Below are 57671 nucleotides of genomic sequence, written 5' to 3'. Positions count from 1 at the left end.
ATAATATCTACCAGTTGCCCGGTTGTCTCAATACTGCCTTTCATTCTATCTTCAACGATAAATTTAGCTATCCGTTTCGCCCATCGTTCTTCGCCATACTCAGTAATTATTTCAGCCAATTGTTGCTCTGTATAAGAATTTACGACATCATAGGCTGAAAAATTGGCATTGGGATTCATGCGCATATCAAGCGGCGCATCCTGCATATAGGAAAATCCCCGTTCGGCAACATCAAGCTGATGGGAAGAGACCCCTAAGTCAAACAATATGCCGTCAACTAAACCTGTATCTAATTCATCAAGAACCAAACCTAAATTTTGAAAATTATTCTGAACAATACTTATTTTGCATGCCGACTCTGCCAACCGCTGCTTACCGGTATTGACTGCTGCCGGATCTTGATCAATACCAATCAACCATCCTGTTGCTGCTAAGCGTGAGGCCAAACGCATTGAATGTCCAGCCCCCCCCAACGTACAATCCACATAGATACCCTGCGGGTCGGAAAAGATACCTGAAACGCTTTCCTCCAGCAACACACTGGTATGTTCAAAATTAAATTCTTGCACTTAGACCACTCGTTTCAATTATAATTAAATCCCTAAATCGGCAAGGTTCTCGGCTATTTCGGCCACTGTGGGACTAATTTGCTGGTTATACTTGTCCCAAGCACCTTTATCCCAAATTTCAATTCGGGTAGATACGCCAATAACCACAACATCTTTTTCCAGATTCGCATGTTCACGCAAATTAGTCGGCAATAACACCCTGCCTTGTTTATCACATTCCAATTCAGCTGCCCCCGAAAAGAAAAAGCGTACAAAAGCTCTTGCTTCTGGTTTGGCTAATGGTAGTTTTTTTAATTTTTCTTCTAGGATAGCCCACTCGCTTTGGGTATATACAAATAAACAGTTATCAAGTCCTTTGGTAGCAATAAATATTTCTCCCAGTTCTTCACGAAATTTAGCAGGGAGAATCAGCCGTCCTTTGTTGTCAACAGTATGTAAGTATTCACCCATAAACACGGCTGTCATCACCACCACAAAGATAACTCATCCACTTTTCACCACTATACACCACTTTTTAGTCTATTCTGGGCAAAAAAAAAAATTCCTGCCTAAAATTTGCAGGAATTTAAAAAAACAATAAATGGAGACTTAAGTCCTATAGCCAACTCATCAATTTCTTATCAAACCAAATCGTTCCAATACCGGCGCACCATTAAGTCTGATAAAAAAACTCCGAAAAGTCTGCTGACCTCTAAATATAGGAATACGCTCCAGTGCGTAAGGATTACTGTCAATACCAGCCTGCCCATACCTGATGGTAAATGCCGCCCTATAACCCGCCTGTTTTACCATTTCTTCCACTTGTTGATTATAGGCCCCAGTAGGATAAGCAAAGTATCTCACTTTAGTTCCCAATTGTCTTTCAATTTCTTTACGTGAGTTTACCAATTCGTCCATAGCCTGATTTCGGGGAAGATTAGTAAGCGCAATATGAGATACTGTATGCGACCCAAAGACAAAGCCATCCTGTTGCATCTGCCGTATTTGATCCCAAGTCATAAACCGCTCATCGTGCCCGACCAAATCAGTAACAATAAATATCGTTGCAGTAAAACCATACTTTTTCAAAATAGGATACGCATTAGTATAGTTATCAAGATATCCGTCATCAAACGTAATTAATATTGGCTTCTCCGGTAATTCTTTATCATGATTAAAATAGGCCATAAGGTCATCTGGCGTAATGGTAGTATAGCCGTTTAGTGACAAATACGCTATTTGCTCTTCAAATTCCTGAGGAGGTATAGATAGAGCATGATAAAATGTATCGATCTTATGATAATTCAAGATAGGAACATCAGCAAGAGCTGTACTTTCGAAACGATTAACATTGCGTCCAGCGACCACCGCAGTAGTGCTAACGGTAGACGATGCTAAAATTAATAAAAAAATTAGACCAAGAATAATAAGACATCCCTGGCGCCGGCTAAAGCGGGACACCACATCTCCTCCTAAAATCCCCGGCCATTATTCCGGGTTAATTTATTACGCCAAAACAAAAGGACTCCGCCCAAAACAATAGAAATTGCACTTATGATTTGCGCTAAACGCCACCCGTTTAGCATCTCGCTATCAAGCCGAAATTCCTCAGTAACCACACGACCTGCAGAATAAAAAATTATATATAATAAAAATAGACTGCCTGACGCTATTTTGTTCGGTTTTTTGGCCGCTATCCAACTCATCGCGAATAGTAAAATAAATATTAATAAATTCCAAAGGGACTCATATAAAAAAGTGGGATGAAAAAAATCGAACTGCTCATAGCCAATCGGTCGATAAACATAATCAATATAAATTCCCCAGACAACATCAGTAGGATACCCAAATGCATCCTGATTAATGAAATTTCCCCATTGTCCAATCGCATATCCTAAAATAAGACCAGGCACAACTAGGTCAGCCCAACGCCAAAAAGAAATTTTATTCACTTTGGAATATAGCAAAATAGTGAGCGTAACTCCAATTAAGGCACCGTGAATCGCTAACCCTCCATGCCAAATTTGGAAAATTTCATTCGGTGCATCTGCATACAATGGCCAATTTACCATTACATAATAAAGCCTGGCGGCAATTATTCCCATAGGTATGCAGTAAAGTGTCAACTCAAGCAATTTATCCGTATTTTCTTTATGCAAACGGATATGATACAAATTAATTAAATACGCAATTATTATGGCAACTGATAAAATCAAACCAAACCAACTAAAGTTAAGCATTCCAATCGAACAAGCAATTTTTCCCATGTACACTCCTAATGCCGTCAGATTTGCATATAAAGTACATAAAAACTAAAATGCAGGCGATAATAAAAGCATCGTACGACATTCCCTAAATTCATAATAAAGTCATGACAACCATTAGTCAAGTATGATATAATTAATTGTCTTACCAACAAATTCCATAACAATTCAAGGAGGCTAGAGAATGACTATTACTAAAGAAATGAGCATTGTCGAAGTTGTACAAAAATATCCTCAAACAGTTCAAGTATTTCGCAATTTTGGCATGGGCTGTCTGGGCTGCGCTGCTGCCCGTTTCGAAAACATCGAACAAGGTGCCGCTGCCCATGGTATTGATATAGCTGCTTTAGTTGCCGACTTAAACAAAGCAGTAAGTGAATAATTGTAAAAAACGGGCTAATGCCCGTTTTTTTTTTGTGCTACATACATTTTACCACAACAATTCCCGACGCCGCTTCATAATCGAGAGCCAATTGGGTATTCCCGATTTCCAGAACAAAAGCAGGAAATGTTTGTATCATCTCAAGTTCCATCCCTGGCAATAAGCCAAATACAGTAAGCTTTCTCAAACTTGCAGCATCGCGGGCAGCTATCCCCACAATTTTGCCTTTTTCACCAGCTTTAAGTGTAGTGACAGATTGTTCTATCATCTTATCCCCTCACCTTTAGAATGCAAATAAACTAAGTACTCTATGTACGAAAGCCGCCGAACCAAAAGCTATCAAAACAATCAATATTACCATAGTAACAGCAGTAACCATACCCCGTTCTTTAGCCATAACAGCAAACTGTGCAATACAAGGAACAAACAAGGTAATAGCAATTGCAGCAATTACTAATTGAGTATCGGTCAATTTTCCTGCAATCGTCAAGTCATACAATCCGGCCGCACCATAATCACGGCGGAAAAAACCTAGAAGAAATGTTTGAGCAGCTTCCGGCGGTAAACCAATAAATAACATCGCAGGCTCAAAACATTGGATTAATTCATTCAAAATACCGCTATAATCTCCTACCCACAGCACTACACTTGTGATAATAAATACAGGTAATATCTCCATAAAATACCAGGACATTCTGCTATAAGCTTTCTTCACGACATTAGATAATAACGGCAGCCTAAGTGGTGGTATTTCCATATAAAAAGCGCTTCGTTTACCTGGTACCAGCTTAGCACTGATCCAACCTATAGAAATAAAAACCACCAGCATATACATACTCCAAATGGCAACTGCGGCAGTATTATGCGATAACAGGGCAAGCACCACACCCAATTGCGCCGAACAGGGTATCGTTAACGATAGTAAAAAAGTGGCTAATAGCCGTTCACGCCTGCTTTCTAATGTACGCGTAACCATAACAGCCATTGTGCCGCAGCCTAGCCCTAACGTTAGCGGAATTATGGCTCGCCCATTAAGTCCAAAATAACGAAAGGCTGCATCAACGAGCATAGCCAGCCGAGGTAGATAGCCTGTATCTTCAAGTATCGCAAAGACAAGAAAAAAAGTTCCGACAATGGGTAGAATAATAGCTGTCGCGTAGCGAAATCCCATAGTAAAAATACCAAATTCCCCTACCAACAATGAGTTTACCCAGTCCCAAGGAATAAACGTTCGGGCTAGTCGTTCTACAAACGGATTAATTAAGGGTACAAATACGCTGTTATTTATATAATCTACGAGATAACCTGCACCAAATTTACCCACAAACTGATATAAGCCAAAATATAAAACAAAACATAGAATCGGAATTCCTGTCACCGGACGCCTGGTTACCTTACCAAGCCAACCTGCTAGAGTCCTGGCAGGCTGCCTCCTCAGTTTTGCATACTTCACAACTTTAAGTACTATTTCATCGGTAACAACCTGTAATTCCGCTGCAATCATAGCCTGAAGGCCAACCTTGTATTTTACTGATAATTCTTTAATTACAGCATCAATTTCTAGCCATTCCTCTTCCGTCTGCGCCATATCAAGTGTCATTTGGTCACCTTGCAGCAACAATAAAGCGCTGACTCGTTTACCCAATCCATAGTGACGTGTTAACCGTCGGCTAATCTTAACAACGGCTTGCTCAATTTCTTCCTGTAAAGTAAAAACTTTAGGAATAGCTCTCTTGTGGTTAGCAATTGCTTGTTTAAGATTATCGAGCCCTATCTTTTTAGCAGCACAAGTAGCGATAACTGGAATCCCCAGCACTTCTCCTAATAGTTTTATGTCAATTAACATCCCCCTATCTTGGGCTTCATCCATAATGTTTAGATCAAGTATAACAGGTAAGCCGGCAGCTATAAGCTGCAACGTCATAATAAGCATGCGTCGTATATTTTTAGCATCAATAACATGGACAACTACCTCTGGCACTTGGGTAGTTAATAACATCCTGGTTACTTTTTCTTCATCAGTTATCGGGATTAACGAATACATACCCGGTGTATCAATAACTTCAAAATGTTTTTTTCCACATTTTAAACGGCCTATAGAGATATCAACCGTAGTTCCCGGATAATTAGATACAGCTACATAGCTGCCTGTTAAATAGTTAAATATTGCACTTTTACCGACATTAGGCGAACCGACTAATACCACCTTTGCTGCTGTATCGTTCATTGCTGAAATCCCCCGCTTGTTTGAAGAAAATATTATTGATACTTCCTATGCTTAAGAATGCGGGTATATGCGTTTGTCAGGCAAAATAAAAATCCCGGTCATGTAGACCGGGATAAAGTTAAACTATCTTTTCTAGTTTAGCAGCAATATTGGCTTTGGGCATATAACCCATTATTTTTTCTACTTCGTCACCACTTTTGAAGACAATCATTGTTGGCAAACTCATGACACCATACCTTTGTACCAGTGACCGGCTTTCGTCCACATTGACTTTGGCAACCTTGATTCGGCTATCCATTTCTTGTGCCAGCTCATCCAGAACCGGTGCCAACCTAGTACAATAACCACACCACGGTGCCCAGAAGTCAACAATCACGGGAATAACCGAGTCTAAGACTTCCTCTTGAAAATTATTTTCGTTGGCATTGACTACAGTCGCCATCAGACAGTCCCCCTTTAACTAATTTCTTATATATCCTGTTTGTGGTTGCGAAGTTCAGCTAATACACAATTTTTATCAACCACATTAAGACCAAGTTCTTTAGCCAAGGCTACTACATTGGCAGCGTTGGAACCAGGCTGCAGCCAAACATTCTTAATTCCTAATTCCGCGCAATTATTTATTATCTGTTCACTAATCTTCGCCGGAACTACAATATTCACAACCTCAGGCGTAATCGGCAAATCACTAAGCGCCGGATAGCATCTATCACCAAGTATTTCGTTTATGCCCGGGTTTACTGGATACACATTGTAGCCTGCTGCCTTCAACACTTTATAAATCTTACAACCATATTTTTCTGTGTTATCAGTAGCTCCTACAACCGCCCAATGTTTCAGTTTCAGCATTGACTCAACATGACTCACAGAGCATCCTCCTTACCGTTATTTTACGGCATCAACCCTTAAATCATTCCTCAACGACTGTTACTTTATTCATTACATCGCCTTGATTGATTTGATCGACTACATCCATACCTTCAATAACTTTTCCGAATACAGTATGTACGCCATCCAGATGAGGTTGTGGTTCGTATACAATAAAGAACTGGCTACCACCGGTATTTGGACCGCGGTGTGCCATAGATAAGGATCCCCGTTCGTGTTTATTCGGATTACCTTTGGTCTCACAAGGAATGGTATACCCCGGGCCGCCGGTACCGTTACCCTGAGGGCAGCCACCTTGCGCAACAAACCCTTTAATTACGCGGTGAAACATTAATCCATCATAGAAGCCTTCTTTAATCAGCTTTTCAAAATTTGCTACTGTTTTAGGGGCATCATCCTCAAACAGCTCAATAACTACATTTCCTTTATCCATTTCGATAATCGCTTTTTTCAAATTGTATCCCTCTCTTAAATAGAATTATTTTATTATAACATAGTTAGTTATAACTTGGCAAAACTGGAAAATCACAAATAAAAATACTCCTTCTGCATAGAAAGAGTATTATAATTATTTATGTAACCCAAAATGTCGTCACTCAATATGTTCAAAACCTGCCCGCTAGCAGGTGGGCGCTTTGTAGTTATGGTTTTGCCTTCCACTCTCAGGAGGCCCGGCAGCTGCATAACATCAAACTCCCCATGTAAATGAGTCGGTTGAACATATAAAAGATTAACGAGCACTTCAGGCATTTTCCGTTCGACATATATATCTTATCATGACCTTCACACTAGCTCAAGAATGAAAACAACGCAAAAAGCTGAGTTTTTCGATTAATATACTAAGTTACTCTTAAAAATACCGTTATATCTTGATTATACGTAGGCGTAAGTTATTTGACTTTACGGATATTTTGCTATTAACTTTGCTATCCACTCAAATTTCTAATCATTATAACAATCCATGTTATCTTTATCACTTGCCTATACGTAATCTAATTACTTTTATTCGATAAAAAGTCTCAGATAATAACCTCGGCTTTGTCGTCCACACAAAGCCGGGGTTTATTACTTATCACAATAAATGTCTGATACAATTTAACAGGATGATTGTCGGTCTGTCGTCATGATATTCGACTATATTTACAGCAGTATTATCCTGTCTTATACTCCACACATGATTTAAATGAATATCAAGTATGGCACACATAATTGTACCAATAGTACCGCCATGCGCCACGATAACTACTGTTTGTTCCGGGTGATCTTTAACAATTTTTTTTATAGCAGCGTAAGCACGCTCTTTGAGTTGATAGAAGGTTTCGCCTCCGGGAATTTCTAGTTCATCCGGCGTTGTCCACAGCTTGCCTAACATTCCCGGCCATTTTTCCGAAATTTCTTCGTAAGTAAGCCCTTCCCATTCGCCAAACTTTATTTCTCTTAACGCAGGAACACTGGTTACCTGTAAATTATGTTTATCGGCAATGCATTCTGCTGTTTTAAAAGCCCGGGATAAATCACTGGCATAAACAGCGTCGATCTTCTCGGCTACTAACCTTTCAGCTACAGCTTGCGCCTGTTGGAGCCCTTTATCTGTCAAAGCAATATCACTATGGCCTTGATATTTTTTAGCTAAATTCCACAACGTTTGTCCATGCCGCACTATTATTAATCTAGTCATGAGTTTCTCCTTAACACTTGTTCCAAATGTCCGAGCAAAATTTCATTTTGCTCAGCTAGCTTTACAGCTACCCGCATGTAATAGGGAGACAAACCGGGATAGTTGCCACAATTACGGATTAAAACACCGTATACGGATAACGCCCGGCCTACTTCGGCAGCAGTATAGCCTGATTGACTTATATCCAACAATATATAGTTAACAGCAGGCATAAATGGCCTTACACCTGCTAAAGCCTTCAGTTTTGTGTATAAAGCATTTTTTTGGTATTCTATTACCTCACGGCTTTTGCTTTGATATATTTTATCCGCTAACGCAGCAACTCCGGCCGCTTGGGCTAAAGAATTAACGTTCCATGGATCTTTGGCCGCATGCAGTTTGGTGGTAAGTTTAGAATTAGACAGGCAAAAACCGAGTCTAAGACCAGGTATAGCATAAAACTTTGTTAGTGAATGCAGTATTACTAGGTTATCATAATGTGAAAGCAGCGGGCGGCCTGTATACACCTGATCATCAGAAATAAAATCCATAAATGATTCGTCAACCACTACCATTGTTCCGGCTTTTTTGGCCGCTGATAGCAACTTTTCAAGCCGGCCGACTTGCAAAAGCGTACCCGTAGGGTTATTGGGGTTACCAATAAAAACAATATCTATCCCATTTAACCGGCTGCATAGTAGATCCATATCAAGAACAAAATCATTTGCTGCGGATAAATACATATATTCAATAGCAGCCCCGGCAGCTCTCGCAGCACGCTCATACTCGCAAAACGCAGGGGCTGGAATAAGTACTCGCTTAGGACGCAGGGTATGAGCCAGAACATACAATAATTCGACTGCTCCATTACCTGCTGTAATATATGAAGTATCAACCTGATAATGGTTACTTATACATTCTTTTAGTGCAGACGCTTCAACGTCTGGGTAATGAATAACCTGTTCAATAGAATTAATTAATGCTTGCCGTACACGCTCAGACAATCCTAAGGGATTAATATTTGCACTGTAATCAAGTACACTTGCTATCTTTTCCCCACGTTCTCTTGCCCAAGCGTGTACATTACCCCCGTGAACAAAACTGACTGGTTTACCTTCAGCGTTCACTGCCATCATCTCCTGTTACAATAAGTCCGCCGCCTATCAGCCGGACAGTCCTCAAATAAGTAACTTCAGGACAAGCACGGGTTACTTCATCAATACAATTCTCATGCCCATCCATAGTTGTTGCACTGAACATAATTCCTATTACTGTGCCACTATGAGCCGCACAAACACCAACAGCACCAAAATCGCGGCTCATAGATATTACCTGCTCAATACAGGGTTTAAACAATATCGTCTGATTAACCAACGCGCTCAAGGTGGCACCTTGGCCAATAAGCCGGGCATCACCCGTTTCGAGACCCTTTGTCACCAATTCAACGGCGGCAGCAATCTGTTGTTCATTGGCTCGGTTTAAACTTGCTAAATCCTCACGATCATTAAAGGCCAGCGTATCCACTTCACCGCCAACATCAAAAACAGCAATATACATAGGTGGTGGATACCCTAGTTGCCGTCGAATTTTTCCCTGGACATGATCAAACATAACAATTCCCGGGTAGAAAATACCATCAGTAGGTTCAATTTGTAAGGCAATATCGGCAATTTCATCACAAGACAGTTTCTTGCCGGCAGCGGCTAACGCAGTAGCCTGACAAGCAGCACTGATATCAGCGCTGCTGGAAGCCATACCTTTTCCCACCGGCAAATCGGATGTTACTCGTAATCCGAAATTTCCTGAAGTCTTAAGATAATTAAGTGTTTTGACCATAGCCGCTGTTGTCTTAGGCTCAGCGCTTGCCCTCGAGCCGTCAGGAATAACTGATACTTCTGAATACCAATCCACCGGACAAGTAATCAAAAAGTTAACCCCATTTATTGTTCCCTGCACCAATTCGCCGCATGTGCCAGGTGCTTTAACTTTTATGATCATAGAAGCCAGCCTTTCAATGATTGAATCTTTTTAGGGCTAAATGACAAACACAAGTAATGTTATTAATTCAGTCAGTTCTGTAACCGCACCGTAGGTATCACCGGTAAGACCGCCTAGTACTTTGGCAAAATATCGAGCTGCTGCAAGTCCAAACATAATAGCGACCCCGGCGCTAATCATTGCCTGAAGACCAAGCGGGATAATGATTACCAAAGCTGTAATGGCCGCAACAAAGAGCGCATTGCGACCAGCATACTCGGCAAATGCTTTTCCCATACCATCAGGCCGGGCATAGGGAAATGAAGTTATACTTATAACCATTGTCAAACGTCCTACGATAGGCATGATAACAAGTGCAGTAGTAAGCATGGTCGGCGTCATATCAAAAATCACCGAGTATTTCAATAATAAAAGTAAGCCAAAAGCCACTACCCCATTGGCTCCCACCCGGCTGTCTTTCATGATTTCCAGCATTCGTTCCCGTGAACGTCCCGAAAATATGCCGTCGGCGGTATCCATAAAGCCGTCACAGTGTAAGCCGCCGGTAATTATAATTTCTGACATAACAATAACAGCAGCTAACACATGCTGGGGCAAAAATTGGCTTAGTATATAATTTAACCCAGCCAGAATAAGCCCGATAATAGCACCAATTAAAGTAAAATACTTTACACTGCTGCCAAATCGCTCAAGTGACCAGTCTGTTTGCTCAACAATGCGGATGCGGGTAAGAAACTGTAACCCGGTAAAAAAATCCTGCAAATATATCCCTCCTTGAATTGCGCCTTGGCTACGAAAGCAGCCATTTTAAAGCAAATGCCGCTGCAATAAACAAGGTGGTAACTACATACATAATTTGAATAGTTTTTTCGATATGTATGGGCCCAAGCTCTACTTTAGCCTCTCCCATGTGGGCGCGATGGGAGGCAATTCCGCCATAATAGTTTAATCCCCCCAGCCGGACTCCTAAAGCGCCGGCTACTCCGGCTTCAGAAAAGCCGCTATTAGGACTAGGATGCTTGGCAGCATCACGCTTGAGGGATTGCCACGCACCGGCCGCATCCAACCCAAGAATTTTAGCGGTAATAATAATCAGTAATCCGGTAATTCGTGCCGGAATATAGTTGAAAACGTCATCTATCCGGGCGGCAACCATACCAAAATCCCGGTATTTTTCATTTTTATAGCCAACCATAGAGTCCATAGTGTTTACTGCGCGGTACAAACAAGCCAAGGGTACACCACCGATTATAGCATAAAACAACGGTGATATAATACCGTCAACAATATTTTCGGCAACAGTTTCCACAGTCGCCCGGGTAACCTCAGGTATATCAAGCTCAGCTGTGTCCCGTCCTACTATCCAACCAACCTTAACCCTTGCTTGTTCCATATTTCCGTCACGAAGATATCCGGCTATTTCCCGCCCAGCTTCGGCCAAACTACTAGGAGATATAGTAAATGAGAGAAACATTACCCCTCCAATATAACCGGCCCAAGGGTGAACGGTAGTTAACGCTGCCAGGGTTAGCCATACTGCCGCATACACCGTAATCAATACAATAATCACTAATACTGCACCGGCAAACTTCTTCCGCCCGGCCGAGTTATTTGGGTTTAACAGCTGCCGTTCCAGCCAAGCAATAAAGTTACCAATAACGACTACGGGATGAAGTGATGTACGTGGATCACCAATTAGGCGATCAATAATAACCGCGCCTATTGCTAAGTAGTGTTCCATTTCTATCTACCATTGGACTCGTTCATAATACGATAAACTAAATCCATATCCATATTCTTCCGGACAACATCGGCCAGCCGATTATAAGCTGCATCTTTTAGCGCCTGTGTATCCCTGATAACCCCCAGCGGAGCCAGCCCTTTACGCACTCTCAGCGCATCAAGTACTGTCCGGCGATAGGAGTCATTATCAAAAATCCCATGCATATAAGTCCCCATAACCAGCCCATCTAAAGAGACAACACCATCAGACATAGTTACTTTCGCTCCCGAACGGGTATTAATGGTAAAAGCAACATCTACCGGGCTCAGAAATTGAGTACGACCCATATGAATTTCGTAGCCTTTCAAGTGAGTGCCACTATAATTAATTCCTAAAAAACTATGATTAATAGCAGTTGCTTCGACCTGATGGGTTACTTTCTCGGGCTCAAATATGGTAATGCTATCAATAAGCCCCAACCCCATAACCTTATCCAAGTCTGACTCGGTGTGTTCAGGATCTTGCACTTCTCGTCCAAGCATTTGGTAACCACCGCAGATACCAATTATCGGCGTACCATTTTTTACTAATTTGATAATTTCCCGCTCATAACCGTTATTGCGAAGGTACAGCAAATCTTCGGTAGTATTCTTGCTGCCAGGTATAATAATCAGGTCGGGTTTGCCCAACGCCTCGCCTTGCCTTACATAGCGGACCGTAACATCGCTCTCATTTGCTAAGGCATCAAAATCAGTAAAATTAGATATTTTAGGTAGACGCAGAACGGCAATATCCAGATCGCCGGTTTTAGCTGTTTGCTGCTTATCTTCCAACGATACCGAATCCTCGTCATCAATTCCAAGCCGATCAAGATGCGGAACAACCCCTACTACGGGCTTGCCTGTTTTAGTTTCAAGAAACTCCAGCGCCGGTTTTAATAAATTAATATCACCCCGGAATTTGTTTATGATTATGCCTTTGACCAGATCGCGCTCATCGGGGTCAAGCAATTCCAGCGTCCCCACTACCGACGCCAAGGCTCCACCTCTATCAATATCGGCGATTAGAAGTACAGGAGCGCCAGCAAGCTTGGCGATCCGCATATTAACAATATCATTAGCTTTAAGATTAACCTCAGCCGGACTACCGGCTCCCTCAATTACGATAGAATCAAAATCCTTATGTAATTTTTCAAGACATTCAGTAACTACGCCAAGGGCGGTAAGACTATAGCCGGAATGATATTCTTTAGCAGACATGTTTCCTACCGGCTTACCCATTACAATTACTTGCGAACAGGAATTTCCTGTAGGTTTCAATAATACGGGATTCATTTCAACAGCAGGATCCAGGCCGGCAGCCTCAGCCTGAGCCACTTGCGCCCGTCCCATTTCTCCGCCTGTTTTTGTAACATAGGAATTAAGAGCCATGTTTTGGGCTTTAAACGGCGTTACCTTTAGTCCATCCTGTTTAAAAATCCGGCATAACGCCGTTGTTAAGATGCTTTTGCCAACATGGGAGCTTGTTCCCTGCAGCATAATTGCTTTAGCCATTAAGCTCACCCTCCTCCAGACTAATGGCTATTTTTTTTAGTTCAACAGCCAAGCCGCTTACAACTAAATATACTTCGTCTGCACATTTTGCTATCTTTTGATTAACAAGGCCTGCCACATCGCGGTATTCCCTGGCCAGGGCATTATCAGGCACAATACCTGTGCCAACTTCATTACTTACGAAAACTACATCGGCGTCGCCTTGCTTAGCGCTGGTCAACAATTTATCAATTGCTGCCACGATGGTCTGGTAACGACCTTCCCGGTCAGTTGGGGCATCTTCAGCTAATAAAAGATTGCTGGTATATAGTGTCAAACAATCAAATAAAACCGCCTCAGCACTTTGCACTGCCTGCGCCATCGCCACGTCAGCATGGTATGGTGCTTCAAACGTAACCCAATTAGCCGGCCGGCGGCTTTTGTGAAGCTGTACCCGTTCTTTCATTTCTTCATCATAAACTTGGGCAGTTGCGATATAGGCAACTTTTCGCCCGCCTTGTGCGACATATCGTTCGGCAAACATACTTTTGCCACTGCGTGCCCCGCCGGTAACCAAAACAATCTTCCCTGACATCTATTTTACCTCCTGCTAGCCAAGCTCCTATACCGAGCACACCGCTCAACAAACCGCTTGGCGGCTTGCCGATTACCTGCAAAATGCATATGCAGGTAAGAAGCCAGAATCTCATCTGAAGCATAACCGCCCTGGTATTTAGCCCCTGTCCGCATTTTTTTAAATTCAAACGCCCAAGGAAACTTCTCAGGCTCTATATCCGGTGTCATCCGGGAAAAATGAAATTCGTGCCCGCGCAAAACATCACCATTGCTGCATAAGACGTTATCGGTCAAAGCTGTTGCTTCCACATAACCCACAGTTTCAAGTTTAGCTTCCATCTTGGATACTGCTGGAATTATACCGGCCATGTCATGCGCCTGCCCGTTAAAGTCTACTATCTGCCGCGTTAAATACATCAGACCGCCGCACTCAGCATAAATCGGTATACCCGCTTTAGCTGCACTGAGTATACTATTGCGCATAGAAACATTTCCTGATAATTCTTTGACAAACATCTCGGGAAAGCCACCACCCAAGATAATACCATCGATATCCGGTAACTGTTTATCGTTAAGCGGACTAAATGGTACAAACTCTGCACCAAACTCAGTCAACACCTCAAGACTTGAGGGATAATAAAAAGTAAACACGTCATCCTGGGCTACGCCAATGCGAATGGTTGCCGGATTGACCCTATCCTGAGCTGCCAAACTCCGGCCAGGCAACGAACCTGCTGTTTTAGCTAAATCCAGCAAATTATCCAAGGCTACCTGTTCAGCCATTTGGCGTCCCATTTCAATGACAGTATTTGCCGCATCGTGCTCGGTGACGGGCGTCAAACCTAAATGCCGTTCAGGCATCATAAGCCCGTTATTACGAAAAACTGCCCCAATAACCGGAATACCTACTTTTGCAAGAGCCTCACACACCATTAATTTATGACTTTCCGAGCCAAGCCGGTTAATAATGACGCCAGCTAGATTAACATCCGGATCGTACATTTTGAAGCCTAAAGCAATAGCCGCAGCACTTTCGCCCATAGATTTTGCGTCAATAATCAGCACAACCGGAGCTTTAAGCATCTTGGCCACTGCAGCCGTACTGCTGACGCCCGAACGCCCGCCATCATATAGGCCCATAACGCCTTCAATAATGGCGATATCATTCCCGGCCGCCGTACTGGTAAATATTTCGGTAATTGTTTCAGGCGGCACCAGCCAGGTATCAAGGTTATGAGCGTTTTTGCCACTGGCTAACCGGTGAAAGCCTGGGTCAATATAATCAGGACCAACTTTATAGGATTGAACATTTAAGCCACGTGCAGTTAATGCTGACAGTATACCTGTTACGATGGTTGTTTTGCCAACACCGCTATGTACCCCTGCAATGACAATCCGTGGAATATTCGACTGCCCCATAGCTATCCTCCTAGTATCGGTCTCGCGTTAGCCATAAAAGCCTGATAATTACTTGCGCGGCCGTGTTGTTAAATCAGTGAGTCCTGGTTAGCGGCCAAGCATATACATGACTGCATTAACTGAAGCTGCAGCAATTGGGCTGCCGCCCTTGTTCCCCAGTACGGTAATAAAAGGAACAGGCGAAGTAGTATTGAGCAGTTCTTTGGATTCTGCTGCGCCAACAAAGCCTACCGGTACACCAACTATAAGCGCGGGTTTGATACCGTCTTCTTTAATCATTTTTAGCACTTCAAATAAAGCGGTAGGAGCATTACCTATCGCTACAATGGAACCATTAAGTTTAGTGCCAAACTTGCGCATAGCTGCCATTGAGCGGGTTATTCCCGCCGCTTTAGCTTCTTTTGCCACCGTCTCATCTGCTACCAAACAATAAGCTTGACCGCCAAGTTCAGCCAAACGGCGTTTATTAATGCCGGTACGAACCATCTCGACATCACAAAAAATATTGCAACCAGCTTTAAGTGCGGCAAGGCCTGAGGCAATGGCATCAGGATGAATTCTAATAATATTGGCATAGTCCGGATCACCGGCAGCATGGATAATCCGCGAATAAACCTTGACGGCTTGTTCATCTAAATTAAAACCAGCCAAATACGGCGCAATAATCTCCATGCTGCGCGTCTCAATGGCCATGGGATCTTTTATGTACTCCATTGTATTGCCTCCCTGAAGTTCGCTTATCTTACGTCAAACACCTTACAAATTACCTCTTCGGGTGTCTTACACAAATTTTTATAATTCATAGCTGGTCTGCCAATTACAATAAGCGGCAGCCCTAATTCCATAGCCGCCGATATTTTAGTATCAGCTCCACCGACTGTGCCACTGTTTTTGGTTATAACAACCTGAGTACCGTATTCCTTAAATAACGCCACATTAAGTTCGTGGGAGAACGGTCCTTTAATGGCCACAATATCACCAGGATTAAAACCCAGACCGATACATTCTGTTATAACATCAGCCTGCGGCAATACGCGGGCAACTAACCGGCAATCGGCTAATTGTGGTTCATTTTTAAATATCTTAAGCGTGCGGCTTCCTGTTGTCAAAAAAACGACCTTCCCCATGCGGGCAGCAAGCCGGGCCGCTTCACTGGCGTCACTAACCATATATAACTGCTCATAATCAGGCAATCCCACTTCCGCCCGTTCATAGCGGATATACGGAATGCCACTATTCTCACAAGCTGCCATAGCATTCGCCGATACATTAACAGCATAAGGATGACTAGCATCTACCACAGTTTTAATCCCGTTTGCTGTTATTAGTTCCTTCATTCCCTCGGCTGCAAGCTGTCCGATGTGAACGCTAATACCTGGTACCTCAGCTAAACTTCTCCCGTACTCGCTAATTACTGATACCATAACCTGAAAACCGGTTTTAGCTAACCTCACAGCTAATTCCCGGCCATCGAGCGTCCCGGCCAGCACTAAAATCATAGCCTGTAGCCTCGCGGTGTTACCATTTTTCCGTCGGCAATATAGGTCTGACTGTTGCCGATAATAACTAGTGAGAACATATCAATATGTTCTTTAGTAAATCTATCCAAAGTTGATAAGGTCATATTTTCTTTACTCCGGGTAGCATGATGGACGATACCGACAGGAGTATCCGAACTGCGGTGTCTCAATGTAATTTCGCGTACCGTTTCAATCTGGCTCGTCCGCCTAGTGCTTTTAGGATTATAGATAGCTATAACAAAATCGCCCGCAGCAGCCATTTCAACTCTCTTTTCGATTACTTCCCAAGGGGTCAGTAAGTCGCTTAAACTAATAACGGCAAAATCATGCATCAGTGGAGCGCCTAAGATAGAAGCGGCCGCACCTACAGCGCTGATTCCTGGAATAACACAAACTTCAGGCTGAACAGCTGCCGGATACTTACCAACAAGTTCAAGCACTAAACCGGCCATGCCATATACACCAGGATCGCCGCTGGAAATAACAGCAACCTGTTTTCCAGTCATAGCCTGCTCTACGGCAGCTTGGCATCGATCAACTTCTTGCATCATGCCGGTCCCAATAGTGACTTTGCCTGCCAGTAAGTCTTGTATCAAATCCAAATAGGTATCATAGCCAACAATTATCTCGGCACTCTCAATTGCCTGCCGAGCCCGCGGCGTCATGTCATTTACACTTCCCGGTCCTATTCCCACCACCGATATTTTACCGGCGTGATAGCTACAGTCACCTTGGGATACTTGGTTTTGGGCAACATCAGTTGGCTGTTCTGCCCCGCTAAAATTGCTGCTGGTTCGCATACATTCCCCACTCCTATCTTTTCATTTACAAAATCCGATAATGATAATTTTTGCTGGTCGATACATTTTTTGAGCTGTTCATTACTAAAAAATTCAATAGGTACATCTAATTGCTGGGCCGCAGCTAGTAACCCTATTTCGTCTTCTTTTAGAACAGTACTACCGATTACGGCTACACTTTTAAAACTTCTTCCAATCTGTGAGCAGGCCTCACTAATTGCGGAAAGAATTTCCGCGCTGGTAGTACCACGGCGGCACCCTAGGCCAATAGCCAAACTTCCTGGCCGTAAATATAGATGCGGTTTGGAAATAGGAAGTTCCTTGTCAGAGATTACCACCGCAGCATCATACTTATCTGTATCAGTAAGTTTACAAGCATCAATTAATCTGATATTTTGTTTGGCTGCTAAATCGCTATAGTGTTCATGTTCAGCCAGTTCTGTATCGACAAAGAATAACACTCTATCGCCATTAACAATAGCTGAATTTACTGTTTTTAGTGAGCTAAATGGCTCTATGGCTAAGTTTAGCCGGACGGCCAAAACGTCCGCAGCAGGCAATTGAGCGACGTCGGTAGCTGTAGTAATAACAGGAACAGCACCAGCGGCCTTTCCTACAAGCTTGGTTAAATCATTGGCACCGCCAATATGACCGGCCAACAGACTAATGGCAAAATTACCACCATCATCCATAGCCACAACTGCCGGATCCAATCGCTTATCCCTGATATAGGGAGCAATAACCCTGACTACAATCCCCGTAGCCATAATAAAAATAAATCCATCATATTCCGGGAAAATTTTCTTTATTAAATCTCGCAAAGAGTCAAATACCTGATGAGAAGTAAAAGGGTTACGCTCAATTTTTGCATAAACATCTACATTTGGTCCCAATAGCGGCTTTATCTGTTCAGCCAGTTCGGCCCCTTTTCGAGTAACAGAAATAAGTGCTAAATTCACAACTTACTTATCCTCCTGAGCCTGTCTGAACATATGTCCAAATTCCGGAGCATATAAACGTGACAAAGCATAATCGGTATGTAAGACTTTACCTACAACGATCATAGCTGTCCGGTCAATATTGTTTTCCCTGGCAATTTTAGCAATTGTGGCCAAGGTAGCACGGAAGATTTTTTCATCAGGCCAGGATGCTTTTTGGACAATAGCAACAGGCGTATCATAGGAATATCCCCCATCCGCCAATTCTTTAACAACATTGTCAAGCATGTGAACGCTTAAGAAAATGCACATCGTTGCCTCATGGCTTGCTAACTTAACCAACTTTTCTTTTTCTGGGACGGGTGTGCGTCCTTCCAGACGAGTAATGATTACAGTTTGGGACACATCCGGCAAGGTGTACTCTTGCTTTAGAGCTGCAGCTGTAGCCAAGAAGGAGCTAACCCCAGGAATAACTTCAAAGTTAATCTCTTTTAGAGCCAGTGCATCCATTTGTTCTTGAATAGCGCCATAAATACTGGGATCGCCTGTGTGCAGCCTAACTACAAGCTTATTATCCTGAACTCCACTGACCATAACGCTAATAACTTCATCGAGCGTCATCGAGGCACTATTATAAATAGCAGCGCCATTTTTAGCCAGCGATAATAGTGCGGGATTTACCAAGGAACCAGCATAGATAATAATATCAGCCTGACCTAAAAGACGTTGGCCTTTCACGGTTATTAGTTCGGGATCGCCGGGGCCGGCTCCTACGAAGAATACATTCATTGTTATTTCTCCCTTCTTTTCGGTAGTACTTTAAAACCAATCTAACTTTTTTTTATCCCGTAACTAACCCGCTCTAAGGCTCCCGGCTTTTATAAGTGGGAGCTAAGAGCGACTACGTCCCTGGATAAGGGCGGCTAACCTTCAGATTGAGTTCCCCCACCTGAAGCTAAGTCTACTTTATTACACTCGATAATATAAATCGGATTTAGCGCCTTGAACATATTAGAGGAGCCTACCGGCTGAACCCGTGTAACCTGTACACAGCATGCATCAACACTATAGTCGGCTTTCCGACGCATAAGCGCAAGTGCAATTGATAGAGTCTCTACCGTAACAGCCGTTATAATAAGCCGACCACCTGGTTTAAGCAATTGATCTGCACTGGCAAGAATATCAGGTAGCCTGCCACCGCTTCCCCCAATCAAAACAACGTCGGCCGCTGGTAATCCAGTCATCATTTCCGGTGCAGGTCCCAGTATCGCCTCAACATTAGGAACGCTAAATTTAGCAGCATTTGCCTTGATTAACTCAACACCCTCAGGTTCACGCTCAATTGCAATTATTTTACCTTGCCGGGCTAATAACGCAGCCTCTATCGACAAGGAACCGGTTCCTGCCCCAATATCAATGACTGTATCGTGTGGAGTAATTCTAGCCTTTGCCAAAGTTAGTATCCTAATCTCCTGTTTGGTCATAGGTATGTCGCCTCTGATAAACTCACTGTCCGGAATACCTAATCCATAACTCATACCTTCACCACCATTACGCAATGCTCAAAACCAGGAGTTTCAGTCGCTTCAACTAAGGTCATTTCAGCAACAAGCTCATTATCATAGGATAAGTTTGTGCACAACCAGACAATAGCATTTTCAGGCCAACTATGCGTTAGTAAAATACGAGCAATAGTTGCCGGATTATGCTGTGTATCGGTTAAGATTCCCAACTTATGATGGGGTGGCTGGAAGTTAAGCATCTTATCATCCGCTTTCCTTCCATGCATGCTAATTAGATTCGCATCTTGCCAAACATCAGCTAACCGGGCAAACGCCAGCTGCGCCGAACTAATACCCGGAATAACACTAATTTGTTTAGCTGCAAATTTATTTCTGATTGCCGCCAACATACTGTAAAATCCAGGATCTCCCGACACCATAACTACAACATCCTGGCTAATAAGCTGTCCTTCAACAAAATCTAGTACGCCCATAATATCTTTGTCAATGACTTTCGTAACCTGGCCTGGGTTAGAAAAAGTATCGAGCGCCCGCTTGCTGCCAACAACAACCTTAGCAGCCGCAATTGTTCTGCTAGCTATTGGCAACACATAGTCAGGCGATCCCGGTCCAATACCAACAACTACTATTTTATGTCTAGCTTCCATCCTAAATGGCCTCCAATTTCCCGGGCGGTCTGGTCAAGCCCCAGTATGTCACCTTTTAAAGTCACAATGACTGTTCCCACAGTCAAATCACCAAAAACATAACGCATAGCACGCGCGCTGGCTCGTTCGGCCAATATTTGATATACACCCGTCATGTTATAACGGTCAATAATTGGCATGGCAGCTTCGGTAGTAGTTACCGCCAGAACCTCCTTAACAGCCTCCTGCGGGGCTCCGTTCGCCGCTAAATAGGCCGCTATCGTTTCTAAGCGGGCGTCCGCCATGCGATTATGAGTATGAAATATACCTGACGATACTTTGACTATCTTGCCGAGATGGCCGAACAGCAGCACCCGGCGCATGCCATACTTCACAGCATTTTCCAGCATATGCCCAATGAAATTACTTGTCTGCACAACGGCAGCAGCCGGTATTCCATAGCGATTGATCGCAATATCCTGACCAATCTTGCCAGGCGCAAATACGATATCATTATATCCTAATGCCTGGACAACACTAATTTGTGGTACAAGTGAATCTTTAAAAGCCTCTTCCGACATTGGCTCAACAATGCCGGTTGTACCAATAATTGACAGGCCACCAACAATACCCAATATGGGGTTTAGGGTTCGAGCGGCCAATTTTTCACCTTCGGGAATAGAAACAGTAACGACAGCACCTTTACCTTCGGGTAAACATTCGGCGACTGCCCGCGTAATCATAGCTCTCGGTCCCGGATTTATTGCCGGTTCACCAACAGCGACAGCCAACCCTGGTTTGGTTACTGTCCCTACACCCTGGCCAGCTTTGATAATAATTTCCGGCTTATCGGTAAGGACTACCTTCGATTCGATCCTGACGCCATTGGTAATATCGGGATCATCCCCAGAATCTTTTATTACTGTACCACAGCCACCACCAGTAATTATTTTGGTTTCAACAATAGGCACTGTCAGCGTAACGCCCTGCGGCGAAATTACCTCGACAATACTTATATGCTGACCTTGCCAAGCCAAAATTGCTGCCTTAGCAGCTGCTGCAGCACAAGTTCCAGTAGTTATTCCTTTACGCATTGGTTTATCTTTATCATCCAATAGAAAAACCCCCTTGTGCAGGGGGTATAACACCAAACAACAAAATAATTTATTTGCCTGATTATTGTACCCATACCTGCCTATCTTCCGTAGGTCCTAGCGGCATGTGTTAGAACAGGCAGGTCTCCTGACTTTGGCTCATCACATACCTAACCTTCCCAGTTTCCCAGTGGCATCTAAGGTAGCATCCCCATTACAGTGGCGGGACCGCGCCGGTTTTACACCGGACTTCCCTTTTTAAGCATGAAAGCACCCATTCCCTTACACTTATCCAATTATGATAGCTTACATAATTCCATGCGCATATTACATTTTCCTGCAAGCTAGCCAAGAATTATCAACTTTTTCTTACGTATAAATATTTTAGACAACTTTCACCTATAAAATTCAAATAAATGTCATCAGAAGACTTGGTTATCCAAAGTTTTTAGGATAAAGAGATTCAAAACATAAAGGAGATCCTGCGTGGGATCTCCTTTACTTTTGGTTTATTTTTCAGCTTTACCCAAAGCAAAGCCAGTCTCAAGCGCCTTCTTATTTAGTTCCTCAGTACCTTTTGGAACTCTGGCTAACACGGCCTTTGTTAGGCAATCCAGCTCTACTATACCGGTAAATCCGGCCAAAGCGCCAAGAGCAACAATATTAGCAACCATTACATTTCCCAATTCATTGCGGGCAATATGAGTGATTGGCAAAGCTAATATTTTAGCATTTACTTCAGGAGCAGTCTTAACTAGTGTGGTATCGATAATCAGCTTGCCGCCCTCTTTTAGAAGACTAATATATTTATTGCATGCCTCCTGACTCATAGCCAATAGAATATCTGCCGCTGTTGCTTTAGGATAATCAATTTCGCCGTCACTTATAATAACTTCAGATTTACTGGCGCCGCCGCGGGCTTCCGGGCCATAAGATTGGGTCTGAATGGTCTGTTTTCCGTCAACAATTGCAGCCTCTGCCAAAATAATGCCTGCGAGAATAAGGCCTTGACCGCCGGTACCACTTAAACTAATCTGCCACATTATTTATTCCCCCTTTTAGCCTGAACATGGGCAATAAGCTTGTCATATTCGGCTGTAAATTCAGGGGCTTCTGACCGGTGAAGTTCTCCAATTAAGAATTTATCCTTAAGCTGTTCCGGTGATAGTTTGGCAGCAGCCTGTACAGGCATAGCATGTTCCTTTTGCCATTCCAGCATTTTAGCGGCCGATCCCATCTTATTTTTGCGTCCATACGAAACAGGACATTGAGTTATAGCATCAATAACGGAAAAGCCTTTATTTTCAATACCCTTAACAACAAGATCAGTTAACATATTGGCATGATACGCTGTAGCTCTGGCCACATAGGTAGCACCAGACGCAATTGCCAAAGCTCCAATATCAAAGGCTCGTTCAATGTGTCCATAAGGCGCCGTAGTTGAGCGGCTTGCTAAAGGAGTAAGCGGTGATGACTGACCTCCGGTCATACCATATATATTATTATTAAAAATAATCGTAGTTAAATCGATATTCCGTCGAGCGGCATGGATAAAGTGGTTACCCCCAATCGCGGTAGCATCTCCATCACCAGTAATAACCAACACATTTAACTCAGGATTTGCCAGTTTTATACCCGTAGCAAAAGTAAGGGCCCGGCCATGCGCGGTATGCACGGTATTAAAATTCATATATCCCGATGCCCGTGAGGAACAGCCAATGCCTGAAACAATTACAGTTTTATCTTGTTTAAGATTTAACTTGTCAATAGCGCGAATAATAGACGCTAAAATAATACCATTGCCGCAGCCTGGACACCAGATATGTGGAAAGGCTGATGGACGCAAATACTTTTCGATGTTTGCCATTATCTAGCACCTCCAGCCGCTGTAACAATTGGTTCCAAAATTTCTTCAGGCTTAAACAGCTCACCATCGACCCGGGTAACAGATACTACTTTATCACGTTCGACATAGCGTTCAATCTCGCCAACTAATTGTCCGTAGTTCATTTCCGGTACTATGACTTTTTTAGCCTTTGCTGCCGCACGTTGCACAACATGACCCGGAAATGGCCAAATTGTTATCAACTTCAATAAACCAGCTTTAATGCCTTGCGCTCTGGCCGCCTTAACCGCAGCAATTGCCGCTCTGGCCGAACCACCGTAAGAAATAACCAATACTTCAGCATCATCAAGATAATGCTCGGTATAAAGAGTTATTTCGTCTTTTGCATTATCAATTTTTGTGTGCAGTCGTTCAACCAGTTCTGCTGTAAGAACATTAGACTGAGTAGGCTGACCTTGATAATTATGTACTAGCCCTGTTACATGATAATAATAACCGGAACCAAACGAAGCCATTTGCGGAACACCGTCAGCATCCGGTTTGTAAGCTTGGTATTCGCTTGGAGATCCAGAAGGCTGTTTGCGATTTATAATTTCAATGGATTCCTGTTCAGGTAACTCCACTCGCTCACGCATATGACCAATAACTTCATCAAGAAGCAATATTACAGGTGTCCGAAACTTCTCAGAAAAGTTTACGGCTTTGACTGCAACATCGTAGCATTCCCGTACAGAGGCCGGCGACAAAGCAATAACTCCGCGGTCACCATGGCTGCCCCAGCGTGCTTGCATAACATCACCTTGCGCAGGAGATGTAGGTAAGCCTGTACTTGGCCCCATACGCTGCACATTAACAATTACAACCGGAATTTCTGCAATCGAAGCATAACCGATTAGTTCTTGTTTCAAAGAAAATCCTGGGCCGCTAGTAGCCGTCAACGCCTTAACTCCGGTTAAAGCGGCACCACAAACAGCTCCCATACTGGCAATTTCATCTTCCATTTGAATAAATTTGCCGCCTAATTCGGGTAATTTTTCAGCAAGTATCTCGGCAACCTCTGTACTCGGAGTAATAGGATAGCCGGCAAAGAACCTTACTCCCGCAGCTAATGCCCCTTCTGCACAAGCTTGATTTCCCTGCATCAATCGCGCTTTAGTCATTTGCTAGCCCTCCCATCTTTTTCTGTTTTTGTTACTTTGACAGCATAGTCAGGACAACGCAACTCGCACTGACCACATTCAATGCACTTATCCAAATCTTTTACATAAATTTTGCCCAGGTCATCTAATTCCAGGACCTCTTTGGGGCAAAAGTGTACGCAAATACCGCAGCCTTTACAAAGCTTAGGGTTTACATCTAGTGCCATAATATTTTTTCACTCCTCTTTACCACCATGTCTATCTAGTGCGGATCATAGTATATTACTATACTATTATAAGCTATACTAATACGTTATTCAACCATCTTGTCCTGTATACATACGTTAACAAACATAAAATTTCCTTCTTTAATAATTAATATTATTTGATGACTTATTACAAATATACTGAACTAATAAGGCAACAGAATTCCAGATAACACAAGCTATATCGTTTGAATCGTATCCTCTCTTTTACTGCTCTACCGATTTATGACCCGGTCGATCAAAGATACTATAGTATACTTAAAGACACAAAAATAGTCCGCACACAAAATTGTGTGCGGACTGTCTAATTTATTATTAAATTAGAGAGATTTCTTTAAGGAATGATATGTCCTGTTTAGTCCTTCAGCCAGAGGCATTACAGGGTTCCAACCAAGGCTGGCAACAGCTGCCTGATTAGAAAGCATGGAATGATAGATATCGCCGTCTCTCGCCGGCATATAATTTTTGTGAACAGGCTTTTCAGCCGCCTGAGATAAAAGGTGAGCCAATTCATTTACACTGGTTTGAGTCTGGGTGCTAATATTATATACTCTATTGGCCGCTACCTTTGGAGCAATCAGCGCTTGGCAGTTGGCTGCCGCGACATCGCCAACATAAATGAAATCTCGTGTCTGACCACCGTCACCGAAGATAGAAAGAGATTGATTCTGATATAACTTACGGGTGAAAATGCTTACTACCCCACCCTCACCGCCATCTCCCTGGCGTTCGCCATATACATTGGCATACCGTAACGCAACATATTCTACATTATGAATCTGACTGTATAGCTTGAGGTACTTCTCTCCTGTACACTTGGTAAGCCCATAAAACGACCCCGGATAAAGGGTTGTTTCTTCAATAATCGGTAAATTAGCAGCATTACCATACACAGCAGCGCTTGAGGCAAATACTACCCGATTCACCCCTGTTTTGCGGCAAGCCTCCAAGATATTTACCAAACCAAGTAAATTAATCTGGCAGTCAGTATCAGGATGATCAATAGAATACGGGACTGCTGTCTGCGCAGCTAAGTGCACAACACAATCAAAATTTTCCCTAGTAAACAAATCCAAAAGCCGGTCGTCCAAAATATCCATTTCTATCATTCTGACTCCGTCGGCAACATTAGTACGCAGCCCAGTACTCAGATTATCAAGTACTACTGCCTCCCAACCTCGGGCTAATATTCTTTCAACCGTATGTGAACCAATAAAGCCAGCACCGCCAGTAACTAAAACTTTCATCCACACTCATCCTTTATTGATTAGTTATATCTTCAAACGATACCAGTTTAACCCGCCTCTGAACTAAACATTCCGTAGTCCTTTGACTAGTAACAGCAGCCAGTTCCTGCTGCCAATGATAGCCCCAATCAAATAATTTGTTCAAAGATTCCTCCTCCAAACCGGGATGAATCATAATTTCAGATATTCCTTCAGGCAGGTTATCAATGATTTCAACGAAGAGCTGTTCTTCCATATTCCCACCGGCTAACATTCCAAAAAAATGGTCGGGTATTATTATCCCTGCACGTTTAGCCTTAAAGCCGGCCGCCTTTGCCAATACACTAAGGCCTGATCGGCCAAGAATCCTACCTACGCTGGGTTTAAACCCACCAAAAAACATCAATGGTTCAGCGGGGATCCGCATTGATCGAATACCAAATGTAGTCGCAATATCTATTACTACATCAACTATCCCCGGGACTATGTGCATATGCTGGTGACTGTCAAGATGCGTAACATTAATTCCCGCCGCCACAACCTTTTGTACTTGCGCGGTTAATTCACGACGCACATCACTAAGGGAAATACCGCCTGAGCACGCTTTTTTCAGGAATACAGGATAACTTTGGGGGAACATTCCCTTATTGTCAATCAGTGATGCAATTTTTCCCGGGTCGCACACCGGACGTCCGCCAACTAAGGTAAGATGAACCCCTATTCCTAACTTTGGCTGCTTAGCCGCCAAACTGACTGCATGTTCAAAGGCAGGCGCCCCCGCCATTAGGGAGGTACTCGTGATACACCCGTTAACATGGCCTTCGACAATTCCAAGATTAATGTTTTCATGCAAACCAAAATCATCGGCATTTACAATTAACTGTTTCATTGACACCTCGAAAATTTTTCTTGGGCAAAAAATCCCTGGTATGACTTGATATCTGATTTCTGATACTATTATTGGCCACATGGCCAAATAATAAAATCAGGGAGGTATATAACTATGACACAATCCAAACAAAGCAAGCTCGAACAAAGCAAAAGCGAATATGGCACCTTAACGGCTAAAATGGATGCTAACAACGACTATTCGAGCAGCACTTCGGGAACCTCAGCTACCTCGTCTACTTCGGCTAATATGAGCGAACTAAGCAAATTAGCTCAACAATCACAAACTACTAGCAGCACCAGCACCACTGGTTCTGCAAATAACTCAAAACAAGCGAAAGCAAATCAAACCTTAACAGCCAAATATGATGTCAACGGCGACTACAGCGCTGAATAAAACAAAAAATCAAGTCGGCGCCGGACTCACATGAGTTCGGCGCCGATCTACTACTTGTCCACGCTCTCGACATGCGCAGCATAAGCGCTATGATTATGAATTGACTCATAGTTCTCACATTCTACTTCAAACCACTGAATCCCATCAACTTTCCGCAGCATTAATACCAAATCCCGAAGGACATCTTCGACAAATTTAGGATTCTCATAGGCCTTTTCCGTAACGTATTTTTCGTCTTCCCGTTTTAACAGTGGATACACCTGACAACTGCCTTGCTGCTCCATCATCTCTGCCAAATCTTCGATCCAAACAAATTTGCCCAGCTGTTGCTTAATCTTGGCCCGCATAATGCCGCGTTGATTATGCGCACCGTATTGAGATATTTCTTTACTGCATGGACAAAGCGACGTAAATGGTACGGTTATGCCAAATGTAAAATCAAGGTGCTCGCCTCGCGCCAGCTCGCCAGAGAAAACACAATCATAATCCAACATACTTTTCAGACCGCTTACTGGAGCGGTTTTTTCAATAAAGTATTTAAAATTAATATCAATGTGAGCCCGTTTAGCTTGTAAACGATCAATAGTATCTGTAAGCATATATTCCATGTCACGGTATAATACTGGTTTTTGGCTCCAGTCGCTCAGTATTTCAATAAACCGGCTCATATGGGTTCCTTTAAATTCTTCCGGTAAATCAACCGTAAGCTTAATTTTGGCCAAAACTGTCTGGAACGAACCACTTTTGGTTTTTATTAAGAAAGGCAAGTGAACATCACTGACCCCGACTTTTTGAATGGCAATGCCACGCTCATCGCAGCTGTTTTGAACATCTTTAATACTGTTGCGTCCTTGAGTCATGTGCGTCATTTTATTCACTCCTAGTTTGATACAAAATAGGGTCAGTCAGTCCTGCCTCAGCAAATCCTTTAAGACGCAAAAGACAGCTGTCGCATTGTCCACAAGCCGCATCTTGCCCTTGATAGCAACTTGTTGTCAAGTGAAGCGGTGCCTCTAACTTATTTCCCAGTAATACGATATCCTTTTTAGATAAGTTAATCAACGGGGTTTCAATGACAATTTTTCGTCCATCCTCAGCAGTTGCTTTCGTCGAATAATTAGCCAATTGCTGAAACAAAGCAATAAACTCCGGTCGACAATCAGGATACCCTGAGTAGTCAAGAGCATTGACACCAATGTATACTTTATCAGCTCCAGTTACCTCAGCATAGCCAAGAGCATAACTTAAAAAAATCAAATTTCGGGCAGGAACATAAGTTATTGGTACCTCTGCAGCTTTCGTATCCCCCTCCGGTACGGCAAGATTAAGATCAGTCAGTGCACTGCCACCGATGGCCTCCATATTTGTCTCAATTACAAGATGACGATCAACTTTATAATGCGCAGCTACACTGGCTGCTGCTGCCAGTTCTCTGTTATGCCTTTGATGATAGTTAAAGCTGATTGGCAGCATTTCATAGCCCGCATTGTTAGCGACCGCCATACAAACTGTAGAGTCTAGTCCACCTGACAACAATACAACTGCCTTTCTTTTCATAAGAGTCCCCTTATCTCATCATGTATTTTGAATTAAGCCCTGACAAGTGAAACAATACTCAGGTCTTTATTGCGTTCCAAATCAATATATTCTCTATCCTCTGTAACTACAATTGGCCGGGAAGCCATAAATTGTCCTAAATAAATTACCTCAGCTTGTCGCCCATCACTCAATTCCACAATATTACCGACGAAATAGTCCCGCACATTGTTTAGGAATACTGAACCAATCTCTGGATCAAGCTTATTAAACATTTCCTCAACAATCATTTCCACTACAGCAAAAGGCGTTGCTTTACGATGGTAAACACGATCTGATGTCATGGCATCATATATATCAGCAATGGCAATTATTTTTGCATATTTATGAATTTGATCACTAGTAACACCAAGAGGGTAACCTGTGCCATCGGCACGTTCATGATGCTGAAGAATTCCATATAATACGCCGCTAGGGATATTTGATGCGTCACGAACCAACTGATAGCCCCTCGTTGTATGTAGACGCATAATTTCCATTTCCTCAGGTTTTAGTTTACCTGGCTTATTGAGTATCTCTAAAGGAATCTGCGTTTTGCCAACATCGTGAAGTAATCCGGCCAATATCAGTTCCTTTAATTCAGTTCCACTATAACCAAGCCATTTTCCCAGTACCCCGCAAATAACGGCAACATTCACTGAATGATGAAACGTATAGTCATCTTGCCGGCGCACCATATGAATATGATTTATCACTCCGTTAGAATTAATGAGTGGCTCAATCGAATTGTTGGCCAATTCCCGGAGGGTAACAAGTGGTACTTCTTTGAAGAAACGGGTATTAGAGAAAGAATCTTTTAAAATATTCACCGTATTGTCATAATCAGCATAAAACTTTTTCTGGAGAGCAGTCTCAGGAATGGAAAAGTCAATTTCGGGCTCTTCCGTAAATATTTGTTCTTTAATAAATACGGTATTAATCTTCCAAAATTTTAAGCCCTCAATCATACTTTCCGAAAGAAGTGTACCGTCACTTAAGATAACCTTGTCATCCTGAGTCAGTACCATCCGACCAACTTCCATCCCAGGTTTAACGTCATTAATAGCATACGGTGTAACGCGAAACTTTGCAGCCAAGCTCTCTCACGCCCCTACATTCAGCTATTATTTTTTGCTATTTTATGAAAGTTACAATATTAACAATATAATTTTACATATTTTCCATTTTTCCTGCTAATGAATTGTCAAATTATTTATATCTGTTCAAAAGTCTTGAAATGAAGCTTACAAACTTGCTTTAAGGCGGCTTTTCCATAGTTACGGACAAATTCACGCGCAACTTCAACTACCTGGACAGCTCCTTTAGGAAAATCCATGTCATATTGATCGGAAAGTCGATTCATACTGCCTAGAAATCTGTCTCTGGCCAGTATAGAAGCAGCAGCTACCGCAATATTACGTTCAGCGCGATGCATTTGCACTAAGGTAATCGTTTTACCTTTCTCCATTAGTTCGGCCTGAATAAAACGTTCATGCGCAAACTGATCGGCTATCGCAAATTTAGCAGGTTCTTGGGTAAGTAAACTCTCAAGAACCTTGGCATGCGAAAATGCCAGCAAATGATTAAGATTTCTGCCGGCACTATTAAGCTTATTATACATTTCATTGTATTCAGCAGGCATCCAAGCTAATTCGGTATATCTATTGGGACATTCTTCCCTAATACGCTCAGCCAGCAACCGGGTTTTCGCATCAGATAATGCCTTACAATCTTTAACCCCGGCCGCAGACAACCTGGTAGCAGTTTGTTCATCAACAAGTACAGAGGCAATTACGAGCGGCCCAAAGAAATCACCTTTCCCTGATTCATCAAGGCCGATCCATTTATTATCAAAATCAGCCACATTTTCAAAACCTGGCGGTCGCTCCTCATTGCTTTTCGGCTTATCATCTTGTTTCATTCCCACTGCAGGCGCGCGTCCTTGACTAATGGCTTCGATAGCCGTTTTTAGCGGTGACTGAGAACCTCCAATTACTATACTAATCCCTTTTTTTCCGTTATACACGTTAACAGTTACCGTAACTTGTCCATCGGTAACTTTCAGCTGCCTACCATAATTGATCGGCTTTTCGGCGGTTATTGCGAATCCGGCCTGTGTAAACTGCTCGGATAAATTCGACAGTCGTGCGTTTAATATATCCATACGATACCTCTAGCAAAATGACATGGCTTCTTTTAACGCGATATGCTGAACTACCTTAAGCGGTACACCTGACTCTTCGGCAATTTTGCGGCAATCTTCAAATTCTGGTGCAACATTACATATCTTTCCTTGATCGGAACTGATTTTTACCCGAACATCGCCCCACGGAAGTCCTACAATAATAAATTCCCGACTGGCCATTGCACGGGTTACCGGATACATTCGCATACCAATAGAAGTAGTCTCATGTAAGATAATTTCTATTACTTTTTCCCGGCAATCCTCGGTAATTAATACTGATAATTTTGCAGCAGGCCGATTCTTTTTCATAATAATCGGTGTCATCCAGACATCGAGTGCCCCGGCAGCAAACAATTTATCCATTACATAACCGTAAAGTTCCGGGCTTTGATCATCAATATTAGTTTCTACAACCAAGCATTTATCGTTTTCCTGCTTATCGGCTTGTGCTTCCGGTACGACAGCGCTTACAACTCCATAATACAGCCGTAAAACATTTGGGATAGCAAGTTCCCAAGTACCGGCACCATAACCAATTTTATTACTTACAAAACTTTCCGGCATAGAACCATAACTCTTCCCTAAAGCAGCCAGTACTGCAGCGCCGGTAGGCGTTACCAGTTCTTTAGCAATATCGCCCTGATAATAAGGAATGCCATGCAAAAGCTCTGCGGTAGCTGGTGCCGGAACCGGCATAAGGCCATGACAGCATTGGACAAAACCGCTACCAACATGAAGCCGAGATGCATATATATGTTCAATATTTAGATAGGCAAGCGCCCAGGCAATACCAACAATATCTATAATAGAATCAACAGCACCAATCTCATGAAAATGAATATCGTTAACTGGTACGCCATGAACTTTGGCCTCAGCCTGCGCCAGTCGATTAAAAATTTGTTTCGCCGCTTCCTTAACCACACCATCAAGCGTTGAATTGTCAATCATAAATATTATATCCGCTAAACTCCGATGCTCCTGCAATGCTTCATCTACTTGAACGTCAAGATAAACTGCGTTTATACCACCTTTATCTACCCGAGAAATAGAAAGCTCATACCCGACTAGCGGCAGTTTGGCAAGTTCAGCCTTTAACAGTTCTTCAGGCGCACCGGCATCTAATAAAGCACCAAGCAGCATATTACCGCTGATTCCAGCAAAACAATCAAGATAAATCGCATTATAGTTAGTATTCATTATGTTACATCACCTCATATGATTAATTATACTTGCCATCCGGCCTGCGCCGAAACCGTTATCAATATTTACAACAGCTACACCTGCCGCGCAACTTCACACCAGTTCAAGCGTAACATATGTAAACCCAACGTTCTTTATACCTGTCACTATGCTGGTCACAATATCCGGGTTTTACAAAAAACATCGCAATAGCGTCAGGCTGCACTTCTATTCATGCCATGCATCATGGTGACGCACCTTTATACCCGGACAACAATCGTCTAAATCGTCAATAATCGAGCCTTCAATTACCCAATTATAGTCTTGCTCATCAGCATGTGCTGTTAACGCTGTAAACCGTTCCTGTTTGCAATAATAACACCTCTGCAGCGTATTGGCAACAAAATCAAGAGTATTGAGTTCAGAACCTTTTCCATACTAAATGCTTATTCTTTTTTTGCATTATATCCGCCTTCTCTTTCTCCCAATATTAGCTTACAACATAAAAGACATAATGACCGTTATGGCATTATGTCTTTATAAGAATTCAATATGAACATTCGAAATCCTGTTTAGATATCTTCTTTAGTTCTGAAATTGTGGAGCAGGATTTGAGCTTTGCAAAAGCGCTTCTAGTGTTTCAATAATCTTTAATTGTGTTTCTTCCATGAGCAAAATTCCCTGATTTAGTAATAGTATCTGCGGATTAAGTCTTATTCTTGTATCACGGGCAGCCATCTCCAGATGCCCAATTGCCAGTTCCATTTGTTCCGCCGCGGCCAAAACTTGACTATCAAATAGCCGTTCTAATAGGACATAGTGGTATGTTTGTACAAGTTGCGCAGCTTGACTATAACCTTCACTATTGTAATGGTAATGAGAGAACTCAAGAAAATGGTTTACAAATTTACAAAATTCGTGATTATTAGCCAATGTCATGTCAGAAATAACTGCATAAATTAATTTATTTATCTCACTAATATAACTGTTTTGTAGCCGCATTAATGTTAAAAGATTGTTAATTTCATCAGTCTGGTTAAACAAAGGCATCACCCCCAAGGCGGCGTGTCTAAAACATTACAATGTATACTATTCAGTTTCCTTATATTATGTCACTATCAAAACAACAACCGCCACAGACCTGCTGAACAAAGCAGATCTGTGGCGGTTTTACAACTTATCAATTTAGTTAAATTAATTTATGCGTAAATTTGTCAATTACGTACTAAGCGGCTTTGTGTTATTCAGAAACGCGGCAGGCTTCATACTGGCTACTTACTTAGTGCTGACTATATGTTTCGTGGCGAAATCATACCTCTACTGGAAGGTTTAGAAGTCAGCTTATTTAAAAATTTATTCCTGCAACATATATTTCCAGCCCCATGCACTGATCAAGTTCAGTGTTATACCAGCCCGGCTTTAAACTAAGATTATAATATACTTCCCTTTAATTCTGGTAGATACCTCCGGCAGGATATTTTGCCTCTAATCCCGAATAATTGGCAGATGAACGCAAGGAGGTATCTTTATGTCAATGCTTACAATAAGTAATGATGCCCTGGAATATATCAAAACACATAATAAGCCGATATATCTCGAACTTTTCCAGGTAATTACCTGCTGTATTGATTTAAGGGAAAGCCCATCTGTACGCTTAGGTCAACCACACGATCCAGAAAACTATACCCTTGAAAAGATCCAAGGGATTATTGTTTATATTCCGCATGACCTTCCGGAGATACCACTGACTATTACCCTAAGTCACTTTTTCTGTTTTAAGAAATTAGGAATAGAGGGCTGGCATTTAGCATAAAGAAGCAAGGCACAGCTTGCCAATTCTTTGCCAAATTGGAAGCGAATACCGCCTTATTCTTGTTCAGATAAGGTTTAACTTTCTATTAAGAATAAAGAAGTCCTGGCGTTAAACGCCGGGACTTCTTTGCACTATATCATTCTTTTTTAACTTAAAGTAATTCTTTGCCTTGTCAATAAGCAGGTATACCAATGGAATAATAATCAAGGTTAAAAACGTCGATGTTATTAATCCACCAATAATCGCAACGCCCATAGATGAACGAAGTTCGGCACCGGCACCAATACCCAAAGCAATTGGCATCATACCAAAAATCATAGCAAGCGTTGTCATAAGAATTGGCCTAAGTCGTACTGAACCAGCTTCAACTAATGCATCTTTGATCGGCATCCCTTGATTTCTTAGCTGATTCGTATAGTCAACAAGCAAAATAGCGTTTTTCGTTACCAGGCCCATCAGCATGATAAACCCAATCAGCGACATAATATTGATCGTATTGCCTAAAAGCAGCAAACCAAGTATTGCTCCAACAAGTGAAAATGGAAGTGATAACATAATTGTCAGTGGATGAATAAAGCTTTCAAACTCGGCAGCCAACACCATGTAAATTAGAATAACCGCTAATACTAAAGCCTTGGCAATCTCTTTAAATGAGTTCTGCATCATTTGCGCCTGACCTACAAGTTTATAGGTGTACCCCATAGGCATAGTAAGGTCTGGCATTAGCTCTTTTATCTTAGTCAATACTTCACCAGGAGTAGAACCGACAACATTAGCGTACACAATTACTTGACGCTGACGATCTTCACGGTCAATCTGAGTAGGACCGGAAGATAATTTTACTTCCGAAATGTCTCCCAGCCGAACAAAACCGTTTTTGCCGCTAATGCGAAGGTTTGCTACATCCTCAAGACTTAAACGGTTTTCCAGTTTAAGCCTTACCATAATGTCATAGTCACTATCAGCAACATTGTATTGGTTTTTAGCTGTTAAGCCCAAAAATGCAATTTGCACAGCCTTGCCTGCAGTAGTTGCATCCAAGCCAACATCCCCCAGGCGAGCCGGATCAAATTTAACCTGAACTTCGGGTTCGGACTGCTCACTAGATATATCAACGTCGGTTGTACCAGGAATTTGTTTAATTTTTTCCGCCAGGGAGCTGGCATACATGTTCAATGTGTCTAGGTCCGGCCCACGCAAAGCTACTTGCACCGGTCGCGAATCACCTTTTCCTTGGCTTTGCCCGGTTACTACAGACACCTTCAGTCCTTTTACGTTACGGAATTTTACCCGAAGCGTATCCATTATTTGCATCATGGAGCGAGATCTCTCGCCGGAGTCAACCAACCGTACCCCAATCATCGAACGATAAACCTGCCTGTTTGAGCCGACAACCATATATGCAGACTTCAGTTCCGGAATAGCCAAAACCTCTTTTTCAACCTGAGCTGCCAATTCTTTGTTACGTTCAATAGAAGTTCCTGCTGGCGCTACCATGTTTATAATAAATTCGCCTGAATCATATGTAGGCTGAAACTCTGAACCTAAGAACGGCAATAGCAATGCATTGAGGAATAATGATAATACGGCTAAAACTACTAGTTTTTTAGGCCGTTGAAGCGCCCAGCTCAAAATTTTGCAATAGATATTGCGGAGTGCTTCAAAAGCATTTTCCCATTTATCAAGCATAGCTTCCAACCAGCCCAGCCGCCGCCCTTCTCCATGGTTAGCTTTAAGCCAGTAAGCCGATAGCATCGGGGTCAGCGTAAATGCAACAAATAAGGAAAAAGCAACTGCAAAGGCTACCGTCAAACCAAACTGTTTGAAAAACTGACCGATAATTTCCCCCATATTGCCTACAGGCACAAATACGGCAAGAAGCGAAAATGTTGTTGCCAAAACCGCTAAAGATATTTCCTTTGTTCCATCACGCGCTGCATCCATAGGGCTTTTCCCTTGCTCCATATGGCGGAAAATATTTTCAACAATAACAATAGCGTCATCAATCAGAATACCTACTGCCAAACTAAGTCCCATTAACGACATATTGTTAAGAGTAAAGTTCATTACTTTGAGCAAAAAGAAAGTGGATATGACAGAAGTAGGAATAGCAATAGCACCGATTATTGTTGCACGGGTATTCCGCAAAAATAAGAAGGTAATGGCTACGGCCAACAAACCGCCAAATATCATCGAAACCATTACATCTTCTACACTATCTCTAATATAAATGGAATTGTCCCTTACTACAGTAACTTCAATATCAGGCGGCAACACATTTTGCTTTAAGTGTTCCATAGACTGCTTGACTTTTTCAGCGACACCAACTGTATTCGTACCGGACTGCTTTTGAATACTAACAATTACGCTAGGTACGCCGTTCGTTGCAGCATAGGTGCGTTCCTCACCCCAAGTATCCACTACATCTGCAACATCTTGCAACCGTACTAACCGACCTTGCTGATTAAGAACTACAATTTTTTTGATATCATCAACAGTTTGATATTTGCTAATTGATCTTACTGTAAGTTCAATTCCTTTTTCGGTAACCCGCCCGCCCGGTGTATTTACATTATTGTTACTTACACCATCGAGCAGTTGCTGCATCGAAAGTCCATAAGCTTCGAGTTTTCGCGGATCAGCGAGAATTTGAATTTCTCTTTGCGCAGCACCATAGACGCTTACCTCTGCTACCCCATCCAACTGCTGAAGTTGATCTTTGACTATGTCTTCGGCAATTTTTCGGATTTCACCACGTGATCTATTCTCTGACGCCAAACTAAAGGTAAGTATCGATTGCGCTGTAATATCGTACCGCTGTACTACTGGTTCATCAATTTGATCCGGCAGGCGTTTTCGCACCCCGGCTACCTTTTCCCGAATATCATTAGCTGCCAGCTTGGGGTTTGTACCTAACTCAAACTCGACGGTCGTCTGAGATACGCCTTCCCGCGAGACAGATGACAATGTCTTAATACCGGCAACCGAACTAACGGCATCTTCAATGGGTTTTGTAATGAGACTCTCCATCTCTTCCGGAGATGCGCCAGTGTAAGTAACGTTCACCATAACTAAAGGAAACTCGACATCAGGATTTAAATCAATACCAAGACTCGGGTATGAACTAAGACCGAATACCACTAAGAGCATAACCAGCATAGTAGTAAATACCGGCCTCTTTATAAAAACATCAATCATCTACTTGCCAGCCTCCCCAGGCGCTCCCATTCGAACCGTTGAACCGTCTCTCAGTTTATTTTGGCCGGCAACTACAATTTGGTCACCTTCATTCAGCCCCTCAAGAACTTCTGCCCAACCGTTACCAACATACCCCAGTTTAAGCACCCGCTGCTGTACCTTATTATTGGCTGTCAGCACGTATACTGTCTTAACATCTTCCCGCATAACTAACGCCGTCTCTGGCACTACAATAGCCTGCAAGTGCGGCTTAACAGGCACCTCTGCTTTAGCGAACATGCCAGCTTTTAGAATATTTTGCTGGTTTGGAATTGACACTTCGGCGATAAAGGTTCGTGAAGGCACAGTGGCAACAGGTGACAGGCGAGTCACTGTTCCGGTAAATTCCTGTCCGCCAAGTGCATCAACTTTGATTTTTACAGTTGCTCCCAATTGTAGTTGCGCAATTTCAGCTTCACCAACCGTGGCCTTTGCCAAGAGTGTACTTATATCAGCAACACTAATAATGGGTGACCCAGCTTTGGCATAAAAACCTGTTTGTAAATAACGTTTGACTACAACACCGTCTCGAGGTGAAGTTATAGTAGCACCTGTTAGCTTATTATCATAAAGAGCTAAGGCACCTTCCGCGGATCGAACCTGACCAGCTGCTAAATCGCGTTTAGTTCTCGCCGAGTCAAGAGATTGAACCGATATGGCACCTGATGTAGCCAATGATTCCATCCGTTTTAAATCCAGTTCCGCTTGTTCAAGATTAGCTTTGGCCTGAAATAGACTTCCCTCCGCTTGAATAACTTGAGCGGATAGTTCCCCCATATCAAGCACGGCTATAGTCATACCGGCAGAGACGGCATCTCCCTCATCCACATTCAATCGTTCAATACGTCCGTCAACTTTTCCGGAAATATCGGCACTCCATACCGGTTCAAAATTTGAAGAAAAGGCTAAAACAGGTGTAATATCTTTTCTGCCAACAGTCGCTACCTCTACAGCAACTGCCTGACCTTGTGATACCCGGCCGGCTCGTTCTTTGTCAGCCTGCGTTTTACTATAGATTCGGTAGCCAATAATTCCTGATATGATCAGAACAATAACGGATACAAGAATAATTGCCTTTGTCTTTCTGCTTGCCACCTATTCATTCCTCCATAGAATTTTTCGACACCCAATTCCTATTCGACAATCTACTACACTCTCCTGCCCTATTTGGAGATGTTTTTAGCATTAAATGCTAGTTATGAATACAAAAATTACAAATAAAAAACAAGATTGCTTGAACCTATTCGATAACGAAAAAACTCATAATTTTTTCGTCTCTCGGTTGGACTAAAACAATCTTGTCTATTTATTCATAAATTTAATTATATCGTTATTTCCGAAAGTATTTCCATAATGATTGCCTGACTAACTTCGCGGGTTATAGTTACCTGTCCTAGTTCAGACATCAGTACCCAGTTTATTTTGCCGTTAACTACTTTTTTATCCCTAGCTAAATAGCTTAAGAGGTCTTTGGGAAGGTAACCGGATGCTTGTAATGGCAATCCTAGAGAAGAAAGCAGATTTCTTAAAAAATCGACGTGGCTTTGTCGGCATAATCCTATCCGTTGGCTGATAAGCGCGGCAGCATGCATACCTACTGCAACAGCTTCCCCGTGATTATATTCTGAATATCCGCCTACCGCCTCGACAGCATGACCAACGGTATGCCCGAAATTCAACATCATGCGTAACGAATCTTCCCGTTCATCCTGGGCAACCACCCCGGCCTTAATCTGACAGCACTTAGCGATAACGGTTGTCAATACGTTTAGATCAGGTATTAGTAAAGCGTCGGTATTTTTCTTTAAATAACTCAAGAAATCATAGTCGGTAATAACACCATATTTAACTACCTCGGCCAAACCGGCCTTCAATTCCCGTGCAGGCAACGTCTGTAATGCTTCAGTGTCAATAACTACTAAACCAGGCTGGTAAAATGTCCCAATTAAATTTTTCCCTAAGGCGTGGTTAACAGCGGTTTTCCCGCCAACACTAGAATCCACCTGCGCCAGTAAGGTTGTCGGTACTTGAATGAATGGCACACCACGCAAATAGGTAGCTGCCACAAAGCCTGCCAAATCACCGACAACCCCGCCGCCCAAAGCGATCAACGGTGATTTACGGTCAAGCCCCATCGTAATTGCCTTAGTATATACAAAATCTGAAGTAACAAGCGATTTTGAGCTTTCGCCCGCCGGCACAGTTATAACAGCAGGCGTAAAACCCGCCGCAGTTAGGCTGGTTACCAGACGTTCTGCGTACAATGGATAAACGTTTTCATCGGTTACTATAAGCGCTTTATCTCCTGAGAATAAGTCTCGCATTAACGCTCCAACCCGACTGATACCACCAGCTGTTATATGAATGGTATAACTATGTGTTTCTAGCTCAACTCTAACTTCGGCCACGCAAATACCCCCCCGCTCGCAAAAAAACGATGACCCGTTCGGCCACTTGATGCGGTGACATGCAGCTAGTATCAATTGTACAATCAGCCTTCATATATAGATTGGCTCGGTCTTGCAAAAGCCGAGCTACCCGCTCTGCTCTATCTTCACAATCCAGTAGGGGTCGAACCCCCCGCCGCGATGTCCGGTCTAAAATAGTTTCCAGCGAAGCAGTTAGTGCAATAATAATGCCACTGTTTTTAAGTCTGACCATGTTTTCCTGTTTAAGAACCACTCCACCGCCGGTAGCAATAACTGTGTTAGTGTATCTCGCTACCCGAGAAATAACATCCCGTTCTAACTGGCGAAAGTGACTTTCACCATAGTGCTGAAAAATATCACTGATAGCAAGCCCTGTCTCTTGCTCAATCTTCTTATCAACATCAATAAAAGGACGGTTAAGCCGTCCCGCCAATAACCGTCCTGTACTGGTCTTTCCGGTACCCATAAAGCCTATTAAAACGATATTCTTCATAAAGCCTCCAAAACCACTAAAGCATAGACTATTTTACAACACGTGAGGTGAGGAATATTACAACTTCAGTATCTGTTTTTGTTTTACTAGAGTTTTTGAACAAAGCACCCAGCACCGGCAAATCACTCAAAAATGGCACGGCTCTCTTAGTCTCGTTATCTATAGATCCCATTAAACCGCCAATGACCATGGTTTCACCGTCTTTAAGCCGCACGGTAGTTTCGGCTTCCCGGGTCGTAATCCGGTATGCTTTCATTTCTGGTACAAGCGCCGGACTACTGACCTCTGTACGAACGTTTGCTGTGATTTGCCCATCTTTATTGATCCGTGGCGTATAGATAAGCTTAATACCCGATTCAACATAATCAATAGTTGTCTTAGTCTTACCGTTCTCTACTTCGTCTATTAAAACAGGTATGCGATCCCCAATTAAAATTTGCGCCTTTTTGCCATTAATCGTTGTAATCTTAGGTTTTGCCAGTATCTTAGCGTTACCATTACTAACTAATGCGTTTATCTTGGCTTGATAATAAAACTCATAAGGATATCCTTCCGGAGTACGTCCGAATTGGATAATACCTTTTCGGGACTCACGGGTTACTTTTCTAGGTTCTACCTGTGGTTGAACGCTTCCTTTTCCATCGGAAACAAAAGTAGCTTTTTCCGGCTGTACATCAGGCCATTGAGGCGTTAGTTCCCAACTCCACTCAATACCAACATCCTTGGTACTCTCCTTGTTTATTGCAACAACTTCCGCTTCAAGTGCTATTTGCTGATAGGGAATATCCAATTCAGTTAAAAGTTTTTGGATTTTCGCCGCTTCGGCTGTAGTGCCATGAAAAATTATTGTATTAGTTGCCTCATCTATTTTGATTCGATTGTACTTAATCTCTGTTTTTTGCTTTTTGTCACTTTGCTTATTTTCCTTTGATTTAGCTGCCTTTTCATCTGTAGTAACGAATTTGCTAGCTTTCTTTCCGTTCGATTGCCGCTCTGTAGCTAATTCAGCTTTAATCTGCGAACCATCTTCAATATTTTCGTATTTCTCCTCATCTAAATCTGGAAACATAACACCTACTATATCGATAATATCATTAGGATTTGCGTAGGATAACTTAAAATAGTGAACAACACCAAAACCCTTACCCATCTCGCGCGGACTGGCAATAATTATTACATCGTTTACTTTTTGATAAACAAGACCTTTTGTTTTTGTTATTAACTCCAGGGCATTCTCAAAGCTAGTATTCTTGAGTTGAATACTTATTTTGCCTTCTACTGAATCATCTACTACCATATTAACATTACTAATGTCTGCAAGGGCAGTCAGCACCTCACGTACTTCACAATTAACAATATTCATATTAACTATTTGACTATCAGCAAAAGCAACCGAGCAATTATTCACTACTAATATAGACAGTAAAATTAGCGCCAAGGGCACTCGCATGTGTATCACCGTCCTAAGGTTAGAACCTGTTGTCCTTGCAGTCCTTGGATAACTGCAGATCTGTCACTAATGCTTATTAGCTTGTATGAACCTACCATTTGGCCGATATGATACGAACGCTTAGTGCCTCGATAGCTGATAATCGCAATATGAGTGGTATTATCATTAATAGTGCCAACGAGTATAGGCATTGCATCTTTTGGCACAGTGTCGTTACCCATATTCGCCGCAGGTACAGGCGCTGCCGCTGATGTCGCAAGCGTTGAACCAGGCTGCAGGCTTGCAGGAGACTTTTCAGGTTTAGCGTCAACCTCAAAACCAGAGGGAGCAGCAAATGGATCACGGGTAGCGGCCGGCAACGATATTATTTCTTTCTGTACGGGTTGAACAGACAGTGAACCTACTTTAGTCTTAACCTCTTTGGGCGGTAAAGTGCTTGCAGTCACTTGTTCCGTCGATTGAGGTCTTAGCATAATCGCTACAAGTATTGCACCAACAAAACAGATTACCATAAGCCGTCTCTTTTCGGGCGGTAAGTTCTTAAATTGTTCGGTTATTTTAGCAATGACTTCAGCCATAGACACTAGGACCCCTTTTGAATGTACTCCCGATACTGTGCTATTCTACTCTTTACTTCAACCATAGTATCTCCGCCAAACTTATCCAGCAGGGCTTCTGCCAAAATATAAGCGGTCATGGATTCTCCCACTACCGCAGCAGCCGTTACAGCACAAACATCACTGCGCTCGGTATTTGCTTTAATGGGCGTTTTTGAAACAATATCCACCGACAAAAGTGGTTTCATGAGTGTTGGAATAGGTTTCATAGCAGCTCTGATAACAATGGCTTCCCCATTCGCAATGCCGCCTTCTATTCCCCCTGCATTGTTGGTCTCTCGATAATAGCCCTTTTGGCTGTCATAGTATATTTCATCGTGCACCAGACTCCCAAGCCGATTAGCACAGTCAAAACCAGTACCAAATTCCACGCCTTTAATAGCCTGGATTGACATCATTGCTCCGGCAAGCCGGGTATCTAGCCGGCGATCCCATTGAACATGACTTCCCAACCCCGGCATTACTCCATAGGCTACTACTTCAAAGATCCCGCCTAGCGAATCTCCTTGCTCTTTGGCCTCGAAAATTGCCTCTTTCATTTTCCGCTCGGCCTTGGCGTCAATACAACCTAATTCTGAATTAACTTTGTTAGCTATGATATCTTCATAACCTTTTGGTACAACCTCAGCGGTAACACCACCAATATTGACTATATGTGAGGCAACCCGGATGCCCACTGCTGCTAATAATTGTTTGCAAACTGCCCCACCTGCAACTCTAGCCGCAGTTTCGCGAGCACTGGCTCGTTCTAAAATATCACGGATATCTTGGCGTCTATACTTTAACGCACCGGGTAAATCAGCATGACCTGGGCGAGGTGCAGTAACCGGCTGTCCTGTGGGACTGCCAAACTGGGACATTCGTTCTTGCCAATTAACCCAGTCACGATTAGTAATCATTAGCGTTAAGGGACTGCCTAGAGTTTGTCCAAAACGAACTCCTGAAACAATTTCTGCTTTATCCTTCTCTATCAGCATCCGTCCGCCTCGGCCAAACCCCTGCTGACGGCGGACTAATTCGCTGTTAATTATTTCGCTGTCAATTGAAACTCCAGCCGGCAAGCCCTCAATAATCGCAGTAAGCGCCGGACCATGGGATTCTCCGGCAGTTATAAATCTTAGCATGTATCCACCTCAATTTAGAAGTTATTTAGGTTATTGCCCTTGGCTAGCAGGATGCACACCATAGGTAAAGATGCTCAGGTTCAACTTACTGTTCAGTATTCCCTGCTGGGATTGTATATTTATTTGATTAACAATAGTAAATCGCGGCATATTTTCAAGTTTCTGCAGAAAATCAATCATTTGAGAAAATGATCCTTGTACAATTATTTCTACAGGTATTTCCCGGTATTCAGTCTTATCTATAACCTGCGCCGCTTTTACTTCTATTAATTGCAGTTTACTTGTGTTAATTGTTCTTTCCAATTGTATAATAAATTCGCTAATATCCAGTTCGTTTGGTAGCATAGTATCGGCCTGAACGGCCTTCTTACTTACTTCAGCCAGATACTGTGCTATATTTGGATTTTTCTTGGCAAACTCCTGGATAAGCGCATTTTTTCTAATCGCTGTTTGATAAATTGCTTGTAGTTCTGCTATACGTTGGTTTTGCGGAATAATTATATAGATATAACACAATTGCATAGAGAGTAATATTCCTGCAAAAAAGAGTAAAACTTTATGGTATACCGACAACTTAGCCCGACCGGGGTTCATGGACATGTCTCCTTAATCTTGACAGTTAACTCAAATCTGGTCAACCTACGTACAGGATCGCGTTCAGCCTTAACGAGCAGCGGCTTAGTCAAAAGTTCGTCTTGTTCGAGTTGTTTTAAAAAGTTGGCCAAGTCTTCATAGGTAACTGCATTACCCTTTACTCGCAAGCAGTTTTGTTCGGCAACTGCCAGTTCAGTCAGCCAAACCTGCTGCGGTGTAATGACACTTAATTTTGCAATGATTGCCGCCCAAGGTCTGCGTTCGTTAGTCAGTTTTGTTAATAAATTATTTTTAGTGTTTATTAGGTGGCTTTGACTATCAGCTAATACCATTTTATCCTGTGCAGGACGCAGCATCTCGAATTGATATTCAGTTATGCCAATTTTCTTTTCGAGCTTCCAGATAGAATATATGTTAAAGCTAATAATAGCCCCAACAATAGCAACTGATAGCACTGCAATAAAAACCATAACTCTATTTGTTGACCAAAGTGGCTGACGTTCCGTCGGGAGCAGCAAGTTAATCTTAATAGCCATGCTAATCACTTTCCCCCCCGCGTAATGCCAAACCAATGGCTACCGCTAATTGCGGCGCTTTACTAGTAAGCCATTCCGTATCTAGAGAAGGGGCTAACTGTATTTCTGTCAGCGGAGTATGTACCACCACGTTAGTATCTTCTAACTGTTCGGCAAGCTTTCCAGCCAAATTAAGAAGCTGAGCACTGCCGCCTGTTAATATAATACGATCAATGATAGCGGATCTATTTTGCATTTTGTAATAATCCATCATACGGCAGATTTCGCGCGACAGTTCCGCTACTAAAAGTTTCAAACAGTTAGTAACACTGCTATTTTCACCCGACATATCAGGACAATCTAAAAGCAATTTCTGGCGCAGCTTCATTCGTTCGGCCTCATGAAAGTCAAGGTTCATGGTCTGCATGATAACCTCTGTATAACGAACTCCACCAAGCGGAATAAACCTTGAAACAAGCGGTACTCCCTGCTGAAAAATATGCAATTGACACAAGTAAGCCCCTAAATCAACAACTATTGAGTTATCAGCCTTATCCATTGTCCGGTAAAGAGCTAATGGTTCAATTTCGATAGCTACGGGCTTAAAACCAAGTGCTTTAGTAAGATCTGTTAATGTGATTATCCTTTCCAAGGGGGCCGCAACCAAGAGCACTTTCATTTCTTGTTCTTGGCAGGCTGGACTCACAACAGCAAAATCAAAATAGTAGTTGTCAACTTCCGCAGGAGGAATATATTTATCTAATTCCCATTTGATAGCTTGACGAAGCTCTACTGTACTCATAGCGGGAAACCTTAGTTCACGCACCAGCACAGACTGTCCACTTACTGACAATACCACATGTCTACCGACTACGCCGCAAACCGCCAGTAGTCGTTGCATCGTTTCCGCCAATACTGTTTTATTTACTATATAACCATCTCTAACTATATTGACAGGCAATTCCGCTATTCCTACAGTTTTAAGCTCCGGGTTGCCATGATCCCAATGTATTTCCGCAACTTTTATCGCGCCAGAGCCAATATCGATACCTATTGTTGTCGCGGGGCGTGCCTGCATAAGTCTTTTTGCTATCTGAACAAACTTGCTAGTCTTTACCTTCATAGTGATGTGGCTGTTTGCTCACTATTTTTATTGCATTAGTAATGGCGGTTACTACGTCGATACTGAATTGATGTTCAGACGACTTGATACGGGCAAAGGTTTCCCCTCTAGCTGTAACAACATACCGTGGTGGCAAACAATTGAGTGCCAAAGCAGCAATATCAAATCGACACTGCTCACATCCGCAGATACTGGGATTTGATTCAAGAACTTCATCTAACATTTGCCAAACATAGTCTTCCATATAGTTCTTTAATTCCATGTTTAATACCCCCAAATTCATTCTGACGAGACCCATGATTTTATTTTCACTGATCCTGAATTCCAAGCTGTCGGCAAAAACGGATTAAGCAGTGTTTTATTTTGCGCTTCTAATGTTGACTGGCTTTTCATATCCAGCGTAATTGAAATACTCCCATTAGCCACAGCTGTACCCTGAAAAACTGCTGAATCAGAATTACTAATATCTCTACCCGCAGCTAAGACGCAGTTATTTATCTTACTTAAGCCTATATTTATGGATTTCTCGGATATTATTATTATATTATTGGTTAATCTTGCTCCGTCGTCAATAGTAATAGCCTGGGTAGAGTAGATTACTCCCGGTCCTTCAATATCACTTCGAATATAAAAAGGGTAATCAGGTTCCGGATTTATATAGTATACTTTATTGACTAACCAGCCAGGACTACTCCAAGTACTCCATTTGACCGAACCCGAGTTATGCTTAATTATTGTGGGAATATTGCCTGCGCCCTGAAATTTCTGTCTAAGTGCACTATCAAAAAGAAGCAACGCCTTCGGCGCAGCATGTTCATTCTTATACGGCGCGTAGACTGAGTCAGTGCGGATATCTCCTACAGCATCAATATGACTGTGTGCTCCATTTTGTTGATCTAGAATGAGTCCGCCTGATATATGAACATCCGCATTACTACCAACATTCCCCTTAATAATAATTCCAGCTAAATTCAATTTTTCACCTGAATATGCCACATAATTATAGGGAGAATCGGAACTCACCGTTAGCTTTACTTTTCTGGCGGCATTATTCACAATACCTGTCGAAATAATTTCCCTGTCTACTCCACGCGCAATTACTGCTTCAACTCGATATCTGCCAATATCAAATTCTCTTGTTTCCCCTGCCCATTCGCCAGTTGCAGACTTTCTCATCTCGCTAACCGCCCGCTTAGCGCCGGCCTCGGCCAGATATTGTGCCATAACCCCATCCCGGTAGGAAGCAGCAGTTCTTACGTCTGTTGAACTTAGAAATGCAAAACCACTGCCAATAATAGTTAAAAAGGCTATAACAATTATAGCTAACATAGCGGCTGCACCGCGCTGACTGAAATACATAAGAGGTCACTACCCATTCTAACTAAGTATCAATATTTAAGGATCTTACCCTAGTGCTATACTCCAATTTTTCTCCCCTGTAGCTGATTGCCTTAATTATTATTTTAACTTCATTAGAATCTATTTCGAAGGACAAACTATCAATAACGGCAGGGGTTAGTGGATTTGTTGCTATCCCACCGCCTGTTGCTGAGTTATCTGTTACTTTATAAATAATTTTAGATTGACTGTTTCCGTACTGGAAAGTTATCTTCTCGCCATTAGGTCTTATTATCATTAACGCTGATTTAGACTTTAGTTCCAGTCTGCTCGCATAGCGAATTTCGCGAACTATTATGTCTAATGCATATCTTGCAGCATGTTCTATTTCACTTCTTACTTTTCCTGTCTGCCAAATAGTTATCGAAGTAGTTAGTGTAGTTAAAGTCACAGACATTAACAAAGTCATTATTGCCATACCAGCCAACAGTTCTACCAGTGTTATTCCAGACCTATTGACTATTATATTTCTAAATGATTTCATAGTCCCTCCGGATGGCTTGACAATAATACTTACTATATCTTTGAGAAATAGGTAAGTAACTGAATGTATTTAGTGCTTCCTTTTTCCTGCCAAGATACCCTTACCGTAACTTTGACCAATGTCGTATCAATAGCATCTATCTGATCGATTGTAGTTAAAACAAAAAAATTCGTGTGATTAACAATTAATTCACGTTCTTTTCCTAACCAAGGCAGTGAATTTGGCAGTTGGGGATTACGCCAAAATTCTGTACTTCGTTGTTTTAACAGTTCCATTTGTTGCTGAGCAATATTGGTTGCCGCAGTATACCTTACAGCACGGGCACTTGCTTGGCTCGACTGCATAAAAATTCCTGCAATGGCAACAAGGGAAACTCCCACAATAAATACCGCTACAACAGCATCTATATAAAGATATCCTTGCTGCTTCTTTAATTTGCTTGACAGCACCTTAATCCCTTCTTCTAATCTGCCAAGTTTCCGCTCGGCGAGATTCTCACCCTGCCTGTCGCTCCGGCTATATAAACATGCAGATATTTTCTGGTTCCCTTGCATTTAAGTTCTATGGTTTGCCCCCTAAGCGGTGCTCCTTTGTGAGAAAACATAATATATCCAGGATCACCTGTCATCTCAATGTGCTTTGGTAGATAAACCACTTTAATTGCTTTATATCCATTATGAATAAAATAATATGGATCGCCTGAGGCATTATTAAAATAAATTCGATACAACGGGGCATCTTCCCCGGCCAAATTCATGGACGTTTGTTGAATACTTCTGATATCGGCAGCTAGGTTCACCGCAAACGTATCCAGCTCTTGATTAGCTAATGCATTTGCTAGTCGCGGTATAGCTGTTGAAACCAGAATACCGATAACAGCAATTACAATAATAATTTCGACTAAAGTGGATCCTTTCTGCATGATTCACCTCAAGTAAATAATAGCAAGATAAAAACTAGTGCTAACATCTATCTATTTAAAAAAATTCTTAGATACCAATCAATGATCTGTGTACCATAGAGAAAAGCAGTGAATGCACCTATGGCTATAAATGGTCCGAAGGGTATAAATTCTTTGCGCTTTTTTATTCTTAAGATCAATAGTAACAAGCTAACGAACCCGCCAATAATAAAGGCTAGAAATATCGTTAGCAGGGTAAGTTTTAGGCCTAGCCATAAACCAATAGCAGCACAGAACTTAATATCTCCGCCTCCCATGCCGCCACGAGTTAAGATAGCAATCAATAACAACAGCCCGCCGCCACTAACTGCGGCAATAATCATATCTAATACGGATACAAAATTTAGCAATAGATTTATAACAACACCAGCTCCCGCAAACCAAATAAGCATTTTATCCAAAATGAGCTGGTGATCATAGTCGATAAAAGTTATAACAATAAGAAAAGGCGTGAATATTACTATTTTCAGAAACAGGGCCGAAATTCCTAAAGCAAAAAAACAATATAGAAATAAACATCCTGTCAACAATTCAACAAAAATATACCGGGATGATATATGGTTGGCGCAATTACGGCAGCGTCCTTTTAAAAACAAATAACTAAACACGGGAACTAAGTCATACATAGGTAAACTCATCTTGCATGAATTGCATTGGGAGCGTGGAAAAAGTATAGACTGATTATGTGGCAAACGAAATATGCACACATTCAAGAAGCTTCCTATTGTTAGCCCTAATACAAATATCATAAACTCTAACAAGATTTTTAGTTCTCTCCCAACTTAGATAAAGTGAGACTTGATTCAGGTGGAGTTTTAATCCGGGGACTTAACCGCTCGCCTGTACTTTTAGGGGTATAACTCACACTTTGAAGAATCTGGGAGTCTTACAGCGGCTTAGTTTCGGATAAATATGCGCGTAAAATATTCCGATACATTCTTAATGCAATTCTACTACTTTAAGGTTGCCGTAAGTGTGTAATTTTTTTTGTCTGCGGCCAATGTATACTCGATTTTGTAATTTTTCTGGTTTACAGCGGCAGTGAAATCCTTATTAAGATAATTATTATCCCATAAAACCTTAAGGCTCGCAGGGTACTCTCCCTTTTCTGCAAAATAAATATTAATCGCGCTTTCAATTGTACGTGTATCCGCGTCCATCGCTGCTTGCTTTGCTAAAGCTGTCGAAGCTGTCATTTTGGGAACGGCAATGGCTGCTAGTATACTAAGAATAGCAACAACAGCGAGTAGTTCCACCAAAGTAAACCCTCGTTGGTTTTTAAAGGATTCGTGCATTTTTACAAGCATGCTAATTACCTCTCTATCTCGTTGTATTACCCACGCCTGTTATCACATCAAAGAGTGGGGATACGACCGAAATTACGATAAACCCAATTACTACTCCTAATAAGCCTACAATAAGAGGCTCAATTACACTGCCTAGCCTATTTACCATATCATCAACATCACTCTCATAAAAATCAGCCACTTTTTCTAACATCATATCCATAGTTCCACATTCTTCACCGATAGCCACCATCTGAACAAGCATTGGTGAAAATATTTTACCCGCACCTAACGTAGCAGCTAAGCCTATCCCTTCTTTTACACTTGCCTGGGACTTCGTCAGTGCATCCATCAGGCTAAGATTTCCTATTGTCTTTTTGACAACCTCAAGGGCAGTTATTATAGGCACACCGCCGTGGATTAGAGTACTAAAAGTACGACTGAATCTGGCAATTGCCACTTTTCTAGCCAATGAGCCAATAAGAGGCAAAACAAGAATGGTTTGGTCAACAACCAGCCGAATGCTAGGTTTAGTAAGCGCTACTCTCACCACGATTAACAGCACGCCAACAGCAATCATTACGATTGACCAATATGCTGATAAAAAACCGCTAAGGGCCAGCAGCATTTTTGTTGTCCAAGGAACTTCTACATTCATTGCTGCAAACAAATCCATAAAAGTGGGCATTACAAAAGAAATAATGAAACCTACTGCTAATATCGCCATACAAATAACGATTATCGGGTAAGTCATGGCGGATTTAACTTTTTCGTTCAGCTTATGTTCCTTTTCAAAGTGAATAGCAAGCCTATCCAGAACATCATCTAGCACACCACCTACTTCCCCTGCTTCAATCATATTAACCATAATAGCAGGAAATACTCGTGGGTGTTCAGCAAGAGCCTGCGAAAATGTTTCTCCCTCATTTACCTTTTTGTATACGCTTAGTATAGCGGCTTTAAGACGGGAGTTACTGGTCTGTTCAATCAATACGTTTAGGGCGGCAATTAAAGGCACACCTGCACTAATCATGGTTACAAAAAGGCGGCAGATTACAGCCAAGTCTTTACTATTGACGGGATGTAAGCTGTACCTCAGGCTCCCGAGTAAACCGTCAGCACTACTCTGTTCTTTTATTTGTAAGACAAAACAGCCTTTTCCCCGAATGTGCAACGCTACTGCGGTTTCGTTGTCAGCCAAGATGCTTCCTGTCAACAGCTGTCCCGCCCGGTCTTTTGCTTTATAAAAATAAGTATTTGCCATTTCTTTCTCCCAATGTCAACCATTGACTAGGTGACTGAAGATCTCCGGATTAACGGAATGTTCTAGTGCTGTTTCATAGGATATAATACCTTGCCGATAAAGGTCGCGTAAGGAAAATTCCATAGACTGCATTCCCAATTTACTCCCGGTCTGGATGACAGAAGCGATCTGATGGGTTTTACCTTCTCGGATTAAATTACGTATTGCCGGTGTTGCAACAAGCGTTTCTAAGGCAACTACCCTTCCCCCGCCAACACGGCGTGGTAGCAACTGCTGGGAAATAATTCCCTGCAGCGTTAAGGACAACTGCACCCGAATTTGCTGCTGCTGGCGGGATGGAAATACGTCAATGATCCGGTCAATCGTTTGAGCAGCGTCGCAGGTATGTAGAGTAGCGAATACCAAGTGTCCAGTTTCTGCGGCTGTTACTGCAACGCCAATTGTCTCCGCGTCTCTCATTTCGCCGACCATAATAACATCTGGATCTTCGCGCAGTGCCGCTCGTAGAGCGCTGGCAAAGGATTTGCTGTCTGTCGGTATTTCCCGTTGGCTGACAATACAAGTACGGTGGCTATGCAGGTATTCAATAGGCTCTTCTAGTGTCAGCACGTGAGCTGCACGCTCACTATTGATTAAATCAACCATGGCTGCTAGTGTTGTAGATTTTCCGCTGCCGGTCGGACCAGTAACAAGTACCAGGCCGCGAGGCATACGAGCCAAAGATTTTATTACCTCAGGCATACCCAACTCATCAAGATTGGGAATGCGGTTATTTACCACCCTAATAGCAATAGCTATTGAACCTCGTTGATAATAGGCATTTATCCGGAACCGGCCGATTCCGGCAATTTCAAAGGGAAAATCCAGTTCACCATTATTATGAAAACTCTGTTGCTGGTCGTTCGAAGTTATCGCCCGAAACAGAGCCAGCATATCTTGTCCGGTAAGGGATAAACCGTCTATTCGGACTAGACTGCCATTCAGTCTAAATACTGGCGACACACCCGCGATAAGATGCACATCCGAAGCTTTTTGAGCTATAGCTTGCTGCAATAGAGTTTTAATCATAATATTTCCTCACTAGACTATTATAAGCTGGTATAAGACACCCGCATAACTTCATCGATTGTTGTAATGCCGTTCAATACTTTTTTTATTCCGTCTTCCCGCATTGATACCATTCCTTCCCTGGTCGCAGCAACTGCTATTTCACCGGCAGATGCCCGTTCATTTATTAAGCGGCGGATTGGGAGACTGATAGGCATAACTTCATGAATACCTATCCTGCCTCGGTAGCCGGTAAAAGCACAATTGGCACACCCAGTTCCTTTATACACTTTGATTGGCTGATCGGTAGTAACACCTAAAAACAGCCGCTCTAGCGAAGTCTCTGATGGCGTACAGGCCTTTTTACATTCAGGACAAATAACCCGAACAAGCCGTTGGGCAATGACGCCTAACACGGAAGATGCCACTAAAAACGACTCAATTCCCATATCTACTAATCTGGTTATAGCCCCAGCTGCATCGTTAGTATGCAGGGTACTTAATACCAGGTGTCCGGTCATAGCTGCTCTTATAGCAATATCAGCAGTTTCACCGTCACGAATTTCGCCTATCATTACAATATTAGGATCTTGTCGAAGAATAGACCGTAGCCCTGAAGCAAAAGTCAAACCGGCTTTGGGATTAACCTGCACTTGATTAATACCCTCCAGGCGATATTCCACCGGGTCTTCAATCGTGATGGTGTTTTTTTCAATGGTATTAACATTTGATAATGTTGAATAAAGAGTTGTTGTTTTGCCGGAGCCTGTTGGACCGCTAATTAAGATCATACCGTAGGCTTGTGAATACAAATGGCGGTAACGTGTAAGGTTGGTTTCGCCAAAACCCAGTTTGTTGATATCTAAGATAACAGCCTTTTTATCGAGAATTCTCAGGACTACTTTTTCCCCTAATATTGTCGGCAGCGTGGAAACTCGAATATCAATTTGGCGACCTTGTTCAACAACATTAATTCGTCCTTCTTGTGGCAGCCGCTTTTCGGAAATATCCATATCCCCCATAATCTTGATACGCGATACTATGGCCGCATGAACATCCCGCGTAAAAGAAGCTACCTCCCGAAGTACACCGTCTATCCGAAACCGGACCCGTAACATTTTATCCTGTGGTTCAACATGTATATCGCTTGCCCATTCACGAACCGCTTGGCTAATAAGAGAGTTGACTATACCAATTATTGGCGCATCATCCGTTGTTTGAACCGGTGAAATCGCATTTACTTCCTCCGGCTTAAGTTTGTTGACTGCTTTTTCAACAAGTTCGTTAACTCCATACAAGTGGCTTATGGCCCGCATTATTTCTGATTCAGCTGCAATAACCGGTTCAATTTCGCAGCCTGATACCATCCGTGCATCATCAATAGCAAAGAAGTTCATTGGATCAGCCATTGCTAAAGTAAGTTTTTGATCTGTTTTTTGTACAGGAATTAACTGATAACGTTCAGCCAAAGATGCCGGAATAACAGCCGCCATGTCTTTGTCAATACTGAAATTAATCAAATCAATATGAGGTATGCCAAGCTGAAATTCCATTATCTGAACTATATTGCTTTCGGTAATGAGACCAAGACTAATTAAGACCTTATCTAGGCGCTCACCATTCTGTTTTTGAATAATTAATGCTTTTTTAAGCTGGTCTGGAGTAAGAAGCTTAGCTTGAATAAGTAAATCTCCTAACTTTTTATAATCATGTAGCATTGCTTTTATCTCCATTTGTTAATAAAAAAGCAACCGGCAATAGCAAAATATAACATATTTTGCCAGATGATCGGTTGCATTTCGTGCTAATTAGAGCGGTAGAATTATTATAAAAAATATTCTGCGTGAAAACGAAAAAATCCTGCTAAAAAAACAGGATTTTACTAATTTTTTGCTAATTTTTGGTTATTAATGTCTTAAGGCCCCTATAGAACGCTTGTTTCATAACTGCCCGGGGAGCATTACAGCCTGTCCACAGCGAAAACGCCAGCGCCCCTTGTTCAATGAGCATATCCTTGCCGCCTACTGCAATATGTCCCCGCCTTGCCGCTTCCACCATAAATTTTGTTGTAAGGGGATTATAAATCAAATCCGAAATAACTGCTGACGGCTTTAGCAAATCCCACGTTATTGGTGGCTGTTGTGATATATTGGGATACATACCTAAAGGTGTAGTATTAACGATAATATCAGCTTGGGACAAGGTATCTATGAATTCAGGAGCATCCCAGGCAATACCCCTAACCAGTACGTTACTTACTTTAAACAAATTAGCAGCATCGCCTGCTTGAGCGTTTTGCCGCGCACCTATAGTTACCTCGCCAATTTGTGCGGTTATAAGGCCTGCCACTACTGCCCTAGCCGCACCACCTGCCCCAAGAATAACGGCCTTTCTGCCTGTTATCTCAACACCAGCCAAATGTAGTGCACTCATATATCCCGCGGCATCGGTGTTATACCCTATTAAACGGCCTTCTTTAATGACTATGGTGTTGACCGCACCAACCAACCTGGCACTGGTATCGATTTCATCCAAATAACTCATTATTGTCACTTTGTGGGGTATAGTAACATTTGCACCAACAAATCCCAGTGCTTTTATTCCCTCAACCGCTTGTAACAATAATTCAGGTTGTACAGGCAAAGGTAAATATACATAATTTAAATCGCTGGCAGCAAAAGCAGCGTTCTGCATAACCGGCGACAGCGAATGCCCAAGAGGCCAGCCGAGCAAACCGACCTTTTGCGTTTTGGCTGTTATATTCATAATCAAACTCCTACATACAAGTCTGGCCTGCGATCATTGAAGGAGGGCATGACTTGGCGGGATTCAGCCACTTTTTGAAGATCAACATCGCCGTAAATAATAGCTTCGGATTCTCCACCCTCAGCAACTACTTCTCCATCAGGGCTAACCAGTAATGAATGTCCGTAGAAGGGACTGCCTTTATGTTCGCCAACACAGTTAACAGCACAAACGTACATGTGGTTTTCTATTGCGCGGGCTTGAACCAAGGTCCGCCAATGACTCCCTCGAGCTGCCGGCCATTCCGCAGGTACAAAAACAATCTGAGATCCTCCCAAAGCCAAAGAACGAAATAGCTCAGGAAAGCGCAAATCGTAACAAATCCCCAAACCAACAGTCGCTTCATCGAGCACAAACTGGCAGAGCTTATTTCCTGCCGCAAAAAATCTTTCTTCACCGTACATACTAAATAAATGTACTTTCTGATAACTGGCGACAACGTTACCATATCTATCTAATACTATAGCACAATTATAAATGTTATCATTTGATTTGACCGGTATGGAACCAGCGATAATATTAGCCTTTTGGTTAGTGGCAATTCCCGCCAAAGTTGTAAGTAACTGGCCATCCATTGTTTCAGCAGCTTCTGCCACACTTTTTAGGGCATAACCAATTGTCCAAATCTCCGGTAGCACAATAGTATCGGCGTTTAGTGCCGCTTCGTTAATCAGTGTAAGGCCTCGTTCTTTATTTCCTGCAACATCGCCAGCTGTTACCTTCATTTGCACCATTGCAATTTTCATGTGTCTATAACCGTCCTGTCGCTTTTAGTAAGTGTATCGCTAGTTTTTCAAATTGGCGAGTAATTTTTGTACCAATAAACTCTTTAGTTGCCATGGGTTTAACCCAAATCGTATACATACCCAAGCGATTACCGCCTAAAATATCGGTAAACAATTGGTCACCAACTACAGCGACTCTGTCAGGAGTTAATTTCATTGCTGTTGCAGCCTTCCTAAAACCATTCCGTGATGGTTTTAGTGCCCTAGCGACAAAAGGAATACCACACTGTCCAGCAATCTGCCTTACCCGGCCTTTTCCATTATTCGATACCAAACACAACTTGAACCCTTGACTGGCCAGATTTTTAATCCACACTAATACCTCTGGGCACAAATCCGGACTGTCCCAAGGAATGATGGTATTGTCCAGATCAAAGACTATGCCCATAATCCCCTGTTGCTTGAGTTGTAATAGATTAAGGTCATACAAAGTATTGACAGACAAATTAGGTGCTAATAGTTTTAGCAATTTTCCCCTCCGTAACCAATACTATATATATAGTTTACCAGAAATTATAACATGGTAAACGAAAAAACAAAAGAGATTGCCATGCACAAACATAACAATCTCCTGTTTTCCTCTATTTAGGCGGATTGCTATCCACCGACAAGGTTTTTCCTAACTTGTTAATAGCATGTTTCTCAATTCTACTAACGTAACTCCGTGAAATCCCCAGTATTTTGGCAATATCGCGCTGAGTTTTGCGACTGCCATCAGGAATACCAAACCGCATTTCAAGAACCCATTTTTCACGCGCAGTCAGACGATGAATTTCGCGGGTGAGGCGCTCCTGTTCGCATAAGCTTTCCACGGCTTCACCAACAACATCAGGAGCTGTACCAAGTACATCGATCAAAGTAATTTCATTTCCTTCTTTATCAACTCCAATCGGGTCATACAGACTCACCTCTGTCCGAATGCGACGGGTACTTCTCAGATGCATAAGGATTTCGTTTTCAATACATCTAGCCGCATACGTAGCCAATCTAATTTTTTTGGCTGGATCAAATGTGTTAATGGCTTTGATAAGACCGATTGTGCCAATGGAAATTAGGTCATCAACATCCTCACCGGTATTATCAAACTTTTTTACAATATGCGCTACCAATCTCAGATTCCGTTCGATTAATACGTTGCGTGCGTCTTCATCCCCATTCTTTAACCGCTGTAAATAAACATGTTCATCCTTTTCTGACAGCGGCAGAGGAAATGTATTATTCGCTATATAGGAAACAAGCAGGGTGATGCCTTTAATTACTGAAGCTGCCAACACCGTAATAAACGAAAGAGTCATTCAGTCATCCACCCCCGAAAAATCTGTCGGTAAATTCTATGGGGCAGACAAACTGAATGTGCCTGGCAGAAAAAAATATTTATTTCCTTAACCTTGCACAAGTAGCACAAGTGGCATATAATCCAAGTAGGAAAGAGATGCTAATCCGTCAGGAGCGTGATTTGCGTGGATCGTTACATTGCCGATATTGGCATATTTTTTGCTGGTACTCTGGTAGTACTGTATATGATATGGGACAGATTATTCCCAGAAGAATGAAAAACAAATAGGCGAAATTGCTTTTGAGCTGTTCTAAAGATTAGTGACCTAATCTTTGCCAACGTCAACTGCAATTTCGCCTTTTTTTATTTACCAACTGACTGTGTACATGCCGGTATATTCTCTACTATTATCATGTTGATAGCCTCGGCAATCGCTTCGCCAATCGCATTACTTAGTTTCATCACCTTGGATAACGGTGTACTTTGGAGATCAAGGTAACCAATCTGGCTCTGCGCATTAACCACACCAATTACAGAAATATCACCAACCGTAG

General features: G+C 42.4%; 65 protein-coding genes, 1 other RNA gene, 1 pseudogene and 1 riboswitch (2 of these 68 only partly in view). Of the genes and pseudogenes, 3 read left to right on the top strand and 64 right to left on the bottom strand.

What is annotated here, in order from left to right:
• From rsmH to lgt, 4 genes are all read right to left on the bottom strand, one after another.
• Positions 1–569 carry the 5' portion of a 16S rRNA (cytosine(1402)-N(4))-methyltransferase RsmH gene (gene rsmH / locus SRRS_RS11210; RefSeq protein ID WP_371368826.1) on the bottom strand. Its footprint begins 373 nt before the window's first position, so only the first 569 of its 942 coding nucleotides appear in the window; it begins with the start codon at positions 567–569; its stop codon lies beyond the left edge, outside the window.
• A gap of 24 nt (positions 570–593) precedes the next feature.
• Positions 594–1025, bottom strand: coding sequence for a division/cell wall cluster transcriptional repressor MraZ (gene mraZ, locus SRRS_RS11205; protein WP_371369796.1), 432 nt, complete (start codon positions 1023–1025; stop codon positions 594–596).
• A gap of 153 nt (positions 1026–1178) precedes the next feature.
• Positions 1179–2009, bottom strand: coding sequence for a polysaccharide deacetylase family protein (locus SRRS_RS11200; RefSeq protein WP_371368824.1), 831 nt, complete (start codon positions 2007–2009; stop codon positions 1179–1181).
• A gap of 11 nt (positions 2010–2020) precedes the next feature.
• Positions 2021–2815: a prolipoprotein diacylglyceryl transferase gene (gene lgt / locus SRRS_RS11195; RefSeq protein WP_371368822.1), complete on the bottom strand. Its 795-nt coding sequence runs from the start codon at positions 2813–2815 to the stop codon at positions 2021–2023.
• Positions 2816–2996: 181 nt separating this feature from the next.
• On the opposite strand from lgt, the gene SRRS_RS11190 reads away from it, so the two are divergent.
• Positions 2997–3194 (top strand): DUF1858 domain-containing protein, encoded by a 198-nt coding sequence (locus tag SRRS_RS11190; RefSeq protein ID WP_371368820.1) that lies wholly within the window; start codon positions 2997–2999, stop codon positions 3192–3194.
• Between the two features lie 37 nt (positions 3195–3231).
• On the opposite strand, the gene SRRS_RS11185 is transcribed toward SRRS_RS11190, so the two are convergent.
• The 28 genes from SRRS_RS11185 to SRRS_RS11050 form a co-directional block, all read right to left on the bottom strand.
• On the bottom strand, positions 3232–3462 hold the full coding sequence (locus tag SRRS_RS11185) for a FeoA family protein (RefSeq protein ID WP_371368818.1): 231 nt from the start codon (positions 3460–3462) through the stop codon (positions 3232–3234).
• Between the two features lie 15 nt (positions 3463–3477).
• The gene (gene feoB, locus SRRS_RS11180; protein WP_371368816.1) at positions 3478–5421 is read right to left on the bottom strand and encodes a ferrous iron transport protein B; all 1944 of its coding nucleotides are present in this window, start codon (positions 5419–5421) and stop codon (positions 3478–3480) included.
• A 118-nt stretch (positions 5422–5539) separates the two neighbouring features.
• Entirely contained in the window at positions 5540–5863 is a 324-nt protein-coding gene (trxA, locus tag SRRS_RS11175) for a thioredoxin (protein ID WP_371368814.1), read from the bottom strand.
• Between the two features lie 26 nt (positions 5864–5889).
• Positions 5890–6288 carry a CoA-binding protein gene (locus tag SRRS_RS11170; protein ID WP_371368812.1) on the bottom strand — a complete coding sequence of 133 codons (399 nt, stop codon included), beginning with the start codon at positions 6286–6288 and terminating at the stop codon, positions 5890–5892.
• Between the two features lie 43 nt (positions 6289–6331).
• Positions 6332–6763: a peptidylprolyl isomerase gene (locus SRRS_RS11165; RefSeq protein ID WP_371368810.1), complete on the bottom strand. Its 432-nt coding sequence runs from the start codon at positions 6761–6763 to the stop codon at positions 6332–6334.
• 120 nt (positions 6764–6883) lie between these two features.
• Positions 6884–7061, bottom strand: a non-coding RNA gene (gene ssrS / locus SRRS_RS11160) — 6S RNA.
• A gap of 320 nt (positions 7062–7381) precedes the next feature.
• Positions 7382–7987, bottom strand: coding sequence for an alpha-ribazole phosphatase (cobC, locus tag SRRS_RS11155; RefSeq protein ID WP_371368809.1), 606 nt, complete (start codon positions 7985–7987; stop codon positions 7382–7384).
• On the bottom strand, positions 7984–9093 hold the full coding sequence (gene cobD, locus SRRS_RS11150; RefSeq protein ID WP_371368807.1) for a threonine-phosphate decarboxylase CobD: 1110 nt from the start codon (positions 9091–9093) through the stop codon (positions 7984–7986). The genes cobC and cobD overlap by 4 nt, the downstream gene beginning before the upstream one ends.
• The gene (locus tag SRRS_RS11145) at positions 9083–9964 is read right to left on the bottom strand and encodes a GHMP kinase (protein WP_371368805.1); all 882 of its coding nucleotides are present in this window, start codon (positions 9962–9964) and stop codon (positions 9083–9085) included. Before SRRS_RS11145 ends, cobD begins: the two co-directional genes overlap by 11 nt.
• 36 nt (positions 9965–10000) lie before the next feature.
• Positions 10001–10726, bottom strand: coding sequence for an adenosylcobinamide-GDP ribazoletransferase (gene cobS, locus SRRS_RS11140; protein ID WP_371368803.1), 726 nt, complete (start codon positions 10724–10726; stop codon positions 10001–10003).
• A gap of 28 nt (positions 10727–10754) precedes the next feature.
• Positions 10755–11705: an adenosylcobinamide-phosphate synthase CbiB gene (gene cbiB, locus SRRS_RS11135; protein ID WP_371368802.1), complete on the bottom strand. Its 951-nt coding sequence runs from the start codon at positions 11703–11705 to the stop codon at positions 10755–10757.
• Between the two features lie 2 nt (positions 11706–11707).
• The gene (locus SRRS_RS11130; RefSeq protein WP_371368801.1) at positions 11708–13240 is read right to left on the bottom strand and encodes a cobyric acid synthase; all 1533 of its coding nucleotides are present in this window, start codon (positions 13238–13240) and stop codon (positions 11708–11710) included.
• Complete coding sequence (gene cobU, locus SRRS_RS11125; RefSeq protein ID WP_371368799.1) at positions 13233–13814, bottom strand: bifunctional adenosylcobinamide kinase/adenosylcobinamide-phosphate guanylyltransferase; 582 nt, start codon at positions 13812–13814, stop codon at positions 13233–13235. Before cobU ends, SRRS_RS11130 begins: the two co-directional genes overlap by 8 nt.
• 5 nt (positions 13815–13819) lie before the next feature.
• Entirely contained in the window at positions 13820–15214 is a 1395-nt protein-coding gene (locus SRRS_RS11120) for a cobyrinate a,c-diamide synthase (protein ID WP_371368797.1), read from the bottom strand.
• Between the two features lie 87 nt (positions 15215–15301).
• Positions 15302–15928 carry a precorrin-8X methylmutase gene (locus SRRS_RS11115; RefSeq protein ID WP_371368795.1) on the bottom strand — a complete coding sequence of 209 codons (627 nt, stop codon included), beginning with the start codon at positions 15926–15928 and terminating at the stop codon, positions 15302–15304.
• Between the two features lie 23 nt (positions 15929–15951).
• The gene (cobK, locus tag SRRS_RS11110) at positions 15952–16713 is read right to left on the bottom strand and encodes a precorrin-6A reductase (RefSeq protein ID WP_371368793.1); all 762 of its coding nucleotides are present in this window, start codon (positions 16711–16713) and stop codon (positions 15952–15954) included.
• The gene (gene cobJ, locus SRRS_RS11105) at positions 16710–17399 is read right to left on the bottom strand and encodes a precorrin-3B C(17)-methyltransferase (RefSeq protein WP_371368792.1); all 690 of its coding nucleotides are present in this window, start codon (positions 17397–17399) and stop codon (positions 16710–16712) included. Before cobJ ends, cobK begins: the two co-directional genes overlap by 4 nt.
• Before the next feature lie 20 nt (positions 17400–17419).
• The gene (locus SRRS_RS11100) at positions 17420–18493 is read right to left on the bottom strand and encodes a cobalt-precorrin 5A hydrolase (RefSeq protein ID WP_371368790.1); all 1074 of its coding nucleotides are present in this window, start codon (positions 18491–18493) and stop codon (positions 17420–17422) included.
• Between the two features lie 3 nt (positions 18494–18496).
• Positions 18497–19261: a precorrin-4 C(11)-methyltransferase gene (cobM, locus tag SRRS_RS11095; RefSeq protein WP_371368789.1), complete on the bottom strand. Its 765-nt coding sequence runs from the start codon at positions 19259–19261 to the stop codon at positions 18497–18499.
• Positions 19262–19395: 134 nt separating this feature from the next.
• Positions 19396–20010 (bottom strand): precorrin-6Y C5,15-methyltransferase (decarboxylating) subunit CbiT, encoded by a 615-nt coding sequence (gene cbiT / locus SRRS_RS11090; RefSeq protein WP_371368787.1) that lies wholly within the window; start codon positions 20008–20010, stop codon positions 19396–19398.
• Complete coding sequence (cbiE, locus tag SRRS_RS11085; RefSeq protein WP_371368785.1) at positions 20007–20642, bottom strand: precorrin-6y C5,15-methyltransferase (decarboxylating) subunit CbiE; 636 nt, start codon at positions 20640–20642, stop codon at positions 20007–20009. The genes cbiT and cbiE overlap by 4 nt, the downstream gene beginning before the upstream one ends.
• A complete protein-coding gene (gene cbiD / locus SRRS_RS11080) occupies positions 20621–21715 on the bottom strand; it encodes a cobalt-precorrin-5B (C(1))-methyltransferase CbiD (protein ID WP_371369795.1) in 1095 nt (364 codons plus the stop codon). The genes cbiE and cbiD overlap by 22 nt, the downstream gene beginning before the upstream one ends.
• A 120-nt stretch (positions 21716–21835) precedes the next feature.
• Positions 21836–22008: riboswitch (cobalamin riboswitch) on the bottom strand.
• Between the two features lie 216 nt (positions 22009–22224).
• Positions 22225–22758, bottom strand: coding sequence for a 2-oxoacid:acceptor oxidoreductase family protein (locus SRRS_RS11075; protein ID WP_371368783.1), 534 nt, complete (start codon positions 22756–22758; stop codon positions 22225–22227).
• Positions 22758–23582, bottom strand: a complete 825-nt coding sequence (locus SRRS_RS11070) for a 2-oxoacid:ferredoxin oxidoreductase subunit beta (protein ID WP_371368781.1) — start codon at positions 23580–23582, stop codon at positions 22758–22760. The genes SRRS_RS11075 and SRRS_RS11070 overlap by 1 nt, the downstream gene beginning before the upstream one ends.
• Positions 23582–24721, bottom strand: coding sequence for a 2-oxoacid:acceptor oxidoreductase subunit alpha (locus SRRS_RS11065; RefSeq protein ID WP_371368779.1), 1140 nt, complete (start codon positions 24719–24721; stop codon positions 23582–23584). The genes SRRS_RS11070 and SRRS_RS11065 overlap by 1 nt, the downstream gene beginning before the upstream one ends.
• A complete protein-coding gene (locus tag SRRS_RS11060; protein ID WP_371368776.1) occupies positions 24718–24927 on the bottom strand; it encodes a ferredoxin family protein in 210 nt (69 codons plus the stop codon). Before SRRS_RS11060 ends, SRRS_RS11065 begins: the two co-directional genes overlap by 4 nt.
• A 359-nt stretch (positions 24928–25286) precedes the next feature.
• The gene (locus tag SRRS_RS11055) at positions 25287–26213 is read right to left on the bottom strand and encodes an NAD-dependent epimerase/dehydratase family protein (RefSeq protein ID WP_371368775.1); all 927 of its coding nucleotides are present in this window, start codon (positions 26211–26213) and stop codon (positions 25287–25289) included.
• 13 nt (positions 26214–26226) lie between these two features.
• Positions 26227–27081, bottom strand: coding sequence for a ChbG/HpnK family deacetylase (locus tag SRRS_RS11050; protein ID WP_371368773.1), 855 nt, complete (start codon positions 27079–27081; stop codon positions 26227–26229).
• 114 nt (positions 27082–27195) lie between these two features.
• On the opposite strand from SRRS_RS11050, the gene SRRS_RS11045 reads away from it, so the two are divergent.
• Positions 27196–27477: a hypothetical protein gene (locus SRRS_RS11045; protein WP_371368771.1), complete on the top strand. Its 282-nt coding sequence runs from the start codon at positions 27196–27198 to the stop codon at positions 27475–27477.
• 50 nt (positions 27478–27527) lie between these two features.
• Here the strand turns inward: SRRS_RS11045 and folE2 are convergent, their stop codons facing one another.
• The 7 genes and pseudogenes from folE2 to SRRS_RS11010 all read right to left on the bottom strand — a co-directional run bounded on the left by folE2 (position 27528) and on the right by SRRS_RS11010 (position 33460).
• Positions 27528–28316, bottom strand: coding sequence for a GTP cyclohydrolase FolE2 (gene folE2 / locus SRRS_RS11040; protein ID WP_371369793.1), 789 nt, complete (start codon positions 28314–28316; stop codon positions 27528–27530).
• Between the two features lie 31 nt (positions 28317–28347).
• Entirely contained in the window at positions 28348–29034 is a 687-nt protein-coding gene (queC, locus tag SRRS_RS11035) for a 7-cyano-7-deazaguanine synthase QueC (protein ID WP_371368769.1), read from the bottom strand.
• A 32-nt stretch (positions 29035–29066) separates the two neighbouring features.
• Entirely contained in the window at positions 29067–30149 is a 1083-nt protein-coding gene (locus tag SRRS_RS11030; protein WP_371368767.1) for an HD-GYP domain-containing protein, read from the bottom strand.
• Between the two features lie 116 nt (positions 30150–30265).
• Entirely contained in the window at positions 30266–31216 is a 951-nt protein-coding gene (gene rnhC, locus SRRS_RS11025; protein ID WP_371368765.1) for a ribonuclease HIII, read from the bottom strand.
• A 9-nt stretch (positions 31217–31225) separates the two neighbouring features.
• Positions 31226–32434 carry a nickel pincer cofactor biosynthesis protein LarC gene (gene larC / locus SRRS_RS11020; RefSeq protein ID WP_371368763.1) on the bottom strand — a complete coding sequence of 403 codons (1209 nt, stop codon included), beginning with the start codon at positions 32432–32434 and terminating at the stop codon, positions 31226–31228.
• A 9-nt stretch (positions 32435–32443) separates the two neighbouring features.
• A pseudogene (locus SRRS_RS11015) lies at positions 32444–32530 on the bottom strand (1-(5-phosphoribosyl)-5-amino-4-imidazole-carboxylate carboxylase); the annotation flags it as partial.
• 471 nt (positions 32531–33001) lie between these two features.
• On the bottom strand, positions 33002–33460 hold the full coding sequence (locus SRRS_RS11010; RefSeq protein WP_371368761.1) for a hypothetical protein: 459 nt from the start codon (positions 33458–33460) through the stop codon (positions 33002–33004).
• Positions 33461–33944: 484 nt separating this feature from the next.
• Between SRRS_RS11010 and SRRS_RS11005 the strand changes: the two genes are divergently transcribed.
• Entirely contained in the window at positions 33945–34229 is a 285-nt protein-coding gene (locus SRRS_RS11005; RefSeq protein WP_371368759.1) for a CC/Se motif family (seleno)protein, read from the top strand.
• A 108-nt stretch (positions 34230–34337) separates the two neighbouring features.
• Here SRRS_RS11005 and SRRS_RS11000 read toward each other — a convergent pair whose 3' ends face one another.
• From SRRS_RS11000 to yyaC, 25 genes are all read right to left on the bottom strand, one after another.
• Positions 34338–37427 (bottom strand): efflux RND transporter permease subunit, encoded by a 3090-nt coding sequence (locus SRRS_RS11000; RefSeq protein WP_371368757.1) that lies wholly within the window; start codon positions 37425–37427, stop codon positions 34338–34340.
• Positions 37428–38561 carry an efflux RND transporter periplasmic adaptor subunit gene (locus tag SRRS_RS10995; protein ID WP_371368755.1) on the bottom strand — a complete coding sequence of 378 codons (1134 nt, stop codon included), beginning with the start codon at positions 38559–38561 and terminating at the stop codon, positions 37428–37430.
• A 227-nt stretch (positions 38562–38788) separates the two neighbouring features.
• Positions 38789–39874, bottom strand: a complete 1086-nt coding sequence (gene aroB / locus SRRS_RS10990) for a 3-dehydroquinate synthase (RefSeq protein ID WP_371368753.1) — start codon at positions 39872–39874, stop codon at positions 38789–38791.
• Positions 39861–40388: a shikimate kinase gene (locus SRRS_RS10985; RefSeq protein WP_371368751.1), complete on the bottom strand. Its 528-nt coding sequence runs from the start codon at positions 40386–40388 to the stop codon at positions 39861–39863. The genes aroB and SRRS_RS10985 overlap by 14 nt, the downstream gene beginning before the upstream one ends.
• A gap of 28 nt (positions 40389–40416) precedes the next feature.
• Complete coding sequence (locus tag SRRS_RS10980; RefSeq protein ID WP_371368749.1) at positions 40417–41826, bottom strand: secretin and TonB N-terminal domain-containing protein; 1410 nt, start codon at positions 41824–41826, stop codon at positions 40417–40419.
• Positions 41827–41843: 17 nt separating this feature from the next.
• Positions 41844–42416, bottom strand: coding sequence for a hypothetical protein (locus SRRS_RS10975; protein WP_371368747.1), 573 nt, complete (start codon positions 42414–42416; stop codon positions 41844–41846).
• Positions 42417–42421: 5 nt separating this feature from the next.
• Entirely contained in the window at positions 42422–43579 is a 1158-nt protein-coding gene (gene aroC / locus SRRS_RS10970; protein ID WP_371368746.1) for a chorismate synthase, read from the bottom strand.
• A gap of 30 nt (positions 43580–43609) precedes the next feature.
• Entirely contained in the window at positions 43610–44173 is a 564-nt protein-coding gene (locus SRRS_RS10965; protein ID WP_371368744.1) for a type 4a pilus biogenesis protein PilO, read from the bottom strand.
• Complete coding sequence (locus tag SRRS_RS10960) at positions 44170–44709, bottom strand: PilN domain-containing protein (protein WP_371368742.1); 540 nt, start codon at positions 44707–44709, stop codon at positions 44170–44172. The genes SRRS_RS10965 and SRRS_RS10960 overlap by 4 nt, the downstream gene beginning before the upstream one ends.
• 1 nt (position 44710) lies before the next feature.
• A complete protein-coding gene (pilM, locus tag SRRS_RS10955; RefSeq protein ID WP_371368741.1) occupies positions 44711–45811 on the bottom strand; it encodes a type IV pilus assembly protein PilM in 1101 nt (366 codons plus the stop codon).
• Entirely contained in the window at positions 45795–46073 is a 279-nt protein-coding gene (locus tag SRRS_RS10950; RefSeq protein ID WP_371368739.1) for a late competence development ComFB family protein, read from the bottom strand. Before SRRS_RS10950 ends, pilM begins: the two co-directional genes overlap by 17 nt.
• Before the next feature lie 17 nt (positions 46074–46090).
• A complete protein-coding gene (locus SRRS_RS10945) occupies positions 46091–47170 on the bottom strand; it encodes a PilX N-terminal domain-containing pilus assembly protein (protein ID WP_371368738.1) in 1080 nt (359 codons plus the stop codon).
• A 22-nt stretch (positions 47171–47192) separates the two neighbouring features.
• Positions 47193–47693: a PilW family protein gene (locus SRRS_RS10940; protein ID WP_371368737.1), complete on the bottom strand. Its 501-nt coding sequence runs from the start codon at positions 47691–47693 to the stop codon at positions 47193–47195.
• A gap of 32 nt (positions 47694–47725) precedes the next feature.
• On the bottom strand, positions 47726–48142 hold the full coding sequence (locus SRRS_RS10935) for a hypothetical protein (RefSeq protein ID WP_371368735.1): 417 nt from the start codon (positions 48140–48142) through the stop codon (positions 47726–47728).
• A gap of 14 nt (positions 48143–48156) precedes the next feature.
• Positions 48157–48615, bottom strand: a complete 459-nt coding sequence (locus SRRS_RS10930; RefSeq protein WP_371368734.1) for a prepilin-type N-terminal cleavage/methylation domain-containing protein — start codon at positions 48613–48615, stop codon at positions 48157–48159.
• 47 nt (positions 48616–48662) lie between these two features.
• A complete protein-coding gene (locus SRRS_RS10925) occupies positions 48663–49403 on the bottom strand; it encodes an A24 family peptidase (RefSeq protein ID WP_371369791.1) in 741 nt (246 codons plus the stop codon).
• 204 nt (positions 49404–49607) lie between these two features.
• On the bottom strand, positions 49608–49961 hold the full coding sequence (locus tag SRRS_RS10920; RefSeq protein WP_371368732.1) for a competence type IV pilus major pilin ComGC: 354 nt from the start codon (positions 49959–49961) through the stop codon (positions 49608–49610).
• Between the two features lie 13 nt (positions 49962–49974).
• Positions 49975–51204, bottom strand: a complete 1230-nt coding sequence (locus tag SRRS_RS10915; RefSeq protein WP_371368730.1) for a type II secretion system F family protein — start codon at positions 51202–51204, stop codon at positions 49975–49977.
• A 15-nt stretch (positions 51205–51219) separates the two neighbouring features.
• The gene (locus SRRS_RS10910; protein ID WP_371368728.1) at positions 51220–52272 is read right to left on the bottom strand and encodes a type IV pilus twitching motility protein PilT; all 1053 of its coding nucleotides are present in this window, start codon (positions 52270–52272) and stop codon (positions 51220–51222) included.
• Between the two features lie 20 nt (positions 52273–52292).
• Positions 52293–53969 carry a GspE/PulE family protein gene (locus SRRS_RS10905; protein ID WP_371368727.1) on the bottom strand — a complete coding sequence of 559 codons (1677 nt, stop codon included), beginning with the start codon at positions 53967–53969 and terminating at the stop codon, positions 52293–52295.
• Between the two features lie 175 nt (positions 53970–54144).
• Positions 54145–55017 (bottom strand): shikimate dehydrogenase, encoded by an 873-nt coding sequence (locus tag SRRS_RS10900; RefSeq protein WP_371368725.1) that lies wholly within the window; start codon positions 55015–55017, stop codon positions 54145–54147.
• 2 nt (positions 55018–55019) lie between these two features.
• Positions 55020–55802, bottom strand: a complete 783-nt coding sequence (locus SRRS_RS10895; protein WP_371368723.1) for a carbon-nitrogen family hydrolase — start codon at positions 55800–55802, stop codon at positions 55020–55022.
• Between the two features lie 4 nt (positions 55803–55806).
• Positions 55807–56310, bottom strand: coding sequence for a YqeG family HAD IIIA-type phosphatase (locus SRRS_RS10890; RefSeq protein ID WP_371368722.1), 504 nt, complete (start codon positions 56308–56310; stop codon positions 55807–55809).
• Between the two features lie 112 nt (positions 56311–56422).
• Positions 56423–57136, bottom strand: coding sequence for an RNA polymerase sporulation sigma factor SigK (sigK, locus tag SRRS_RS10885; protein WP_371368720.1), 714 nt, complete (start codon positions 57134–57136; stop codon positions 56423–56425).
• A gap of 344 nt (positions 57137–57480) precedes the next feature.
• Positions 57481–57671: the 3' portion of a spore protease YyaC gene (gene yyaC / locus SRRS_RS10880; RefSeq protein ID WP_371368719.1), read on the bottom strand. Its footprint extends 403 nt past the window's final position; only the last 191 of its 594 coding nucleotides appear in the window; its start codon lies beyond the right edge, outside the window — the gene reads right to left on this strand; the stop codon is at positions 57481–57483.

Source organism: Sporomusa rhizae, assembly GCF_041428845.1.
Classification (GTDB): domain Bacteria; phylum Bacillota; class Negativicutes; order Sporomusales; family Sporomusaceae; genus Sporomusa; species Sporomusa rhizae.
Note: the sequence above shows the minus strand (reverse complement) of the source record. Positions and strands in the feature narration are given on the sequence as shown.

Excerpts from the sequence above, each read along its gene's own strand:
- lgt (WP_371368822.1), bottom strand. The coding sequence starts at position 2,815 with ATGGGAAAAATTGCTTGTTCGATTGGAATGCTTAACTTTAGTTGGTTT.
- SRRS_RS11190 (WP_371368820.1), top strand. The coding sequence starts at position 2,997 with ATGACTATTACTAAAGAAATGAGCATTGTCGAAGTTGTACAAAAATAT.
- SRRS_RS11185 (WP_371368818.1), bottom strand. The coding sequence starts at position 3,462 with ATGATAGAACAATCTGTCACTACACTTAAAGCTGGTGAAAAAGGCAAA.
- feoB (WP_371368816.1), bottom strand. The coding sequence starts at position 5,421 with ATGAACGATACAGCAGCAAAGGTGGTATTAGTCGGTTCGCCTAATGTC.
- trxA (WP_371368814.1), bottom strand. The coding sequence starts at position 5,863 with ATGGCGACTGTAGTCAATGCCAACGAAAATAATTTTCAAGAGGAAGTC.
- cobC (WP_371368809.1), bottom strand. The coding sequence starts at position 7,987 with ATGACTAGATTAATAATAGTGCGGCATGGACAAACGTTGTGGAATTTA.
- SRRS_RS11145 (WP_371368805.1), bottom strand. The coding sequence starts at position 9,964 with ATGATCATAAAAGTTAAAGCACCTGGCACATGCGGCGAATTGGTGCAG.
- cbiB (WP_371368802.1), bottom strand. The coding sequence starts at position 11,705 with ATGGAACACTACTTAGCAATAGGCGCGGTTATTATTGATCGCCTAATT.
- SRRS_RS11130 (WP_371368801.1), bottom strand. The coding sequence starts at position 13,240 with ATGGCTAAAGCAATTATGCTGCAGGGAACAAGCTCCCATGTTGGCAAA.
- cobU (WP_371368799.1), bottom strand. The coding sequence starts at position 13,814 with ATGTCAGGGAAGATTGTTTTGGTTACCGGCGGGGCACGCAGTGGCAAA.
- SRRS_RS11120 (WP_371368797.1), bottom strand. The coding sequence starts at position 15,214 with ATGGGGCAGTCGAATATTCCACGGATTGTCATTGCAGGGGTACATAGC.
- SRRS_RS11115 (WP_371368795.1), bottom strand. The coding sequence starts at position 15,928 with ATGGAGTACATAAAAGATCCCATGGCCATTGAGACGCGCAGCATGGAG.
- cobK (WP_371368793.1), bottom strand. The coding sequence starts at position 16,713 with ATGATTTTAGTGCTGGCCGGGACGCTCGATGGCCGGGAATTAGCTGTG.
- cobJ (WP_371368792.1), bottom strand. The coding sequence starts at position 17,399 with ATGACGCCGCGGGCTCGGCAGGCAATTGAGAGTGCCGAGATAATTGTT.
- cobM (WP_371368789.1), bottom strand. The coding sequence starts at position 19,261 with ATGAATGTATTCTTCGTAGGAGCCGGCCCCGGCGATCCCGAACTAATA.
- cbiT (WP_371368787.1), bottom strand. The coding sequence starts at position 20,010 with ATGAGTTATGGATTAGGTATTCCGGACAGTGAGTTTATCAGAGGCGAC.
- cbiE (WP_371368785.1), bottom strand. The coding sequence starts at position 20,642 with ATGGAAGCTAGACATAAAATAGTAGTTGTTGGTATTGGACCGGGATCG.
- cbiD (WP_371369795.1), bottom strand. The coding sequence starts at position 21,715 with ATGCGTAAAGGAATAACTACTGGAACTTGTGCTGCAGCAGCTGCTAAG.
- SRRS_RS11075 (WP_371368783.1), bottom strand. The coding sequence starts at position 22,758 with ATGTGGCAGATTAGTTTAAGTGGTACCGGCGGTCAAGGCCTTATTCTC.
- SRRS_RS11070 (WP_371368781.1), bottom strand. The coding sequence starts at position 23,582 with ATGGCAAACATCGAAAAGTATTTGCGTCCATCAGCCTTTCCACATATC.
- SRRS_RS11065 (WP_371368779.1), bottom strand. The coding sequence starts at position 24,721 with ATGACTAAAGCGCGATTGATGCAGGGAAATCAAGCTTGTGCAGAAGGG.
- SRRS_RS11060 (WP_371368776.1), bottom strand. The coding sequence starts at position 24,927 with ATGGCACTAGATGTAAACCCTAAGCTTTGTAAAGGCTGCGGTATTTGC.
- SRRS_RS11055 (WP_371368775.1), bottom strand. The coding sequence starts at position 26,213 with ATGAAAGTTTTAGTTACTGGCGGTGCTGGCTTTATTGGTTCACATACG.
- SRRS_RS11050 (WP_371368773.1), bottom strand. The coding sequence starts at position 27,081 with ATGAAACAGTTAATTGTAAATGCCGATGATTTTGGTTTGCATGAAAAC.
- SRRS_RS11045 (WP_371368771.1), top strand. The coding sequence starts at position 27,196 with ATGACACAATCCAAACAAAGCAAGCTCGAACAAAGCAAAAGCGAATAT.
- queC (WP_371368769.1), bottom strand. The coding sequence starts at position 29,034 with ATGAAAAGAAAGGCAGTTGTATTGTTGTCAGGTGGACTAGACTCTACA.
- rnhC (WP_371368765.1), bottom strand. The coding sequence starts at position 31,216 with ATGGATATATTAAACGCACGACTGTCGAATTTATCCGAGCAGTTTACA.
- larC (WP_371368763.1), bottom strand. The coding sequence starts at position 32,434 with ATGAATACTAACTATAATGCGATTTATCTTGATTGTTTTGCTGGAATC.
- SRRS_RS11005 (WP_371368759.1), top strand. The coding sequence starts at position 33,945 with ATGTCAATGCTTACAATAAGTAATGATGCCCTGGAATATATCAAAACA.
- SRRS_RS11000 (WP_371368757.1), bottom strand. The coding sequence starts at position 37,427 with ATGATTGATGTTTTTATAAAGAGGCCGGTATTTACTACTATGCTGGTT.
- SRRS_RS10985 (WP_371368751.1), bottom strand. The coding sequence starts at position 40,388 with ATGAAGAATATCGTTTTAATAGGCTTTATGGGTACCGGAAAGACCAGT.
- SRRS_RS10975 (WP_371368747.1), bottom strand. The coding sequence starts at position 42,416 with ATGGCTGAAGTCATTGCTAAAATAACCGAACAATTTAAGAACTTACCG.
- aroC (WP_371368746.1), bottom strand. The coding sequence starts at position 43,579 with ATGCTAAGATTTATAACTGCCGGAGAATCCCATGGTCCGGCGCTTACT.
- SRRS_RS10965 (WP_371368744.1), bottom strand. The coding sequence starts at position 44,173 with ATGAACCCCGGTCGGGCTAAGTTGTCGGTATACCATAAAGTTTTACTC.
- SRRS_RS10960 (WP_371368742.1), bottom strand. The coding sequence starts at position 44,709 with ATGGCTATTAAGATTAACTTGCTGCTCCCGACGGAACGTCAGCCACTT.
- pilM (WP_371368741.1), bottom strand. The coding sequence starts at position 45,811 with ATGAAGGTAAAGACTAGCAAGTTTGTTCAGATAGCAAAAAGACTTATG.
- SRRS_RS10950 (WP_371368739.1), bottom strand. The coding sequence starts at position 46,073 with ATGGAATTAAAGAACTATATGGAAGACTATGTTTGGCAAATGTTAGAT.
- SRRS_RS10945 (WP_371368738.1), bottom strand. The coding sequence starts at position 47,170 with ATGTATTTCAGTCAGCGCGGTGCAGCCGCTATGTTAGCTATAATTGTT.
- SRRS_RS10940 (WP_371368737.1), bottom strand. The coding sequence starts at position 47,693 with ATGAAATCATTTAGAAATATAATAGTCAATAGGTCTGGAATAACACTG.
- SRRS_RS10930 (WP_371368734.1), bottom strand. The coding sequence starts at position 48,615 with ATGCAGAAAGGATCCACTTTAGTCGAAATTATTATTGTAATTGCTGTT.
- SRRS_RS10925 (WP_371369791.1), bottom strand. The coding sequence starts at position 49,403 with ATGATATTTGTATTAGGGCTAACAATAGGAAGCTTCTTGAATGTGTGC.
- SRRS_RS10920 (WP_371368732.1), bottom strand. The coding sequence starts at position 49,961 with ATGCTTGTAAAAATGCACGAATCCTTTAAAAACCAACGAGGGTTTACT.
- SRRS_RS10915 (WP_371368730.1), bottom strand. The coding sequence starts at position 51,204 with ATGGCAAATACTTATTTTTATAAAGCAAAAGACCGGGCGGGACAGCTG.
- SRRS_RS10910 (WP_371368728.1), bottom strand. The coding sequence starts at position 52,272 with ATGATTAAAACTCTATTGCAGCAAGCTATAGCTCAAAAAGCTTCGGAT.
- SRRS_RS10905 (WP_371368727.1), bottom strand. The coding sequence starts at position 53,969 with ATGCTACATGATTATAAAAAGTTAGGAGATTTACTTATTCAAGCTAAG.
- SRRS_RS10900 (WP_371368725.1), bottom strand. The coding sequence starts at position 55,017 with ATGAATATAACAGCCAAAACGCAAAAGGTCGGTTTGCTCGGCTGGCCT.
- SRRS_RS10895 (WP_371368723.1), bottom strand. The coding sequence starts at position 55,802 with ATGAAAATTGCAATGGTGCAAATGAAGGTAACAGCTGGCGATGTTGCA.
- sigK (WP_371368720.1), bottom strand. The coding sequence starts at position 57,136 with ATGACTCTTTCGTTTATTACGGTGTTGGCAGCTTCAGTAATTAAAGGC.